The organism is Sphingomonas sp. GW821-FHT09B04 (assembly GCF_059418285.1).
In genome coordinates, this window is the sequence record NZ_JBWKPO010000003.1 from 343,120 (window position 1) to 395,496 (window position 52,377).

General features: G+C 66.0%; 64 protein-coding genes (1 of these 64 only partly in view). 23 read left to right on the forward strand and 41 right to left on the reverse strand.

Annotated elements, in window-relative coordinates; genetic code table 11:
* A protein-coding gene (gene tyrS, locus AC07NK_RS11150) for a tyrosine--tRNA ligase (protein WP_495170662.1) crosses the window boundary here: on the reverse strand, positions 1–157 show its start. 1,064 nt of this gene lie to the left of the window's left edge; 157 of the gene's 1,221 nt are visible here — the first part of the coding sequence; it begins with the start codon at positions 155–157; its stop codon lies off the left edge, out of view.
* A 164-nt stretch (positions 158–321) separates the two neighbouring features.
* Between tyrS and AC07NK_RS11155 the strand changes: the two genes are divergently transcribed.
* The 6 genes from AC07NK_RS11155 to AC07NK_RS11180 are packed head-to-tail and all read left to right on the forward strand — an operon-like array spanning position 322 to position 6,176.
* Positions 322–876: a DOMON-like domain-containing protein gene (locus AC07NK_RS11155; RefSeq protein WP_495170663.1), complete on the forward strand. Its 555-nt coding sequence runs from the start codon at positions 322–324 to the stop codon at positions 874–876.
* Positions 873–2,069, forward strand: coding sequence for an exo-beta-N-acetylmuramidase NamZ family protein (locus AC07NK_RS11160; RefSeq protein WP_495170664.1), 1,197 nt, complete (start codon positions 873–875; stop codon positions 2,067–2,069). The genes AC07NK_RS11155 and AC07NK_RS11160 overlap by 4 nt, the downstream gene beginning before the upstream one ends.
* 22 nt (positions 2,070–2,091) lie before the next feature.
* A complete protein-coding gene (locus AC07NK_RS11165) occupies positions 2,092–3,258 on the forward strand; it encodes a hypothetical protein (RefSeq protein ID WP_495170665.1) in 1,167 nt (388 codons plus the stop codon).
* 57 nt (positions 3,259–3,315) lie between these two features.
* Entirely contained in the window at positions 3,316–4,392 is a 1,077-nt protein-coding gene (locus AC07NK_RS11170) for a DUF2336 domain-containing protein (protein WP_495170666.1), read from the forward strand.
* Positions 4,389–5,774, forward strand: coding sequence for a sensor histidine kinase (locus AC07NK_RS11175; protein ID WP_495170667.1), 1,386 nt, complete (start codon positions 4,389–4,391; stop codon positions 5,772–5,774). Before AC07NK_RS11170 ends, AC07NK_RS11175 begins: the two co-directional genes overlap by 4 nt.
* Before the next feature lie 39 nt (positions 5,775–5,813).
* Positions 5,814–6,176: an MmcQ/YjbR family DNA-binding protein gene (locus tag AC07NK_RS11180; protein WP_495170668.1), complete on the forward strand. Its 363-nt coding sequence runs from the start codon at positions 5,814–5,816 to the stop codon at positions 6,174–6,176.
* On the opposite strand, the gene AC07NK_RS11185 is transcribed toward AC07NK_RS11180, so the two are convergent.
* A complete protein-coding gene (locus AC07NK_RS11185; RefSeq protein ID WP_495170669.1) occupies positions 6,151–6,915 on the reverse strand; it encodes a MauE/DoxX family redox-associated membrane protein in 765 nt (254 codons plus the stop codon). The genes AC07NK_RS11180 and AC07NK_RS11185 overlap by 26 nt on opposite strands.
* A 77-nt stretch (positions 6,916–6,992) precedes the next feature.
* On the opposite strand from AC07NK_RS11185, the gene AC07NK_RS11190 reads away from it, so the two are divergent.
* On the forward strand, positions 6,993–7,373 hold the full coding sequence (locus tag AC07NK_RS11190; RefSeq protein WP_495170670.1) for a MerR family transcriptional regulator: 381 nt from the start codon (positions 6,993–6,995) through the stop codon (positions 7,371–7,373).
* On the opposite strand, the gene AC07NK_RS11195 is transcribed toward AC07NK_RS11190, so the two are convergent.
* Together AC07NK_RS11195 and AC07NK_RS11200 are read right to left on the reverse strand one after the other, a co-directional pair.
* A complete protein-coding gene (locus tag AC07NK_RS11195; protein WP_495170671.1) occupies positions 7,370–8,710 on the reverse strand; it encodes an aminotransferase-like domain-containing protein in 1,341 nt (446 codons plus the stop codon). The genes AC07NK_RS11190 and AC07NK_RS11195 overlap by 4 nt on opposite strands.
* Positions 8,703–9,137, reverse strand: a complete 435-nt coding sequence (locus AC07NK_RS11200) for a DUF983 domain-containing protein (RefSeq protein ID WP_495170672.1) — start codon at positions 9,135–9,137, stop codon at positions 8,703–8,705. Before AC07NK_RS11200 ends, AC07NK_RS11195 begins: the two co-directional genes overlap by 8 nt.
* A 99-nt stretch (positions 9,138–9,236) precedes the next feature.
* Here AC07NK_RS11200 and AC07NK_RS11205 point away from each other — a divergent pair, with 99 nt between their 5' ends.
* Together AC07NK_RS11205 and AC07NK_RS11210 are read left to right on the forward strand one after the other, a co-directional pair.
* On the forward strand, positions 9,237–9,587 hold the full coding sequence (locus AC07NK_RS11205) for a DUF2200 domain-containing protein (RefSeq protein ID WP_495170673.1): 351 nt from the start codon (positions 9,237–9,239) through the stop codon (positions 9,585–9,587).
* A 50-nt stretch (positions 9,588–9,637) separates the two neighbouring features.
* Positions 9,638–10,024 carry a putative immunity protein gene (locus AC07NK_RS11210; RefSeq protein ID WP_495170674.1) on the forward strand — a complete coding sequence of 129 codons (387 nt, stop codon included), beginning with the start codon at positions 9,638–9,640 and terminating at the stop codon, positions 10,022–10,024.
* A 144-nt stretch (positions 10,025–10,168) separates the two neighbouring features.
* Here the strand turns inward: AC07NK_RS11210 and AC07NK_RS11215 are convergent, their stop codons facing one another.
* Positions 10,169–11,443 carry a citrate synthase gene (locus AC07NK_RS11215; RefSeq protein ID WP_495170675.1) on the reverse strand — a complete coding sequence of 425 codons (1,275 nt, stop codon included), beginning with the start codon at positions 11,441–11,443 and terminating at the stop codon, positions 10,169–10,171.
* 17 nt (positions 11,444–11,460) lie between these two features.
* Positions 11,461–12,891, reverse strand: a complete 1,431-nt coding sequence (gene gltX / locus AC07NK_RS11220; protein ID WP_495170676.1) for a glutamate--tRNA ligase — start codon at positions 12,889–12,891, stop codon at positions 11,461–11,463.
* 28 nt (positions 12,892–12,919) lie between these two features.
* On the opposite strand from gltX, the gene AC07NK_RS11225 reads away from it, so the two are divergent.
* Complete coding sequence (locus AC07NK_RS11225; protein WP_495170677.1) at positions 12,920–15,070, forward strand: ComEC/Rec2 family competence protein; 2,151 nt, start codon at positions 12,920–12,922, stop codon at positions 15,068–15,070.
* Positions 15,071–15,094: 24 nt separating this feature from the next.
* Here AC07NK_RS11225 and AC07NK_RS11230 read toward each other — a convergent pair whose 3' ends face one another.
* Entirely contained in the window at positions 15,095–15,508 is a 414-nt protein-coding gene (locus AC07NK_RS11230) for a VOC family protein (protein ID WP_495170678.1), read from the reverse strand.
* 10 nt (positions 15,509–15,518) lie between these two features.
* Positions 15,519–15,818: an ArsR/SmtB family transcription factor gene (locus AC07NK_RS11235; RefSeq protein ID WP_495170679.1), complete on the reverse strand. Its 300-nt coding sequence runs from the start codon at positions 15,816–15,818 to the stop codon at positions 15,519–15,521.
* On the opposite strand from AC07NK_RS11235, the gene AC07NK_RS11240 reads away from it, so the two are divergent.
* Positions 15,768–16,766, forward strand: a complete 999-nt coding sequence (locus AC07NK_RS11240) for a PhzF family phenazine biosynthesis protein (protein ID WP_495170680.1) — start codon at positions 15,768–15,770, stop codon at positions 16,764–16,766. The two genes, AC07NK_RS11235 and AC07NK_RS11240, sit on opposite strands and share 51 nt — an antisense overlap.
* 52 nt (positions 16,767–16,818) lie before the next feature.
* Here AC07NK_RS11240 and AC07NK_RS11245 read toward each other — a convergent pair whose 3' ends face one another.
* From AC07NK_RS11245 to trpD, 7 genes are all read right to left on the reverse strand, one after another.
* The gene (locus tag AC07NK_RS11245; protein WP_495170681.1) at positions 16,819–17,226 is read right to left on the reverse strand and encodes a GFA family protein; all 408 of its coding nucleotides are present in this window, start codon (positions 17,224–17,226) and stop codon (positions 16,819–16,821) included.
* A 161-nt stretch (positions 17,227–17,387) separates the two neighbouring features.
* Positions 17,388–18,059, reverse strand: a complete 672-nt coding sequence (lexA, locus tag AC07NK_RS11250; RefSeq protein ID WP_495170682.1) for a transcriptional repressor LexA — start codon at positions 18,057–18,059, stop codon at positions 17,388–17,390.
* 70 nt (positions 18,060–18,129) lie between these two features.
* Positions 18,130–19,314, reverse strand: coding sequence for a molybdopterin molybdotransferase MoeA (locus AC07NK_RS11255; protein ID WP_495170683.1), 1,185 nt, complete (start codon positions 19,312–19,314; stop codon positions 18,130–18,132).
* A gap of 33 nt (positions 19,315–19,347) precedes the next feature.
* Positions 19,348–20,298, reverse strand: coding sequence for a PilZ domain-containing protein (locus AC07NK_RS11260; protein WP_495170684.1), 951 nt, complete (start codon positions 20,296–20,298; stop codon positions 19,348–19,350).
* Between the two features lie 80 nt (positions 20,299–20,378).
* Positions 20,379–20,855, reverse strand: coding sequence for a cyclic pyranopterin monophosphate synthase MoaC (gene moaC, locus AC07NK_RS11265; protein ID WP_495170685.1), 477 nt, complete (start codon positions 20,853–20,855; stop codon positions 20,379–20,381).
* On the reverse strand, positions 20,852–21,634 hold the full coding sequence (gene trpC / locus AC07NK_RS11270) for an indole-3-glycerol phosphate synthase TrpC (RefSeq protein WP_495170686.1): 783 nt from the start codon (positions 21,632–21,634) through the stop codon (positions 20,852–20,854). The genes moaC and trpC overlap by 4 nt, the downstream gene beginning before the upstream one ends.
* Positions 21,631–22,626, reverse strand: a complete 996-nt coding sequence (trpD, locus tag AC07NK_RS11275) for an anthranilate phosphoribosyltransferase (protein ID WP_495170687.1) — start codon at positions 22,624–22,626, stop codon at positions 21,631–21,633. The genes trpC and trpD overlap by 4 nt, the downstream gene beginning before the upstream one ends.
* 157 nt (positions 22,627–22,783) lie before the next feature.
* Between trpD and AC07NK_RS11280 the strand changes: the two genes are divergently transcribed.
* Positions 22,784–23,161, forward strand: coding sequence for a VOC family protein (locus AC07NK_RS11280; protein WP_495170688.1), 378 nt, complete (start codon positions 22,784–22,786; stop codon positions 23,159–23,161).
* A 7-nt stretch (positions 23,162–23,168) separates the two neighbouring features.
* Here the strand turns inward: AC07NK_RS11280 and AC07NK_RS11285 are convergent, their stop codons facing one another.
* The 3 genes from AC07NK_RS11285 to AC07NK_RS11295 form a co-directional block, all read right to left on the reverse strand.
* Positions 23,169–23,360, reverse strand: coding sequence for a putative hemolysin (locus AC07NK_RS11285; protein WP_495170689.1), 192 nt, complete (start codon positions 23,358–23,360; stop codon positions 23,169–23,171).
* Between the two features lie 128 nt (positions 23,361–23,488).
* The gene (locus AC07NK_RS11290) at positions 23,489–24,073 is read right to left on the reverse strand and encodes an anthranilate synthase component II (protein WP_495170690.1); all 585 of its coding nucleotides are present in this window, start codon (positions 24,071–24,073) and stop codon (positions 23,489–23,491) included.
* 21 nt (positions 24,074–24,094) lie between these two features.
* Positions 24,095–25,030 (reverse strand): D-2-hydroxyacid dehydrogenase, encoded by a 936-nt coding sequence (locus AC07NK_RS11295; RefSeq protein WP_495170691.1) that lies wholly within the window; start codon positions 25,028–25,030, stop codon positions 24,095–24,097.
* Between the two features lie 155 nt (positions 25,031–25,185).
* Between AC07NK_RS11295 and AC07NK_RS11300 the strand changes: the two genes are divergently transcribed.
* A complete protein-coding gene (locus tag AC07NK_RS11300; RefSeq protein ID WP_495170692.1) occupies positions 25,186–26,877 on the forward strand; it encodes a DUF1800 domain-containing protein in 1,692 nt (563 codons plus the stop codon).
* A gap of 11 nt (positions 26,878–26,888) precedes the next feature.
* Positions 26,889–28,259 carry a DUF1501 domain-containing protein gene (locus AC07NK_RS11305; protein ID WP_495170693.1) on the forward strand — a complete coding sequence of 457 codons (1,371 nt, stop codon included), beginning with the start codon at positions 26,889–26,891 and terminating at the stop codon, positions 28,257–28,259.
* Positions 28,260–28,262: 3 nt separating this feature from the next.
* Here the strand turns inward: AC07NK_RS11305 and cysS are convergent, their stop codons facing one another.
* The 9 genes from cysS to AC07NK_RS11350 all read right to left on the reverse strand — a co-directional run bounded on the left by cysS (position 28,263) and on the right by AC07NK_RS11350 (position 35,229).
* The gene (cysS, locus tag AC07NK_RS11310) at positions 28,263–29,693 is read right to left on the reverse strand and encodes a cysteine--tRNA ligase (RefSeq protein WP_495170694.1); all 1,431 of its coding nucleotides are present in this window, start codon (positions 29,691–29,693) and stop codon (positions 28,263–28,265) included.
* A gap of 49 nt (positions 29,694–29,742) precedes the next feature.
* A complete protein-coding gene (locus tag AC07NK_RS11315; RefSeq protein WP_495170695.1) occupies positions 29,743–29,970 on the reverse strand; it encodes a hypothetical protein in 228 nt (75 codons plus the stop codon).
* 107 nt (positions 29,971–30,077) lie between these two features.
* A complete protein-coding gene (locus tag AC07NK_RS11320; protein ID WP_495170696.1) occupies positions 30,078–30,884 on the reverse strand; it encodes a TrmH family RNA methyltransferase in 807 nt (268 codons plus the stop codon).
* Positions 30,884–31,156: an HPr family phosphocarrier protein gene (locus AC07NK_RS11325; protein WP_495170697.1), complete on the reverse strand. Its 273-nt coding sequence runs from the start codon at positions 31,154–31,156 to the stop codon at positions 30,884–30,886. The genes AC07NK_RS11320 and AC07NK_RS11325 overlap by 1 nt, the downstream gene beginning before the upstream one ends.
* Positions 31,153–31,560, reverse strand: a complete 408-nt coding sequence (locus AC07NK_RS11330) for a PTS sugar transporter subunit IIA (RefSeq protein WP_495170698.1) — start codon at positions 31,558–31,560, stop codon at positions 31,153–31,155. Before AC07NK_RS11330 ends, AC07NK_RS11325 begins: the two co-directional genes overlap by 4 nt.
* Before the next feature lie 22 nt (positions 31,561–31,582).
* Positions 31,583–32,503: an RNase adapter RapZ gene (gene rapZ / locus AC07NK_RS11335; protein WP_495170699.1), complete on the reverse strand. Its 921-nt coding sequence runs from the start codon at positions 32,501–32,503 to the stop codon at positions 31,583–31,585.
* Complete coding sequence (locus AC07NK_RS11340) at positions 32,500–32,940, reverse strand: HPr kinase/phosphorylase (RefSeq protein WP_495170700.1); 441 nt, start codon at positions 32,938–32,940, stop codon at positions 32,500–32,502. The genes rapZ and AC07NK_RS11340 overlap by 4 nt, the downstream gene beginning before the upstream one ends.
* Positions 32,941–32,960: 20 nt before the next feature.
* Positions 32,961–34,550 carry a stimulus-sensing domain-containing protein gene (locus AC07NK_RS11345; RefSeq protein ID WP_495170701.1) on the reverse strand — a complete coding sequence of 530 codons (1,590 nt, stop codon included), beginning with the start codon at positions 34,548–34,550 and terminating at the stop codon, positions 32,961–32,963.
* On the reverse strand, positions 34,519–35,229 hold the full coding sequence (locus AC07NK_RS11350; RefSeq protein WP_495170702.1) for a response regulator: 711 nt from the start codon (positions 35,227–35,229) through the stop codon (positions 34,519–34,521). The genes AC07NK_RS11345 and AC07NK_RS11350 overlap by 32 nt, the downstream gene beginning before the upstream one ends.
* A 267-nt stretch (positions 35,230–35,496) precedes the next feature.
* Here AC07NK_RS11350 and AC07NK_RS11355 point away from each other — a divergent pair, with 267 nt between their 5' ends.
* Both AC07NK_RS11355 and AC07NK_RS11360 read left to right on the forward strand, forming a co-directional pair.
* The gene (locus tag AC07NK_RS11355; protein ID WP_495170703.1) at positions 35,497–37,122 is read left to right on the forward strand and encodes a phosphoenolpyruvate carboxykinase; all 1,626 of its coding nucleotides are present in this window, start codon (positions 35,497–35,499) and stop codon (positions 37,120–37,122) included.
* A gap of 43 nt (positions 37,123–37,165) precedes the next feature.
* Entirely contained in the window at positions 37,166–37,609 is a 444-nt protein-coding gene (locus AC07NK_RS11360; protein ID WP_495170704.1) for a hypothetical protein, read from the forward strand.
* Positions 37,610–37,615: 6 nt separating this feature from the next.
* On the opposite strand, the gene AC07NK_RS11365 is transcribed toward AC07NK_RS11360, so the two are convergent.
* Positions 37,616–37,999 (reverse strand): DUF3597 domain-containing protein, encoded by a 384-nt coding sequence (locus AC07NK_RS11365; protein WP_495170705.1) that lies wholly within the window; start codon positions 37,997–37,999, stop codon positions 37,616–37,618.
* Between the two features lie 199 nt (positions 38,000–38,198).
* Between AC07NK_RS11365 and AC07NK_RS11370 the strand changes: the two genes are divergently transcribed.
* From AC07NK_RS11370 to AC07NK_RS11385, 4 genes are all read left to right on the forward strand, one after another.
* Entirely contained in the window at positions 38,199–38,558 is a 360-nt protein-coding gene (locus tag AC07NK_RS11370; RefSeq protein ID WP_495170706.1) for a hypothetical protein, read from the forward strand.
* Positions 38,559–38,678: 120 nt separating this feature from the next.
* Positions 38,679–39,050 carry an ArsR/SmtB family transcription factor gene (locus AC07NK_RS11375; RefSeq protein WP_495170707.1) on the forward strand — a complete coding sequence of 124 codons (372 nt, stop codon included), beginning with the start codon at positions 38,679–38,681 and terminating at the stop codon, positions 39,048–39,050.
* Positions 39,047–39,535: an SRPBCC family protein gene (locus AC07NK_RS11380; RefSeq protein ID WP_495170708.1), complete on the forward strand. Its 489-nt coding sequence runs from the start codon at positions 39,047–39,049 to the stop codon at positions 39,533–39,535. Before AC07NK_RS11375 ends, AC07NK_RS11380 begins: the two co-directional genes overlap by 4 nt.
* A 23-nt stretch (positions 39,536–39,558) precedes the next feature.
* Positions 39,559–40,194 (forward strand): DUF998 domain-containing protein, encoded by a 636-nt coding sequence (locus AC07NK_RS11385; protein ID WP_495170709.1) that lies wholly within the window; start codon positions 39,559–39,561, stop codon positions 40,192–40,194.
* Here AC07NK_RS11385 and AC07NK_RS11390 read toward each other — a convergent pair.
* From AC07NK_RS11390 to AC07NK_RS11410, 5 genes are all read right to left on the reverse strand, one after another.
* Positions 40,191–40,511, reverse strand: coding sequence for a hypothetical protein (locus AC07NK_RS11390; RefSeq protein WP_495170710.1), 321 nt, complete (start codon positions 40,509–40,511; stop codon positions 40,191–40,193). The two genes, AC07NK_RS11385 and AC07NK_RS11390, sit on opposite strands and share 4 nt — an antisense overlap.
* On the reverse strand, positions 40,508–42,328 hold the full coding sequence (locus AC07NK_RS11395; RefSeq protein WP_495170711.1) for a DUF885 domain-containing protein: 1,821 nt from the start codon (positions 42,326–42,328) through the stop codon (positions 40,508–40,510). Before AC07NK_RS11395 ends, AC07NK_RS11390 begins: the two co-directional genes overlap by 4 nt.
* A 99-nt stretch (positions 42,329–42,427) precedes the next feature.
* Positions 42,428–43,489 (reverse strand): class I SAM-dependent methyltransferase, encoded by a 1,062-nt coding sequence (locus tag AC07NK_RS11400; RefSeq protein ID WP_495170712.1) that lies wholly within the window; start codon positions 43,487–43,489, stop codon positions 42,428–42,430.
* Between the two features lie 84 nt (positions 43,490–43,573).
* Entirely contained in the window at positions 43,574–44,038 is a 465-nt protein-coding gene (locus tag AC07NK_RS11405; RefSeq protein ID WP_495170713.1) for an NfeD family protein, read from the reverse strand.
* Positions 44,035–45,024, reverse strand: coding sequence for an SPFH domain-containing protein (locus AC07NK_RS11410; protein WP_495170714.1), 990 nt, complete (start codon positions 45,022–45,024; stop codon positions 44,035–44,037). Before AC07NK_RS11410 ends, AC07NK_RS11405 begins: the two co-directional genes overlap by 4 nt.
* A gap of 63 nt (positions 45,025–45,087) precedes the next feature.
* Between AC07NK_RS11410 and AC07NK_RS11415 the strand changes: the two genes are divergently transcribed.
* From AC07NK_RS11415 to guaB, 3 genes are read left to right on the forward strand one after another with little or no spacing between them, the layout of a single operon-like run.
* The gene (locus AC07NK_RS11415) at positions 45,088–45,903 is read left to right on the forward strand and encodes an HpcH/HpaI aldolase/citrate lyase family protein (RefSeq protein ID WP_495170715.1); all 816 of its coding nucleotides are present in this window, start codon (positions 45,088–45,090) and stop codon (positions 45,901–45,903) included.
* Positions 45,900–46,259, forward strand: a complete 360-nt coding sequence (locus tag AC07NK_RS11420) for a low molecular weight protein tyrosine phosphatase family protein (protein WP_495170716.1) — start codon at positions 45,900–45,902, stop codon at positions 46,257–46,259. Before AC07NK_RS11415 ends, AC07NK_RS11420 begins: the two co-directional genes overlap by 4 nt.
* A 55-nt stretch (positions 46,260–46,314) precedes the next feature.
* Positions 46,315–47,772, forward strand: coding sequence for an IMP dehydrogenase (guaB, locus tag AC07NK_RS11425; RefSeq protein ID WP_495170717.1), 1,458 nt, complete (start codon positions 46,315–46,317; stop codon positions 47,770–47,772).
* Between the two features lie 26 nt (positions 47,773–47,798).
* Here the strand turns inward: guaB and AC07NK_RS11430 are convergent, their stop codons facing one another.
* The 8 genes from AC07NK_RS11430 to AC07NK_RS11465 form a co-directional block, all read right to left on the reverse strand.
* On the reverse strand, positions 47,799–47,927 hold the full coding sequence (locus AC07NK_RS11430; protein WP_495170718.1) for a hypothetical protein: 129 nt from the start codon (positions 47,925–47,927) through the stop codon (positions 47,799–47,801).
* Positions 47,928–47,967: 40 nt separating this feature from the next.
* Entirely contained in the window at positions 47,968–48,306 is a 339-nt protein-coding gene (locus tag AC07NK_RS11435; protein ID WP_495170719.1) for a DUF6481 family protein, read from the reverse strand.
* A 25-nt stretch (positions 48,307–48,331) separates the two neighbouring features.
* A complete protein-coding gene (locus tag AC07NK_RS11440) occupies positions 48,332–48,550 on the reverse strand; it encodes a hypothetical protein (RefSeq protein ID WP_495170720.1) in 219 nt (72 codons plus the stop codon).
* Positions 48,551–48,614: 64 nt separating this feature from the next.
* Positions 48,615–48,821, reverse strand: coding sequence for a cold-shock protein (locus tag AC07NK_RS11445; protein WP_495170721.1), 207 nt, complete (start codon positions 48,819–48,821; stop codon positions 48,615–48,617).
* Positions 48,822–49,201: 380 nt separating this feature from the next.
* The gene (locus AC07NK_RS11450; RefSeq protein WP_495170722.1) at positions 49,202–49,672 is read right to left on the reverse strand and encodes an SRPBCC family protein; all 471 of its coding nucleotides are present in this window, start codon (positions 49,670–49,672) and stop codon (positions 49,202–49,204) included.
* A complete protein-coding gene (locus AC07NK_RS11455) occupies positions 49,669–50,001 on the reverse strand; it encodes an ArsR/SmtB family transcription factor (protein ID WP_495170723.1) in 333 nt (110 codons plus the stop codon). Before AC07NK_RS11455 ends, AC07NK_RS11450 begins: the two co-directional genes overlap by 4 nt.
* 66 nt (positions 50,002–50,067) lie before the next feature.
* On the reverse strand, positions 50,068–51,249 hold the full coding sequence (locus tag AC07NK_RS11460) for an MFS transporter (protein WP_495170724.1): 1,182 nt from the start codon (positions 51,247–51,249) through the stop codon (positions 50,068–50,070).
* A gap of 15 nt (positions 51,250–51,264) precedes the next feature.
* Positions 51,265–52,299, reverse strand: coding sequence for an aldo/keto reductase (locus AC07NK_RS11465; protein ID WP_495170725.1), 1,035 nt, complete (start codon positions 52,297–52,299; stop codon positions 51,265–51,267).
* Positions 52,300–52,377: the final 78 nt, after the last annotated feature.

The following is a 52,377-nucleotide window of genomic DNA, read 5'->3' on the forward strand; positions in this document are numbered from 1 at the left end:
TGCCGACATGGAGCGAGGGCGCGGTCGGATCGAAGCCGATATAGCCGGGCACGATCTCTTTGCTGGCCAGCGCATCGAGTGCGGTGGCGTCGGTGACCTGGTGGATATATCCACGCTGGTCGAGCAGGCGAAGCAGATCGGACTTATATTCGGTCATAGCGCGGCGCGGTTAGCAGGGTTGCGCGCGGTGCGCCATGGGGCGGCGCGACGGGTAACCGGCAGCAGGGCGGAACGGCGAACTGCATCGTCACCAAGCCAGATTGATCCGGGGGTGCAGGAAAGCGATTCCAAGGCGTGGGCAGGCGATGCTACGCCTGCCGGATGTTCCCCCTTGCCCACGCGCTCGCGCTCGCCCCGCATCCGGGCACGCCGCCCCGCTTCGTGCGGTCCGTCGACGTCGAAATGTCGATGACCGATGCCGAACGGGTGCTGCTGACCTTCTACATCACGCCGGGCGAAGGGTTGGCTGTGCCCGATCGCGCATCCCCGGCCCGTACGGACGGACTGTGGCAGCGAACCTGTTGCGAGTTGTTTCTGAAGCCCGGCGGAGGCGAGGGCTATGTCGAGTTCAACCTTTCACCGTCCGGGCAATGGGCGGCTTATGCGTTCGACGGCTATCGCGCCGGGATGCGCAACCTTGAGCTGCTGGTCGAACCGGCCATCGAGCTGGAGCGGCAAGGGGAGAGTTTCGTGCTGGAGGCAGAGGTCGATCTTGCGGCGATTCCGTCCGGGCGGGTGGCGATCAGCCTCTCCGCGGTGATCGAGGAAACCGACGGCACCAAATCCTATTGGGCTTTGCGCCACCCGCCCGGAAAGCCTGATTTCCATCATCCCGATTGCTTTGCGCTCGAACTCCCGGCACCTGACGGCGCATGAACTTCGGTATCGACCGGCTGCTCGCCGACCCCGCGCTTCTCGACCAACTCAAGGGCCGTCGGGTGGCGCTGCTTGCGCATCCCGCCTCGGTGACGGCGGACCTGACTCACTCGCTCGACGCGCTGGTCGCGGCAGGCGTGAATGTCTCGGCGGTGTTCGGGCCGCAGCATGGCGTGCGCGGCGACCTGCAGGACAATATGATGGAGTCGCCGGACTATACCGATCCCACCTACGGGATGCCGGTGTTCAGCCTCTATGGCGAGGTGCGGCGGCCGACCGGCCAGTCGATGCACACGTTCGACATCGTCCTGATCGACATGCAGGACCTGGGCTGCCGCATCTACACTTATGTGACGACCCTGCTCTACATGCTCGAGGCCGCGGCGGCGCACGGCAAGGAAGTGTGGGTGCTCGACCGGCCCAACCCGGCGGGCCGTCCGGTCGAGGGGCTGACCCTGCTGCCCGGCTGGGAGAGCTTTGTGGGTGCAGGGCCGATGCCGATGCGGCACGGCATGACGCTGGGCGAGATGGGCGCGTGGTTTATCGACCAGTTCAAGCTCGACCTGACCTATCGCGTGATCGAGATGGAGGGTTGGGCGCCCGACGCGGCGCCTGGCTTCGGCTGGCCGCCGGAGCGGGTGTGGATCAACCCCAGCCCCAACGCCGCCAACGTCAACATGGCGCGCGCCTATGCCGGCACGGTGATGCTGGAGGGGACGACGCTGTCCGAGGGCCGCGGGACGACGCGCGCACTGGAGCTGTTCGGCGCGCCCGATATCGACGCCAAGGCGGTGATCGCGGAGATGCGGCGGATCGCGCCCGAATGGCTCACCGGCTGCACATTGCGCGACTTCTGGTTCCAGCCGACCTTCCACAAGCATGTGGGGGAATTGTGCAGCGGCGTGTTCATTCATGCCGAGGGGGCGGGATACGACCATGAAGCGTTCCGGCCGTGGCGGCTGCAGGCGCTGGGGTTCAGGGCGATCCGCTCGCTTTATCCTGCCTATGATCTGTGGCGCGACTTTGCATACGAGTATGAATTCGGGAAGCTGGCGATCGATGTGATCAACGGCGGGCCGGGGCTGCGCGAATGGGTCGATGACGTGGGCGCGGCGCCGGGCGACCTCGACTCGGCGACGCGTGCGGACGAATCGGCGTGGGAGGACGTGCGGCGGCCCTTCCTTCGCTACTGACTTTGCCCTAACCGCAGGCATGATGTTAGCGGGGCTCATTTTCGCGACCGAGGACGCAGGCGACAAGCCCGGGACGCTGGCGGCGACGCTGCCGTTCGGGGGCATGACCCTGCTCGAGTATCAGGCGCGGCTGCTGGTCGGGGCAGGCGCGGGCCAGATTCTGGTCGCGGTGACGCGGGTGACGCCGGCGCTGCTGGGCGCGGTCAGCCGCGCGGCCAAGCGCGGGGTTCCGGTCGATATCGTGCGGTCGGCGGCGGAAGCATCGACCAAGGCGCACCCGCTGGCGAGCGTCGTGGTGCTCGCCGATGGGCTCGTCACCACCGACGACGTCGTCGAGAAGATGGCGAACGAGGGCAAGGACGCGATCCTGGTGACGCAGGAGCCGGCGGCCTCGCTTGAGCGGGTCGATGCGCAGAATTGCTGGGCGGGGGTCGCGCGGATTCCGGCGCAGCGCATCGCCGACATTGCGGCGTTCCCGCCCGATTATGATTTCCAGTCCACGCTGCTGCGCGCGATCGTGCAGGCGGGCGCCGAACAGGTGATGCTGCCGTCGAGCGCGGTGCGTTCGGGGCACGGCGTCGAACGCGACGGCGGGGCGCTTGCCTCGCGCAGCAACGCGGTGCTGGCGGCGCTGACCGAGCGGCGGACGAGCTGGGCCGACCGCCATGTCTTCACGCGGGTTGCGCGGTGGGTGCTGCCCAAGGTGGTCGAGAAGGCGGTGCCCGGATGGGTGCTGATGGCGGGTGGTCTGGCGCTGGGCGCGGGTGCGGCAGTGCTGATCGGTCTTGGCTGGCCGTGGGGAGCGGGCGTTGCGCTGCCAGGCGTTGCGGCACTGGCGACCGGCGCGGCGCTGTCGGCGCTGCGGGGCGAAGAGAAGCGTGCAGGGGTGCACGAGCATCTGATCGGGGTAATCGCCGCAGTGGTGATCCTGGCGCTCGGTATCACCGAATCACGGGTGGATGGCACGCTTGACGGGCTGATTCTGGCACTGGCGGGGATCGCCGCGGCGCTGATCGGCGAGCGGACGCAGGCGCGGATCAGACGCTGGTGGGGCAGCCCCGCGGGCTATCTGCTGCTGGTTACCCCCTTTGCGATCGCGGATCGGGTAAGCTGGGGGCTGGCGCTGGTGACGGTTTATGCGTTCGTGACACTTGCCATGGCGGTTGAGAGTCGACGCGAAAAGCCTTAGCTCTGTCTTAACCGCAGTTCCTTTAAGTTCGGAACCATGTCCAGGCCGATTGGCGACATGCGTAAGGGTGCCCATGACGGGGCACAGGCGTTGCTCGCGCGTACCGCGGCAGCGGATGACGCTGCGCATCGTGCGCTCAGTGCGTCGATCGCTGACTTTTCGCTCTCTGACGACGACCGGCTCGACGAGCGGACGCGCGCTGCATTGACGCGGCTGCTGCGTGCGCTGATCGCAACGATCGAAGGGGAGACAGGCGGGCATGCTGTGCGGCTGTTGCGTGCGCAGGGTGAGGCCGCTCTGGCCGATATGCTGGAAGCGCAGCGCGGCGTTGCAGATACGCTCCATGCATCGGGATTGCTGCGCGATCCGGCGCTGATGGGCGAACTGATCGCGCGCGTGCGGCAGGACCTGCTCGCGGACGGGATGGCGGTGCAGGCGCAGGACGAGCCCGAGCGGGCAAGCCTGCTCAACCGGCTGGCGCAGCATCCCGACCGGCTGCTGGCGCAGGGCGCGGCAGCGGTGCTGGTGAGCGAAAGCCGTCGGCGCAGCGTGCCCGAGAACGGTCCGCTCGCGCGGACCGATCTGCCATCGGAATTGCATCATCGGCTGGTCTGGCAGGTGGCGGCGGCGCTGCGCAGCGGTGTGGCGGGGGTCGCGCCCGCGCTCGACCGTGCGCTCGCCGAAGCCGCGCTGCGCAGCCTCGCCGCGCATGACGAGGGCGACCGGCTCGAAGCTGCGGCAATGCGGCTGGCGGCGGCAATCGATGCGCGGCCGGGCGAACTTCCAGAATTGCTGGCCGAAGCGCTGGGCGACCGGCGCGTCGCGCTGTTCGCGGCGTTGCTCGCGCATGCGCTGCGAATCGATTTCGACGGCGCGCGGGCGATGACGTTCGATGCCGTGAGCGGGCGGCTATGGGTGGCGCTGCGTGCGCTCGATTTCGACCGGGCGGCGGTGGCGCGGCTCGGCGTGGCGCTGAGCGAGGCCGATCCGCGCCGCAATGTTGAGGCGTTCGCCGACCAGCTCGATTCGATCATGGCGGTCAGTGTGGAGGATGCGCGCGAGGCGATCGCTGCGCTGAGCCTGCCAGCCGACTATCGCGCTGCGCTGCTGGCATTGAAGGGTACGGCGCGATGAACGCGATGGAACCCAATCTGCCGATCGCGATGGGGCGGATCGATCCCGAAGGGCGGCTGGTCCATGCCGAAGCGCGGCTGGCCGACCTCAATGCGCGTGCCGGGGGCAAGGTCGGCGCGCCGATTGCGGTGCCGCCGATCGCGTCGATCGTACGGCTGGCGCAACGGCTGGGGATCGCGGTGTCGCGCGGAGTGGTCGCTGCCGATGGCGAGGATGATCTGGACCTGTGGGTCCGTGCCGAGCCTGATCGCGAGGGCGTCCGGCTCGAAGTGAGCGGCTGGCGCCCGCGGGCGGCCTGGCAGGCCCCCGAAGGCGACGCGTTGCGCGAGAATGATTTCCTCCACGCCGAGGCTGATTGGGTGTGGGAGACCGACGCGGCAATGCGGATCACGCATCTGGCCGCCGAGGCAGGGATCGAACACGGCTTCGACGCCGCGGCAATGCTGGGCCAGCCGCTGACCCTGTTGTTCGCGCTCGAGGCGGATGATGAGGGCGCGCTGCCGATCCTGACCGCTGCTGCCGAGCAGACCCGGTTCGAAGGGCAGGTCGCCGAGTTGCGTGGGACCGGGCAGCGGGTGCGGATTTCCGCCAGCCCGCGGATCGATGCGCTGGGGCGTTTTGCCGGATTCAGCGGCGCGGCGATGATGGTCGACCCGGTCGAGGAGGCTGCTGCCGCCGCCGCGCAGGCCGTGGCCGACCCGGAATTCACCAGCGAGTTCGGCCAGCGGCTGGAAAAGGCATTGCGGGCGCCGTTGTCGCGGATCATCGCCAATGCCGACAGCATCAGCGCGCGGGTCGATGGACCGCTGCGCGACGATTATGCGGAGTATGCGACCGACATCTCCAACGCGGGGCGGCATTTGCTGTCGCTGGTCGAGGATCTTGCTGACCTGAGCGCGATCGAACGCGACGATTTCACTGTTGAGATCGAGCCGATCGACCTCGCCGATATCGCCCGCCGTGCAGCAGGTCTGCTGGCGGTGCGCGCGAGCGAGGCGGATGTGCGGATCGAGAAGCCGCGCGCCGATGAGGCGATGCCGGTGACGGGCGAGTTCCGCCGCGTGCTGCAGATCATGGTCAATCTGATCGGCAACGCGGTGCGCTATTCGCCGCCGGGCGGATCGGTCTGGGTCCAGATCGAGCGCGAGGGCGGGCTGGGCTGCGTGATCGTCGCCGATCAGGGCAAGGGTGTTGCCGCTGAGGATCAGGCCAAAATCTTCGAGAAGTTCGGACGGGTCGATCCGACCGAGCCGGGGGGGAGCGGACTCGGCCTCTACATCGCGCGGCGGCTGGCGCGGGCGATGGGCGGGGACATATTGGTCGACAGCGCACCGGACGAAGGTGCGCGCTTCATCCTGACGCTACCTCACCGCAAGGACTGAGCATTCCAGACGCTGCGTTGCGCTGCTATCGTGCGCCGCATGAGCAAAGGACACGCAAGGATTGAGGAACTGCGCGAATGGGGACTGACCCTGCCCGGCGCGCACCTCAAATCGCCATGGCCGGGGCATGCGGATCTGGCGGTCAACGACAAGACCTTTGCCTATCTCTCGACCGACGACGCGTTCCAGATGTCGGCGAAACTGCGTTACACCAGTGAGGTCGCGCTCGAGCTGCCTTATGCCGCTCCGACCGCCTATGGGCTGGGCAAGAGCGGCTGGGTGACCTTCACGCCCGGCGACGATGCGATCCCCGACCTGGCCCAGCTCAAGGACTGGATCGAGGAAAGCTATCGCGCGCAGGCGCCGAAGAAACGGGTCAGTGAACTGGATGCCCGGGGTTGAGCGCCGCGCTCAGCATCCACACCGCCATCGCAATCATCATCAGATTCTCGGTCAGCGAGATGAAGCCGAGCGGGACGTTGCTGTCGCCGCCCATGCACGCGCATTTGAGCTCACGCTTGTCGATATAGACCGCCTTGAACACCGAGACGGCACCGATGCCACCGATGACCAGCGCGATCGGGATCGAGACCCAGTGGAGCGCGTTGGCGACCATCAGAACGCCCGCCGCACCTTCGGCAAACGGGTAGATATAGCCATAGGGCACCCAGCGCTTAGCGAGCAGGTCGTAGTTCAGGAACATGGTCGAGAAATTCTCGATATCGCGCAGCTTGAGCAGTGCGAGCACGATCATGCTGAAGCCGATGAACCACTCGCCCGCCTGAACGGTGAACGGAGATCCGAACGCGGCGTTGCTGGCGGCGAGCGCCATCAGCGCGGTCATCGCGAACAGCGCTATGACGGGCGTGTAGCTGGTCTCGCCCTTTACCGGAACGCGCATGCCGAAGAAGCGGCGCAGATCGTCATAGCCGCCGATCCGCTTGCCATCGATGAAGGTCTGGGGCGTGGTTTCGACGCCATGCTCGACCTTGAAGGCGTCGGTCTCTTCGCGCGTGCGCAGCCAATGGTCGTGGACGCCATAGCCGTTGCGCTCGAGCAGCGATTTGGCTTTGAGACCATAGGGGCAGGTATGACCGGGCATCACCATGCGATGCAGGTGTGCAATGGGACGGGACGACATGATTGGGCTCCTTGCGACTCTGTGAACCCGCCCTAGATACGCTCCGTACCATAGTACGGAGTCAAGGGGTGTCTGACATGATGATAAGTGCGCTGGCAAAGGCGGGGGGCGTTGGCGTGGAGACGGTGCGCTATTACCAGCGACGCGGGCTGCTGGCAGAGCCGGAGCGTGCCGGGGGCGTGCGGCGCTATGATGCGCAGGATGCGCAACGGCTGCGCTTCATCCGTTCGGCGCAGGAAGCCGGGTTCACGCTGGCCGAGATCGGCGAATTGCTGGCACTGGACGCGGGCGAGGACCGGGCACGGGCGCGCGAGCTGGCGCGGGCGCGGATCACGGCAATCGATGTGCAGGTGGCGAAGCTGACCGCTGCGCGCGCCGCGCTGGAGGGACTGGCGGAGCGCTGTGCGGCGGGGGAGGGCAGGGGGTGTCCGATCCTGGGGGCGTTCGAGACCCATTAGGCCGAAGCGTAGCCGTGCAGGATCCGGAGCGCGCGCACGAGCTGGTCTTCGTCGGCGAGGCCGCCGAGCGACACGCGGACGGCATTGGCGCGCGCGTCGCCTGCCGCGAAGCGATCCGCGGGCATCACCGAAAGCCCGGTCGGGCGCATCGCGTCGGCGAGATCGTTGGGCGCGACCGTTTCAGGCAACCGCAGCCAGAGATGATAGCCCTGTGGGTGTGCGGTGAAGTCCAGCCCGCCCAGCAGGCGAGTCGCCAGCGCCTGCCGGCGAGCGGCTTCGGCACGCATCGCCGCGATCAGGCGGGCGGCGGTGCCGTTATCGATCCAGCGCGTTAGCATCGCCGTGTTCAGCGGCGGGGCCATCACCGCGGTCTGATGCACCTGCCCGGCGAACTGAAGCGCCGCGGCGACATTTGGCGCGCGCACGAACGCGACCCGGAGTGCGGGCGAGATGATCTTCGACGCGCTGGCGATGTACCAGCTGCGGTCCGGGGCGTGGGTGGTGACTGGCGCGACCGGGGTCGTGGCGAGGGCGCCATAGGCATCGTCCTCGATCAGCTGAAGATCGTGGCGCGTCGCGGCCGCAGCGATCTCGTGCCGGGCGGTTTCGTCGAGTGTTTCTGCGGTCGGATTGTCGTTGGTGGGGACGAGATAGATGGCGCGGATCTGCGGGTCGGCCGCACAGGCGGCTGAGATCGATGTGGCGTCCAGCGTGTCCAGCCCGACGAGGCGAAGGCCGATCCGCTGTGCGATCGTGCGGAAGCCCGAATAGACGAATCGGCGGCACAGGACTGCGTCGCCGGGACGCAGTGCCAGGCCCAGGATCGCGTGGAGCGCATTCTGTCCGCCTGCAGCGAGGACAAGCTGATCGGGTTCGGCGGAAAGGCCCGCGGTGGCGAGGAAACCGACTCCGGCGGCGCGATCCTCCGCGCTGCCGCCCATCGCCTGATATTGAAGGCGCAGGGGGGAGGCGTCGAGCAACAGCGCGCCGACCGTATCGGTGATCGTCCGCGCGAGCAGCCCGCCGGGAAGCTCGGGGGGCAGGTTCATGCCGGTATCGACACGGGCAAGGTCGGCAATCTCGACCCGCTGCGGCGCGCGGACGAAGCTTCCGGCGCGGCCACGTGCCTCGATCAGGCCGCGGCGGCGCGCCTCGTCATAGGCGCGGGTGACCGTGGTGAGATCAACCCCGAGCCGCGCGGCGAGATCGCGCTGCGGGAGCAGGCGGGTGCCACCGGGCAGCTCGCCCCGGTCGACCGCTGCGCCCAGCGCATCGGCGATGGCTGCATATTTCGGCCCCGCGGTGCGGTCGAGGTCTGGAAGCCAGTCGTCAGTCATTGGGCCGCGTATCGCGCGCTTCCGCTTCGTCATGGAGTTTCGCCCAGAGCTTGGCGGTACCCGCTTCCTGTGCATTGTTGAGATATTGCGAGGCGACCAGCCAGCCCTTGATCGGACGCAGCGCCAGCACGCAGCCCCCCACCATCACCGGGATCGTGGTGAGGAAATGGACCCAGAAGGGCGGATCGAACGCGACCTGAAACCACACGCCGAAAAAGGTCAGCGGGAAGGCGACGAAGCAGAGCGAGAAGAAGGCGGGGCCGTCGTCGGGCGAGGCGAAGCGATAGTCGAGGCCGCAGGACGGGCATTTCTTCGCGATCTTGAGCCAGCCGGAGAACATCGTCTTTTCGCCGCAGCGGACGCACAGGCCCTTCCAACCGGTGTCGACGATCCAGCGAAACTTGTCCTCGGGTGCCACCTGCGACATTGTATGGTTCCTATGTCAGTTATTGTATCCATACATAATGGAAGATGCGGTCTTGCGCAAGGCCGCGCTAAGCTGGCGTGAGGCTGTGCGGAGGAAATCATGGAGAAGCACCGCATCTATGCGATGAGCATTGCGAGCGTGTATCCCCACTATGTCGCCAAGGCGGAGAAGAAGGGGCGCACGCAGGCCGAGGTCGACGAGATCGTCCGCTGGCTGACCAGATACAGTGTTGAGCAGCTGGCGGCCCAGCTGGAAGCAAAGACGAATTTCGAGGATTTCTTCGCGCAGGCGCCGATGCTCAACCCGGCGCGGACGCGGGTCACCGGCGTGATCTGTGGCGTGCGGATCGAGGAGATCGACGACCCGCTGATGCGCGAGATACGCTATCTCGACAAGCTGATCGACGAACTGGCCAAGGGGCGGCCGATGGGGAAGATCTTGCGGGGGTAATCTATTCGGTGCTGCATCTCAGTCGCAGCCAAGATTTCGGGATATAGCGGATGAGCCAACATCGTGAGCTTGCGCCTTGGGCTGCTGATTGCGCGGAACGGGTTCTGGGTCTCTTTGAGACCGAGAACCCGGACGATCCGCGTCCGCGTCTCGCGATCGACGCTGCGCGGCGGTGGCAAAATGGCAGTCTGACGATGATCGCCGCACGGAAGCTGGCATTTGCTGCTCACGCAGCAGCCCGCGAGGCGACCGGTGAGTCGGCGGTGGCAGCAGCGCGGTCCGCCGGACATGCAGCGGCAACGGCGCACGTGGAGACACATGCCCCTCATGCCGCCAGCTACGCTCGAAAGGCAAAGGCGGCGGCGGGAGAAGACGACGAAGCTGAGCGCTTCTGGCAACGGCAGCGGTTGGCGATCCTGGCGTGTGACATGAAGTGATGATTTTGCAGCGAAAGGCAGTCCGACTGCAGGACGATCAGTGAGCCGAGGCGGCCGCCAGCCAGATAGTTGCAAACTGCGAGCTCCGACGAAAAGGCCCGCCGGATCGCTCCAGCGGGCCATTTTCTGTCCGGTTCGAACCGATCAGCGCTTGTCGACGGGGACGTAGTCGCGCTGCGTCGGGCCGGTGTAGAGCTGGCGCGGGCGGCCGATCTTCTGGTCCGGATCGCTGATCATCTCGTTCCACTGCGCGACCCAGCCGACGGTGCGGGCGAGCGCGAAGAGGACCGTGAACATCGTGGTCGGGAAGCCGATCGCCGACAGGATCACGCCCGAGTAGAAATCGACGTTCGGGAACAGCTTCTTCTCGACGAAATAATCGTCCTTGAGCGCCATTTCCTCGAGCTGGAGCGCGACGTCGAACAGCGGATCGGTGACGTTGAGTTCCTTCAGGACCTCGCGCACTGTCTTCTGCATCACGGTCGCGCGCGGATCGTAGTTCTTGTAGACGCGGTGGCCGAAGCCCATCAGGCGGAACGGGTCGTTCTTGTCCTTGGCGCGCGCGATATACTCGGGAATGCGCTCCGGACGGCCGATCTCACGCAGCATGTTGAGCGCCGCTTCGTTCGCGCCGCCATGCGCCGGACCCCACAGGCAGGCGATGCCCGCGGCGATGCACGCGAACGGGTTCGCGCCCGACGAACCGGCGAGACGCACGGTCGAGGTCGACGCGTTCTGCTCGTGATCGGCGTGGAGGATGAAGATGCGGTCGAGCGCGCGCTCGACCACCGGGTTCACGACATATTCCTCGGCGGGGACGCCGAAGGTCATGCGCAGGAAGTTGCCGGTGTAGGACAGGTTGTTGTCGGGATAGAGGAACGGCTGACCGACGGTGTATTTATACGCCATCGCGGCGATCGTCGGCATCTTGGCGATCAGGCGGTGCGACGCGACCATGCGCTGATACGGATCCGAGATGTCGGTCGAGTCGTGGTAGAAGGCCGAGAGCGCGCCGACCACGCCGCACATCACAGCCATCGGGTGCGCGTCGCGGCGGAAACCACGGTAGAAGGTCGCCAGCTGCTCATGTACCATCGTGTGGCGGCTGATCGTGTGGCTGAACTGGCCGAGCTCGTCGCCGCTCGGCAGCTCGCCGTTCAGCAGGAGGTATGCGACCTCCATGAAGCTCGAATGCTCGGCGAGCTGGCCGATCGGGTAGCCGCGGTGGAGCAGCGTACCCTCGTCACCATCGATATAGGTCAGGCCCGACTCGCACGACGCGGTCGAGGTGAAGCCGGGATCGTAGGTGAACTGGCCGGTCTGAGCGTAGAATTTGCGGATATCGACGACTTCAGGACCGACGCTTCCCTGTCGAACCGGATAGTCTTTACCGGCGATATTGAGGGTGGAGTCGGTCATATCTTCGTCCTTTCGTCTCAGCCCTGCGAGGGGGCTGCCATTTGATCGGCGATCCGGCCCAGGCTTTCCTCACGCCCCAAAAGGATGAGGACGTCGAAGATGCCGGGAGAGGTCTTCCGCCCAGTCAGCGCGGCGCGAAGCGGCTGTGCGGCCGCCCCGAGTTTCACTCCCCCCGACTCCGCCACCTGGCGTACCGCCGTTTCGAGCGCTTCCGTATTCCAGTCCGCGACGGCGTCAAGCGCCGTGTGAAGGGAATGCAGGATCGCCTTCGCGTCGTCCCCTAGCAGAGCTTGTGCATCTGCGTCCATTTCCAGGGGGCGAGTGCGAAACAGAAAGGCCGCTCCGTCCGCGATTTCACGGAGATTCGCGGCACGCGGCTTCAATGCGTGCATGCTGCGCTGCAGAAGGTCGATCTGCTGCGGTGACGCTTCGAAGGGAAGGAACGGCGCCGCGAGCGCTGCGAGTCGCGCATCGTCTGCGCTGCGGATGTAATGGCCGTTGAGATTATCCAACTTCTTCAAATCGAAGCGCGAGGGCGACTTGCCGACGCCCGGCAGGTCGAACCATTCGGTCGCCTGCGCGCGGTTGATGATCTCGTCGTCGCCATGACCCCAGCCGAGGCGGAGCAGGTAATTGAACAATGCCTCGGGCAGCACGCCAAGCTCGTCGCGATAGGCATCGACGCCCATTGCGCCGTGACGCTTGGAAAGCTTCGACCCGTCCGCGCCGTGGATCAGCGGGATGTGCGCGTAGACTGGCTCTGGCCAGCCCATCGCGTTGACGATGAGCAACTGACGGAAGGCGTTGTTGAGGTGATCGTCGCCGCGGATGACATGGGTGACGCCCATATCCTGATCGTCGACCACCACCGCGAGCATATAGGTCGGTGTGCCGTCCGAGCGGAGCAGGATCATGTCGTCCAGCTCGGCATTCTGGACGGTTACTTCGCCCTGTACCGCGTCGCGGATCGTCGTCGCGCCTTCGCGCGGCGCGCGGATGCGGACGACGTGCGGCTGGTCGAGCGGGCCATCAGTGCGGTCGCGCCAGGGGCTGCGGATGCGATAGGGCTTCTTGGCTGCCTGCGCTTCCTCGCGCTGGGCGGCGATCTCTTCCTGGCTCATCCAGCAGCGATAGGCGTGGCCCGACTCGAGCATCGTGTGTGCGACCTCGGCATGGCGTTCGGCGCGGGCGAACTGATAGACTTCGTCGCCATCCCAATCGAGGCCGAGCCAGCGCATTCCGTCGAGGATCGCCTCAATCGCCGCATCGGTCGAGCGGGCGCGATCGGTATCCTCGATGCGCAGCAGGAACTTGCCGCCATGGTGGCGCGCGAACAGCCAGTTGAACAGCGCGGTGCGTGCGCCGCCGATGTGCAGAAACCCCGTCGGCGACGGGGCGAAGCGCGTGACGATTTGCGTACCCGTAGCGGGTTCAGATGTTGCGCCCACGCGCGCTTGCTCCCAGAAACTGTGATCGATGGCCAGTTCAGCCGCGAGCGCCCCTAGCACGGGGTTTCGCCTGCTTCAAATAGCGGGGGGCTGGTGTTTCGCTGAGCGAATCGAACGCTGGCTGGAGGCTGAGCGCGGGCAGATCGTCCTGTGGATTCCGGTAATGCTGGGTACAGGGATCCTAGCGTGGTTCGCGCTGCCCGATGCGAACCGCTGGGGCGCGGTGGTGCTGGCCGGACTCGCGGTGGCAGCCGCCGGACTTGCGCTGAGCGGCGGCGGACGGGCGGCGCGATGCGTGACGGTGGCCGGGCTGGTGGTGGCGGCCGGGTGCGCGCTGGTGTGGTGGCGGGCCGAGCGGGTGGCGGCGCCGGTGCTGGCGCGGCCCGCTATCGTCGCCTTTCAGGGTATGGTCGAGCGAGTCGAGAAGCTGCCGGCGCGCGACATGGTGCGGGTGCGGATCGCGCCCGAGGCGGGAGCAGGGCTGCCGCCATTGGTGCGCGTCAATCTGGATGCGAAGGATGTGCCCGCCGGGCTGACCCGGGGTGCGGTGGTGAAGCTGCGTGCGCGGCTGATGCCGCCCGCGCCGCCCGCGGTGCCCGGCGCCTATGATTTCGAGCGGGTGGCGTGGTTCGACGGGCTGGGCGCAAGCGGGCGCGGGTTTGCGCCGGTCGGGATCGTGACTCCAGGCGAAGCGAATAGCGGGCTGCGCGAACGGCTGACGGCGCATGTCCAGTCGCAGGTCGAGGGGAGCGCCGGCGGGATCGCGGCGTCGCTGGTGACCGGGGACCGCGGCGCGATCTCAGAGGAAGATGGTGAGGCGTTGCGCCGTTCGGGGCTGGCGCATCTGCTGTCGGTGAGTGGTCTGCATGTGACCGCGGTGGTGGGGGCGACGATGCTGCTGGTGCTGCGGCTGCTTGCGCTGAGCCCGGCACTGGCACTGCGCTTGCCATTGCCCGTGGTCGCGGCCGGCGCCGCGGGTGTCGCGGCGGTGGGGTACACATTGCTGACCGGCGCGGAGGTGCCGACGGTGCGCTCGTGCATTGCCGCGCTGATGGTGCTGGCGGCGATGATGCTGGGTCGTGAAGCGATCACACTGCGGCTGGTGGCGTTCGGCGCGCTGGTCGTGCTGTTGCTGTGGCCCGAGGCGCTGATGGGGCCGAGCTTCCAGATGAGCTTTGCCGCGGTGACCGCGATTGTGGCGCTGCACGAGAGCAAGCGCGTGCGCGGCTGGTTCGAGCGGCGCGAGGAGGGCTGGGGGTGGCGGTTCGCGCGTGGCGTGGGATCGCTGCTGCTGACGGGGCTGGTGGTCGAGATCGCGCTGACCCCGATCGCGCTGTTCCACTTCCACAAATCGGGCGTCTATGGCGCGCTGGCGAACATCGTCGCGATCCCGCTCACCACCTTCGTCATCATGCCGCTGGAGGCGGCGGCGCTGTTCTTCGACATTGCCGGTCTTGGAGCACCTTTCTGGTGGCTGACGGGGAAGGCGTTGCAGCTGCTGCTGTGGATCGCGCATGCCGCGGCGGGCGCGCCGGGGGCTCTGGCAATGCTGCCGGGGATGCCGGGCGGCGCCTATATGCTGATGGTGACGGGCGGGCTGTGGTTCGCGTTGTGGAAGACGCGGGCGCGGCTGGCGGGCGCGGTTCCTGCGGCGGCAGGGGCGGTGTGGGCGCTGGCTACGCCGATGCCCGATCTGCTGGTGACCGGCGATGGGCGCCACCTGGCGCTGCGCACGGCGAGCGGGGAAGTGGCGATACTGCGCGACCGGGCGGGCGACTATGTCCGCGACATGATGGCGGAGAATGGTGGGGTGGATGCCGAATTGCCCGCGCTGGCCGACCAGCAAGATGCGCGCTGCAGCCCGGACCTGTGCCTGATCGATGTCGAGCGCGCCGGGCAGCGCTGGCGGATCGCGGCGACGCGGAGCGGCTATCTGGTACCGTGGCGCGAGATGATGGCGGTGTGCCGATCGGCGGATATCGTGGTGGCGGACCGCAGGCTGCCACCGGGGTGTACGCCGAAATGGCTGAAGCTTGACCGCGCGATGCTGGCGAAGACCGGCGGGGTGGCGATTACGCTGGGGACGAAGCCGCAGGTGCGGACGGTGCGGCGGGCGGGCGCGCGGCATCCGTGGATCGAGGCTGAGCGGGTGATGGCGGCGCGTTCGGGTGGGACGTAACGGCGCCGGCGCAAGTTCCCCCCTTCAAGCGCCGGGTGAAGGTGCCTCGGGCCGATGGACGACATGGATCTTGTTGCCGTCAGGATCGCGCAGATAGGCGCCGTAATAGCCGGGCCCATAGTGCTCGCGCAGCCCCGGGGCTCCCGCGTCGGTTCCGCCGTGTCGCATGGCTTGCGCATGAGCCAGTTCGACCGCTTCGATCGAGGGCGCGAGGAAGGCGACCATGCTGCCGTTGCCGGGCGCGCACGGTTGTCCGTCGAATGGAAGATAGGTGTAGAAGCGGGGCAGGCCGGCGCCGCGTTCATGCCAGCACATCGATGGCGGTCCGCCGTCGGGGGTCACTGGCCGACGGGCAAGTCCGAGCGGGATCAGCACCGCATCATAGAAGGAAGCGGCGCGATCGAGATCGCTGACGCCGACGGTTATGTGGCTGAACATCGTCGCTCGATCAAATGCCGTTCACGATCGATGCGAGCACCCGCAGTTTCTCGTCGTTGCGGCGGTAGAATGTCCATTGTTTGATCCGCTTCGCCGTCACCAGACCGCATCCGTGCAGCACCCGCATATGCTCGCTGAGCGTGGATGCGCTGATGCCGAGCTTCTCCGCGATGAGCTGACCGCACACGCCATCTTCGATCAGATCGCCGTCCCGCTGCGGCGGAAAATGCGCGGTGGGCTCCTTGAGCCAGGCCAGGATTTGCAGCCGGCGATCATTACCCAAAGCGCGGAACAGGTCTGCATCGGTCATGTTGGGAGTTTGCCAATCAACGAAATGCGTGTCAATCAGGCGGTGGATCGGAGTTACGCCATGCCCAAATTGCCATTCTTCACAGCCGACATCTTCACCGACGTGCGCTTTGGCGGGAATCCGCTGGCGGTGGTGATGGGCGGCGACGCGCTGGACAGCGCAACGATGCAGGCGGTGGCCGCCGAGTTCAATCTGAGCGAAACCACCTTCGTTCTGCCGCCGGCCGATCCGGTGAACACGGCGCGTATCCGGATCTTCAACCGGACGGCCGAGATGGATTTTGCAGGGCATCCGATGGTCGGCACTGCCTTTATCCTCGCGGGTCAACAACCCGGCCTGACCGACGCGACGTTCGAGATACCCGCCGGGATCGTTCGCGTCAGCATCGAACGCAATGCCAAGGGGGCACCCGTTGCTGCCACGATCGCGGCACCGCAGCCGCTGAGTATCGGCGAGCCAATCGCGGTCGATGTCGTCGCGCAGACCCTGCAGTTGGAGGCCGGCGATGTGGTGACCGCAACGCATCCGCCGATCGTTGCGTCGAACGGCAACCCCTATGTCATCGTCGAACTGACCAGCGATGCGCTGGCACGCTGCGCGCCCGATCTTGCGGCATTCAGGGCAGCGCTGGCGGCTCATTCGCATCTCGGCAGCCGATTCTCGGTCCATGCCTATTGCAGGGAGGGGCGAACCCTTCGTGCCCGGATGTTCGCACCGCTGGCGGGGACGTGGGAAGATCCCGCAACCGGGAGCGCGAACGCGCCCCTTGCCTGCCTGTTGCTGTCATCCGAGCCGGATACCGCCGAAGCCAGCTTCCTGATCCATCAGGGTGTCGAGATGGGCAGGCCAAGCCTGCTGCACGTCGAGGCTCGTCGCTCACCTGAAGGCATTGTCGCAACCCTGCGTGGCGCGTGCGTGGCAGTTATGGAGGGAGAAATCAGCGTGTGACCGAGGCGGTTTCTCGGCCGAGCTCTCGTCCCTGCCGCGAAGTCGCGACGCGCTACTCCATCCCGGGGTAGCGGGCGAACTCCGGGAGATTGTGCGCTTCCTTCATCCAGCCGATGCGTTCGGCAATCTGGATATGTGCGCCCGCAGGGATGGCGTCGGGATCGTCGAGCGTTGCGACCTGCGTATCGACGATGCCAGGAAGGTTCTCCGCGTTGCGGTAGAACAGGCCGGTGCCGCACTTACCGCAGAAATAGCGGCGGCCATGTTCGGAGGAGGCATATTCATGCGGCTCGCCCTGCATGACCGTCAGCGCATCTTCCTGGAACATGGCCCAGCCGACCATCGGTGCGCCCGACGCGCGGCGGCAGTCGGTGCAGTGGCACAGCGCATGGTGCATCGGATCGCCGGTCAGCGTGTAGCGGATCGCGCCGCAATGGCAGCCGCCTTCGAGGGTGGTCATTCTTCTCTCCTGTCGCCGGTGGACATGCATAGGATAAGGGAGGCAGGCGTGCGCTCAATTACCCGTGCGGTAATACCACGCGGCCCCGCCATCCGGCGCGTCCGGGCCGATCATCCCACTCGGCCATCGATGGAAAGGGCGGCCGTAGCCGCCCTTTGGGTTCAGTAGCGCCGCAGCAGCCCGGCAAGCTTGCCCTGCACCCGCACCTGATCGGGGCGGTAGCGCTGTGCATCATAGGCGCGGTTGGCCGGATCGAGCCGGACCATGCTGCCTTCGTTGCGGAAATATTTGAGCGTCGCTTCGCTGTCCTCGATCAGCGCAACGACGATCTCGCCGTCACGCGCCGTCTCCTGACGGCGGATCAGCGCATAGTCGCCGTCGAAGATCCCGGCCTCGACCATCGAATCCCCGGCAACCTCCAGCGCATAATGTTCGCCCGAGCCGAGCAGGGCGGCGGGGACGGGGAGCATCGTCGAACCTTCAAGCGCCTCGATCGGCACGCCCGCGGCGATGCGGCCGTGAAGCGGGATCTCGATCACGTCGTTTGCGGGCTGCGGCGCCGGGCGGTTGAGCGTGACGACATTGCCCTTCGCAGGCGTCGCCTTTTTGGGCTCGCCGCGCTCGGGCAGCTTGAGCACCTCGAGCGCGCGCGCCCGGTTGGGCAGGCGGCGCAGGAAGCCGCGTTCCTCGAGCGCCGAGATCAGCCGGTGGACGCCCGATTTCGACTTGAGATCGAGCGCGTCCTTCATCTCCTCGAACGAAGGCGACACGCCGGTATCGTTCAAGCGGTCGGCGATGAAGCAGATCAGCTCATGCTGCTTCTTCGTAAGCATCGGACGTTCTCCATCTGGAACAGACATGGAACGTTTACGCCTTGTTCTTGTATGATGTCAAGGCGGCCGATTACCCGAAAGTGAGGATTTCTACCGAGTCGCCCGATTTCGCAGGCGGTGCATGGGGGATGCGGACGATCAGACAATCCGCGCGCGCGAGCGTGCGGAGCATCGAGCTGTCCTGGATCGCTGCAGCGACCACGCCGCCGTGGCCGTGCATGGCGCGCAGATAGTCGGCGCGGGGGCCGTTGGCTGGAAGCGGCTCGGCGAGCGTGGCGGTGCGGGTTTGGGGCAGCGGGTCGGTGGCGCCCGACAACCGCGCGATCAGGGGAAGCAGGAAGAGCCGGGCAGTGACGAAGGCCGAGACCGGATTGCCGGGGAGGCCGAGGACGATGGTATCGCCGAGGGTTCCGGCCATCATTGGTTTGCCGGGGCGGACCGCGACCTTCCAGAAATCGATTTGTGCGCCAGCCGCCAGCAGCGCCGGGCGGACGAGGTCGTGGTCGCCCACCGACGCGCCGCCGGTGGTGACCAGAATATCGGCGGAGACGCGCGCGAAGGCGGTGGCGAGCGCGTCGAGCCGGTCGGGCAGGATGCCGAGATCCTCGATCTCGACCGGAAGCCCGGCGAGCATGGCGGCGAGCATGACGCCGTTGCTCTCGGGCAACTGGCCGGGGTCAAGAGGGGCGCCGGGCGCGCGGAGCTCATCGCCCGTCGCCGCGATGGCGACGCGGACAGGGCGGCGAACGGGTAGCGCGGCGTGGCCCGCGACCGCGGCAAGTGCGATGCGCGCGGGCGTCAGGCGCTCGCCGGGCGCGATCAGCGGCTCGCCTGCAGCGAAGTCCAGCCCGGCTGCGCGCACGTTACTGCCGGTGCCACCGGGCCCTTCTCCGTCGAGGTGGAGGCGATCGCTCTCACGCCGCGCCTCTTCCTGGATCAGCACGGTATCGGCGCCGTCGGGCAGCGCCGCGCCGGTGAAGATACGCACTGCCTGATACGCGCCGACGATGCCCGCAAAGGGGCGGCCCGCAGCGCTTTCGCCGATCACATTCCACGGGCCGGGCAGATCGGCGAAGCGGATCGCATAGCCGTCCATCGCTGACAGCGGCTGTTCGGGCTGGGTGCGGGTCGCGGTCACGGGCGCCGCGGTCCAGCGGCCCACTGCGGCGTTCAGCGATACCGTCTCCACCGCGAGTGCCGGGGCGAGCGCGAGCAGGCGCTGTTGGGCATCGGCAACGGGAAGCAGATCGGCCATCGCGGTGGCGTTACCGCGCGGTTGCGGCGGGGTCTAGCGCGCCGGGCGTGCCGCTTCGGTCAGCCGCGCCATCTCGTGCGGGCGCAGCGCGATACGGAATTCGGCAACGTGGCGCGCGCCGTGACACTCGATCACGCGGATCGGCCAGCCGCCGATGCCGGGCAGCGAAAGCCACAACGAGGACAAAGGCGTGAATTCGGTATCGCTCTCAAACTCGGCGAGCGTACTGCTCAGGATGTTGAGCTGCGCGTTCCACCAGTTGACGCCTGACCGGACGTGGGTGGCGATGTCGAGCCGTAGCGCGTCCTTGACCGCTCCCAGTGCCGATGGCGCCTGATCCTGCACCGCCCCCATTGCCGCCGGCCCGCGCCGCTGGCTGGCGACCTTGCGCAACCAGGGCATCAGCAGTTGCCAGCCCAGTTCTTCGCCAAAGGCGATGCCGGCCTGGCCCTTTTCTGCCCAGCGGACTTCGCTCTGGATCGGGCGCAAGCCGTCCAGAGTCAGCTCGACCTGCGCGCCCGCGGTCAGAAGTGCGCGCGTTTCGACACCGATGCCCGTGGTCGACAGGTTGCGCGTCCAGGCGAAATCGACCTGATCGCCGTGGCGGATACACAGCCGCTGGCGGAGCTCGATGCGCGGCATTTCGCGGCGCTCGGCGGGAAGTGCGGCAAGGCAGCGGGCGAGGGCGCCGACCACGTCGAGCGGCTCGTCGAACCGGAAAGCGAGCGCGGCGGGGTCATGACCGACGATCGAACCATCGGCGACGAGACCGAAGGGCAGTTCGATCGTCGCCCGGTCGCCATTGGCGACAGGGCCAGAGACGGTGAGGGTTGCTCCGGCGGAGGTGAGGCGGTGAACGAAACAATTTCGCTCGCCCGCGCTGCCCAGCAGCAGCCGCGCAGGCGAGGCGTCCTCGACGGGTCCCGGCGGCGCATCAATCTCGCCGGACAGCGAGAAGATCGCCGATCGTGCCGGAAGTGTCATTGGATCCCCACCCTGTTGCAGGTGGAGACGATGCGCCCACGCGCCTCAAGAATGTCTGAGCGAGCAGGGTGGAGGGTCGGTTAACCTTCCGGATTTACCCAATCGCCCGACTTCCCGCCGGTCTTGGAGGCGAGGTGGATCCCCCCGATCGTCATGGTCTTATCGAGCGCCTTGGCCATGTCGTAGACGGTGAGCAGCGCAACCGAGACCGCGGTGAGCGCTTCCATCTCCACCCCGGTGCGACCGGTGAGCGCAACGGTCGCGGTGGCGGTGACCCCGGTCTCGTCGGGGATCAGGTCGAGGGTGATCTTCGTCAGCGCGAGCGGATGGCAGAGCGGGATCAGGTCGCTGGTCTTCTTTGCCGCCATGATCCCGGCGACGCGCGCGACCGAGAGGACGTCACCCTTTTTGACCAGCCCGTTGCGGATCGCGGCGGCGGCAGGTGTCGACATCGTGATGCGGCCGGTCGCAATCGCCTGACGCTGCGTTTCGGCCTTCGCACCCACATCGACCATGCGCGCGGCGCCGGTTTCGTCGAGATGGGTGAGGTCGCTCATCCCACCAGCGCCTGCGTCGCCGCTTCGACATCGTCTTGCCGCATCAGCGATTCGCCGATCAGGAAGCAGCGCACGCTATGTGCCGCCATGGCGTCGAGATCGGCGCGCGAGGTCAGGCCGCTCTCCGCGACGAAGGTACAGCCTTCGGGTGCACGGCCCACGAGTTCATAAGTGCGATCAAAAGAGACCGAGAAGTCCTTGAGATTGCGGTTATTGACCCCGATCAGCCGCGATCGCAGCGCGAGCGCGCGGTCCAGCTCGGCTTCGTCGTGCACCTCGACCAGCACGTCCATGCCGAGACCGATGGCGGCATCCTCGATCTCCGCCATCTGGGCATCCTCGAGCGCGGCGACGATGATCAGGATCGCGTCGGCGCCGATGCTGCGGGCTTCGAGAACCTGCCAGGGATCGATCATGAAATCCTTGCGGATCACCGGCAGGCCACAGGCGGCGCGCGCGGCGATGAGGTAATCCTCATGCCCCTGGAAGAATTCGGCATCGGTCAGCACCGACAGGCACGCCGCGCCGCCGGCCTCGTAAGCGCGGGCATGGGCGGGCGGATCGAAATCGGCGCGGATCAGACCCTTGGAAGGCGACGCTTTCTTGATCTCCGCAATCAGCCCGTAACCCTGCACCGCTTTGGCATCGAGCGCGGCGCGGAAGCCGCGTGGCGGGGTCTGGGCCAGCAGGCGGTCCTGCAAATTGCCGAGTGAGGTCGTGGCTTTGCGTTCGGCGACTTCGCGGCGCTTCACTTCGAGAATTTTATCGAGCGTGTTCATGCTGCGGCGATCCAGCAGTCGAGCAGCGCGTTGGCAAGCCCCTTGTCGATCGTCTCCGCCGCTTCCTCTGCGCCTGCGCGCAGATCCGCGGCTTCACCCGCGACCACCAGCGCGGCAGCCGCGTTGAGCAGCACCGCGTCGCGATAGGGGCCGTGTTCGCCCTGAAGCAGGCGGCGCAGCGCCGCCGCGTTCGTGCGGGCGTCGCCGCCGCGCAGGCTGATGAGCGGATGGGAGGGAAGTCCGGCATCGGCCGGGGTAATGCGTGCCGGCAGGCTGACGTCGCCGATGCTCACCACAAGGCTGCCGCCTTCAGGCGAAAGCTCGTCGAGACCTTCCTCACCCGAGACGATGGCGGCGGCCTTGACCCCGAGCTGTTCGAGCGCCTCGGCATAGATCGGCGCATAGTCGGGGCGGGCGATGCCGATCAGCTGGCGCTGCACCCCGGCAGGGTTGGCGAGCGGGCCCATCAGGTTGAAGATCGTCCGCCGCGCCATCCGCCGCCGCAGCGCGGCGATGCGGCCCATCGCCGGGTGATGCCTGGCGGCAAAGAGAAAGGCGATGCCGAGATCGTTGAGGTGCGCTTCGGCATTGGCGGCGGCACGGTCGAGGTCGAGGCCCAAAGCCTCGAGCGTATCCGCAGCGCCTGATTTGGACGACGCGGCGCGATTGCCGTGCTTGGCGACCGGAACCCCTGCCGCGGCGACGACGATCGCGACCGCGGTCGAGACGTTGAGCGTGTGATGCCCGTCGCCGCCGGTACCGCACACGTCGATGGCATTGGCGGGTGCACGGACCGGGATCACCCGCTGGCGCATCGCGCGCGCAGCCTCGGCGATTTCGATGCTGGTCTCGCCGCGTTCGGACAGGGTGATCAGGAACGTTTCGATCTCAGTCTCGGGCGCGGTGCCGTCGAGGATATCGGCGAATGCCTGCGCAGCGGATTCGCGTGCGAGCGGGGTGGCGGGGTCGGGGAGGAGGCTGAAGCGGGTCACGTCGCCTCTATTGGGGTGTGGGAGAGGCGAGTCGAGCAAATCCTGTTGTGTGCCGGACAAGCGGGACTGAGGGGCGGGACTTGGGATCAAGCTTGGGGGCGGTGCATTTCGCTCGCAAAACGACTATTCTGCGCAGATCAGAACGGGGAGACCTGCAATGGACCTTCGATCGACCGAACCGGTGAGCTTCCTCTACGCCACCGACCGCGACCGCGCGCTGGGCTTTTACTGCGGCCAGCTGGGGCTGACGCTGCGCAGTTCCGATCCGTTTGGCGACTTCATCGGCATGGACAATGCGGTGATCCGCCTGACCGTGATGCCCGACTTCAAGGCTGGGCAGCATCCGGTATTCGGATGGAATGTCAGCGATATCCGCGCGATGGTTCAGGTGCTGCGTGAAAAGGGCGTCACCTTCACCATCTATGACGGGATGGGGCAGGACGCGGACGGCATCTGGACTGCGCCCGGCGGCATGGCGAAAGTCGCGTGGTTCAACGACCCCGACGGCAATGTGCTGAGCCTGTCGCAGGCATAGAAGGACTTCAGTCGTCCTTGCCCTGAGCGGCCCTGAAGAATTTCCATTCTTCGATCACCCGGCCGTCCGGAAGGTGGCAATATCCGACTTCGCCGGCGGTTTCCTTGCGGATCTCGACCCGGCCACCGGCCTTGAAGCAATGAACCGATGCGGGATTGGCCATCCCGACAGCGGGTTCGTTTGCGGGCGCACATGCCATGACGGCAAGTGGGAGAATGAGCGCGGTAGGTTTCAAGCCGGCCTCCAGCGGTAACGAGCGACGCGGGATCGCCCGTTTAAACGCTATGCCCCGGAACCGTGTCTGGCAACACGGCGACTCGGCTGCCCTCAGGCCAGCGTCCTGGTCTCGATTCCGGCGATCTCCAGGAAGTTCGCGAGCATCGCATGGCCGTGTTCGGTGGCGATGCTTTCGGGATGGAACTGGACCGAGTGGATTGGCAGTTCGCGGTGGCGGAACGCCATAACGCTGCCGTCCTCGGCGGTGGCGTTGACCACCAGTTCTTCGGGAATGTCGGTGACGATCAGCGAGTGATAGCGCGTCGCGGTGAAGGGTGAGGGCAGGCCTTCGAACAGGCCGGTGCCGTCATGGCGGACCGGCGACGTCTTGCCGTGCATGAGTCCGCCGCGCACCACCTGACCGCCGAAATGCTGACCGATCGACTGGTGGCCTAGGCACACGCCAAGCAGCGGCTTGCCGGCATCGGCGCAGGCGGCGACCAGATCGAGGCTGATCCCCGCTTCGTTCGGGGTGCACGGGCCGGGCGAGAGCAGGAAGGCCTGCGCGTTGCTCGCGATCGCTTCCGCGGCGGACAGCGCGTCGTTGCGTACCACCTTCACCTCTGCGCCCAGCTCCATCAGATAATGGACCAGGTTCCAGGTGAAGCTGTCGTAATTGTCGATGACGAGGATCATGATGCGGCGGACTTAGCGGCGCTAATAGCCCGCGTCGAGATCGACGACGTTCCGCATCGGCCGGCCCTCGACGAAGGCGCGGGCGTTTTCGAGGAACAGCGCGGCGGCGCGCATGAACATCTTTGTCTGCGAACGGCCCGACAAATGCATCGAATGGATGACGTTGGGCGCGGTCCAAAGCGGATGGTCTTCCGGCAAGGGCTCGGGATCGACGACGTCGAGGAACGCACCGGCGATGCGGCGTTTCGCCAGCGCTTCGATCAGCGAGGGCTGGTCGACCATATCGCCACGGGCGACGTTCACCAGCCATGCGCCGGGCTTCATCGCTGCGAGCTCTGCCGCGCCGATCAGCGCGTGGGTGTCGCCGGTCGAGGGGGCGGCGAGGATGATCCAGTCGAATTCGTCGATCCGATTGCGCCACTGGTCAGGGGTCAGCGTGCCGTCGCGCCCCGAGCGGGTGACGCCCGTCACCCCGACCCCAAACGCCGCGAGTCGATCGCCGATCATCCGGCCGATCGTGCCATAGCCGATGATCATCGCGCGGGTCTCGAACAGCTCGACTTTGCCCGGCGCGTCGGCGGGCCATTCGCGGCGGTCGGCGATCCGCACCACCTGATCGAAGCGCTTGGCGGCGGCGAGTATCCCCATGACCGCATATTCGGCGACCGCGATGGCGTTGATGCCGACGCCGTTGGTGAGGGTGGTGCCGCGTTCCCTGAGCAGGCCGATGTCGAACGCGTCGATCCCGGCATAGATGGTCGAAAGCCATTTGAGCTGCGCGCCCGCCGCCGCCGCTTCGCCGGTCCATTCGGGGCGCATCATGTCGACCCAGGCGATGTCGGCATCTGCGACCATGGCGGCCGCCTCCGCCTGGTTGCTGAACCAGTGCGGCTCAATTGCGTCCGGAAGCCCCGCTTCGATCAGCGGGCGGGCGAGTGCGGGCAGGACAGCTTTCATCTCAACAGGTTAGGACGATCATATGAGACTCGCAAATGACTGAAAAATGAACGGTTTGCGGCAAGTTGATACTGTTTCCGACTGGTGCAACCCGGCAAAATGGAGAAGATTGGCGCGGCAGTACGGCCAGCGAGAGCCGGCACGCAGGGTATCCTATGGACAATCTGGAGACGCCTCTGGTCGAGGCGGAGAATGGCGAAGCCGGAGCGGCCGTACCGGCCGCTGCGCTGAGCGGCACGAGCGCGCTCGCGCTCGGCCTTGCGCTGGCGGCTTGCGATTCGGGCGGTGGCGGAGGGGGCGGTGTGGTCACGCTGCCGCCGACTGGCACGCCTTCGCCGACCCCCGCGCCGGTTTCCGCGATACAGGCCAGCCGCTTCCTGACTCAGGCGACGATGGGGGCGACCAGCGCCGACATCGCCGATGTTCGGGCGCGCGGCTATGCGGCGTGGATCACCAGCGAATTCGCCAAGCCGCGTGCGACGACGCATTGGGACTGGCTGGTGGCGAAGGGCTACAACGTCGTTGCCAACCGGGACAGCGAGGCCGGCTTCGACAATGTGATATGGAGCCAGCTGATCGGCGCGGGCGACCAGTTGCGCCAGCGAGTCGGCATGGCGCTGCTCGAGATGCTGGTGGTCGGCATCTCCGGTGTGAACCTGAACTGGCCGCAGTTCGCGATGGCAGCCTATGTCGACGTGCTGCACGACAACGCCTTCGGCAATTTCCGTACGATTCTCGACAAGGTCACGACGAACGCGGCGATGGCCTCGTTCCTGACGTTTCTCGGTAACCGCAAGGCCAACGCGGCGACCGGATCGGTCCCCGATGAGAATTACGCACGCGAGCTGATGCAGCTCTTCACCATCGGCCTGCACCGGCTCAACATGGACGGGACGGTGGTGATGTCGGGCGGTGTGCCGGCGGAGACTTATACTCCCGCCGATGTCTCGGGTCTGGCGCGGGTGTTTACGGGGCTCACGCTCGATTCGACCGACAGCAACACCCCCGACCGCTACCGCCGCTCGCTGATCGTCAACACGGGCACGCACGAGACGGGGGCGTCAGCCTTTCTCGGAGCGAGTGTTCCTGCCGGGACCGCGGGGATGGAGGCGGTGAAGATCGCGCTCGATACGATCTTCGCGCATCCCAACATCGCGCCTTTCGTGTCGAAGCAACTGATCCAGCGGTTGGTCACCAGCAATCCTTCGCCCGCCTATGTCGGCCGGGTCTCCGCGAAGTTCGCCGACAATGGGTCGGGTGCGCGCGGCGACATGCAGGCGGTGATCCGTGCGATCCTGCTCGACGACGAGGCGCGCGCCGACCCGTCGGGCACCACCAGCGGCAAGCTGCGCGAGCCAGTGATGCGCTTCACCGGCTGGGCGCGCGGATTCGGCGCCAATTCGGTGAGCGGCCATTTTTCCATTGGCGATACCAGTAGTTCGATCAACCGGCTGGCGCAGGCGATGGGGCGCAGCGGATCGGTCTTCAATTTCTTCCGCCCCGGCTACAGCCCGCCCAATAGCGGCTTCGCGAGCGGCGGACTGGTTGCGCCGGAGTTCCAGATCACCAACGAGATCAGCGTCGTCGGCTATGTGAACTATATGCAGTCGGTGGTGAACAACGGGCTGACCGACCTCAAGAGCGACTATGCCGAGCTGACCGCATTGGCCGCGGACAGCCAGGGCCTGATCGATCGGATCAATCTGGTGCTGGCAGCCGGGCAGGTGAGCACTGCGACGGTCGCGCAGATCAAGACCGCGGTGGACAGTACCACCAACACCAACAACCGGATCGCGATCGCATTGCTGCTGACGATGGCCGCGCCCGAATATCTGGCGCAGAAGTGAGGGGCGGGGACATGGAAAACAATCAATCCCGCCGCGCCTTCCTCCGTCGCAGCGCGACGCTGGGGATTGCGGGCGGCGCCGCGCCGTTCGTGACCCAGCTCGCGGCGATCGGCGAAGCCTCGGCCGCGGTCGCCAGCGATTATAAGGCGCTGGTCTGCGTGTTCCTGTATGGCGGCAACGACTATGCCAACACGCTCCCGCCCTATGATGCGGCGAGCCATGCGCTGTACACGACCGCCCGGCCGGGGCTGGCGCATTTGCGTGATGCGCTGACGGCGACTGCGCTCAACCCGCTCAATGCGCTCGGCGGGCGACAATATGCGCTGGCGCCGACCATGGCGCCGCTGTTGCCCCTGTTCGACGCGGGCAAGATGGCGGTGGTGCTCAATGTCGGCACGTTGGTGCGGCCGACGACAAAGGCGCAGTATCAGGCGAACAGCGTGGCGCTGCCGCCCAAGCTGTTCAGCCATAACGACCAGCAAAGCTATTGGCAGGCGTCGAGCGCGGAAGGCGCGACATCGGGCTGGGGCGGGCGGATCGGCGACCTGCTGCAGAGCGGCAACGGTAACGCCGCACTGACCTGTATCAGCGCGTCGGGCAACGCCGTCTATCTCTCGGGCCGCAGCTCGATCCAGTATGTGACGGGCACCAATGGCCCGACGCCGCTGATCAACAACGCCTCGACGCTCTATGGCTCGTCGGCAGCGGCGACTGCATTGCGTTCGTTGATGGGCGGTGCGCGCACGCATCTGATCGAGAATGAGCATGCGACGATCTCGAAGCGTGCGCTCGACCTATACGCACAGGTCAACGGCGCGCTCGGCAGCGCGCCCGCGTCGAACTTCCCGCTGTTCCCGACAGGCAACAGCCTTGCCGACCAGCTCAAGGTCGTCGCGCGGATGATCTCGGTTTCGCAGGAGCTGGGGGCAAAGCGGCAGGTGTTCTTCGTGTCGATCGGCGGGTTCGACATGCACGACTTCCTCGTGCGCGATCACCCGACGCAGATCGGCCGCGTGGCGGCGGCGATGCGGGCCTTTTACGACACCACTGCGGCGCTGGGGGTAGCGGACAAGGTGACGGCGTTCACCGCGTCGGACTTTGGCCGCACGCTGACGCAGAATGACGACGGGTCCGACCATGGCTGGGGCGCGACGCACTTCGTGGTCGGCGGCGCGGTCAATGGCCAGCGCATCTACGGCACGCCGCCCGCGATCGGGCACAATACCCCCGACGATGTCGGACAGGGACGGCTGCTGCCGACCATCTCGGTCGATCAGTACGCCGCGACGCTGGCGAGCTGGTTCGGCGTGAGCGATTCGAACCTGTCGACCGTGCTGCCCAATATCGGCAACTATTCGACGCGGAATCTGGGCTTCGTCTGAGCGCTAAAGCTCCACTTTCCAGTCCCATCCCAGCGGATCGCCGTCCATCACCTCGACCCCGGCGCCGAGCAGCTCGTCGCGGATCGCGTCGGAGCGGGCGAAGTCCTTCGCGGCGCGCGCTTCCTTGCGCTGGGCGAGGCGAGTCTCGATCTCGGCCTCGGTCACCAAGGCATCGGCCGGGCGGACGCGCAGGTCGGCGCGGCTCAGGTCGAGCAGGTTAAGGCCGAGCGCGGTGTCGAACTGTGTCAGCGTCATCAGCCGCGCTTCCTGTCCCAGCTGCTTGTCGGCGAGCAGCTCTTCCAGAACCGGAAGTGCCCTGGGCGTGTTGAGATCGTCCGACATCGCCGCGTCGAGCCGTTCGAGATAGCCCGCGGCATTGCCACCACCCTTGCCCTCGATTTCGCGGAACTTCTCCGCGGCGAGGACGAGGCGGCGCAGACGGACGAGTGCGGCCAGCAGGTTCTCACCGCTGAATTCCAGCTCGCTGCGGTAGTGCGCGGATAGGCACATCAGGCGGTAGGCGAGCGGGTGAACGCCCTTGGCCACCAGTGCGTCGAGCGTGGCGATGCCACCCTTGGACTTCGACATCTTGCCGCCGCGGTCGACGAGGAAGTTGTTGTGCATCCACACGCGCGCGCCGCTGTCGCCGCAGCGGCAATGCGCCTGATTCTGCGCGATCTCGTTGACGTGGTGGATCTCGCGGTGGTCGATCCCGCCGGTATGGATGTCGAAGGGCAGGCCGAGCAGCTCGGCGCTCATCACCGAGCATTCGAGGTGCCAGCCCGGGGCGCCGCGGCCCCAGGGCGAATCCCACTCCATCTGGCGCGTCTCGCCCGGCGGGGTGGTGCGCCAGATCGCGAAATCCTGGGGGTGGCGCTTGCCGTCGACGCTCTCGATTCGGCCCTCGCCGGCATCGTCCTGCCCGCCGGAGAGCTTGCCGTAATCCGGGACGGTGGTGCTGTCGAAATAAAGGCCGCTATCGAGCTGGTAGCAATTCGCGTCGGCAAAGCCCTTCGCGAAGTCGATCATCTTCTCCACATAATCCGTGGCCAGCGGCATATGGTCGGGCGTGCGGATGTTGAGATCGCGCAAATTACGGCGGAACACATCGGCATAATGGCGCGAGATGTCCCATGCGCTCATCCCGCGCTTCTTCGCCGCGGCCTCCATCTTGTCCTCGCCCTCGTCGGCGTCGGAGGTCAGGTGACCGACATCGGTGATGTTGAGGACATGGGTGAGCGGATAGCCCTTCCACCGCAGCACGCGGCTGAGCGTGTCGGTAAAGACATAGGCGCGCAGATTGCCGAGGTGCGGGTCGCTATAGACCGTGGGGCCGCACGAATAGACGCGCGCGCCCCTGGCGGGGTCGATCGGCGCGAACGGCTCGAGCGAACGGGTCAGCGAATTGTAAAGGGTGAGGGTGGCGCCAGTCATAGGCGCGCAATAGCGCGGCAACGGCGGCGGTCAAACTGCCGCCGTACGCTCAGGCTGCGAGCGACTGGGCCTTGTCGCTGGTGTGGAAGAGCCCGGCGCCAAAAGTGCCGCCATTGTTGATCGGCAGCGCAGTGGCGCAAAAGGCGCATTCCGCGGTCATGCGCCCGACCGTCCAGTGCGACTGGCCGCATCCGGGGCAATGGTTGCGCTCGCCCGGGTGAAAGGCGATGCGATAGCCGCTCTGGGCAGCGGTGAAGGCGTCGGTGTCATAGTACATCGGTTCGTCTCCAGAACTGCTCAACTCGACGCGCGGAATCGGGTTTTGTTCCAAGCGCGTTCCGAATTGGGACCGGGCCTGTTGCAAAATTGCAACAATCGCAGGGGTCAGGAGAGCGGACGAATCCGGTCGAGAACGGTGTACGCCATCACGGCGGTCGCGACCGCGGCGTTGAGGCTATCCGCCTTGCCGAGCATGGGAATTTTGACGCGGATGTCGCACGCGGCGGCATAGGCTGGGGGTAGACCCTGCGCCTCGTTACCGGTGAACAGAAAGACAGGCGCAGCGAAATCGGGCGCGCGGTAATCGACAGCGCCTTCGAGAGCGAGGCCTGTGAGTTGTCCCGGTCCGGCACGTAGCCAGGCGTGGAACTCGTCCCAGGGCGCGCGCGCGATCGGGATCGTAAACAGCGCGCCCATGCTTGCGCGGACCGCTTCGACGCTGAACGGATCGACGCACTCATCGACCAGAATCAGTCCGCCCGCGCCGACCGCGTCTGCGGTGCGCAGGATTGTGCCCAGATTGCCCGGGTCGCGCAGCCGTTCGGCGACCAGCCAGATCGGCGCGGCGGTGCGGTCGAGCCGGGCGAGATCGGTGGGCAGTTCGCGATAGACCCCGACGACCGCGCCCGGATTGTCCTTGCCCGACAGCTTGGAGAGGATGTCGCTGTCAGTCGCGATCGCCTCACCGCCTGCGGCCTCGGTCGCGGCGATCAGCTCGCCGGCGAGCTTGTGGGTGTCATGCCCCTTCGCGAAGAAGAGATATTCGGGCAGGTGCCCGGCCTCGCGTGCTTCGGTCAGGATGCGCAGCCCCTCGGCGAGGAACAGTCCCTCGTCGCGGCGGTGCTTCTTGTCGCGCAGCGAGCGGACCCGCTTGACCAGCGGGTTGGAAAAGGCGGTGATCTCGCGGGGCATCAGTCCTCGCCGAAGCGGTCCTCGACCAGGCCGACGAGCTTGAGCACCGCGTCCTCGGCGCCGTCGCCGGCGGCGCTGATCGTGATCGTGTCGCCCATTGCGGCGCCGAGCATCATCAGCCCCATGATCGAGGTGCCGGTGACCGAATTGCCGTCCTTCTCCACCATCAGCTCGCACGGCTGCGAGGAGGCGAGGGTGACGAATTTGGCGCTGGCACGGGCATGGAGTCCGCGGCGATTGCCGATCAGGACGGTCCGGCTGACGCGGCTCAAGCAGCGGCCTCCCCGAGCACTTCGGAAGCGACGGTGATATATTTGCGCCCCGCCTCGCGCGCGGCGGCGACGGCTTCGGTGACCTTCATGGTCTTGCGCGCGCCGCCGAGGCGAATCAGCATGGGGAGGTTTATCCCCGCGATCACCTCGACCTTGCCCGCCTCCATCAGCGAGATGGCGAGGTTGGAAGGCGTGCCACCGAACAGATCGGTCAGCACGATGACCCCCCGGCCAGCGTCCACTTCGGCGATGGCCGTGGCGATGTCGGACCTGCGGCCCTCCATATCGTCCTCGGGGCCGATCGAAATCGTGGCGATTCGCTCCTGCTTCCCCACCACATGCTCCATCGCGACGACGAACTCCTCCGCGAGCCGCCCATGCGTCACGAGTACCAGACCGATCATTTCAATGCTTGTCCCATGCGGTTCATCTTGCGACCGGCGGGCCTTCTAGCGAGTCCTGCGGTGCGGTCTGCAAGTCACGATGCGTCACCGTGGGCGAAAATCCCGCGTCGCGCAACCGGGCAGCGACCCGTTCTGTCACATGGACCGAACGATGCCTGCCGCCGGTACAGCCAAATGCGATGGTAACGTAGGATTTTCCCTCGGCGCGATAGCGTGGAATGAGCTGTTCGATCAGCCCCTCGATTCGCTCCAAAGCTTCGTCATAAGCGGGGTCGCCGGCGACATAATCGGCCACATCGCGGTCCTTGCCGGTGCCCGGACGCAGCGAATCGACCCAATGCGGGTTGCGCAGGAAGCGCATGTCGAAGACCAGATCGGCGTTGCCGGGGATGCCGCGCGCAAAGCCGAACGACATCACTGACAGGGTCGGTTCGCCCAGCCCGTCACCTGAAAAGGTCGCGCGGATCTTTTGAGCCAGCTCGTTGCTCGACATGTTGCTGGTGTCGATTAGCCGGTTGGCCCAACGCCGCAGGGGCTCAAGAACCTCGCGTTCGCGGGCGATGCCTTGCCCCGCTGGGCGATCCTGCGCGAGCGGATGGCGCCGGCGGGTTTCGTTGTAGCGGCGCTCCAGCTCGGCGCCGGCGCAGTCGAGGAACAGGGTGCCGACGTCATAGCCGCGCTCGTCGCGCAGCTTCTTGATGCGGCGCACAACGCTTTCAGCATCGAAGCCACGGGTGCGCGTGCCGATACCGAGCGCGAGCGGACGATCGTCGCCGTCGGTGCCTTCGGCCGGCTCGGTGTCGAGCAGGCGGTTGAGCAGGAGGAGCGGGAGGTTGTCGACCACCTCCCAGCCGAGATCCTCAAGCGTGCGCAGCACGGTCGACTTGCCCGCACCCGACATGCCGGTGACGAGCAGGATCTGTTTGGTGCGGCGCTTGCTCATTGCGCCGGGGTCCAGCCAATATGCCTGAGCGCCAGTTCGACCTTGATCGGCGCCGAGGGCTCAAGCGCTGCGAGCGCGACCTCGGGAATGTCGATCCCGGCGATCCGGCGCTTCTTCGGCGCTTCCGGCATCCGCGGCGGGGCGTCCAGGATCGTTACCAGCAATGCGATCGGGACGCGGTCCTGGAGCGGCATTTCGATCACCCCGATTCCGCGCACTTCGATCTTACCGGCGATGTTGGCGGGAGCGCCGCCGAGCAACGCGCCGTTGGAACGGGTGCAGATCGTGTAATCGTCCGACACCAGCATCGCGCCACGGTCGATCAGCCGCAGCGCGAGGTCCGACTTGCCCTCGCCCGAACGCCCTTCGATCAACACTGCGCGGCCATCGATGGCAACGCAGGATGCATGGAGCGTTTCGGAGGAGATGACGGCCATGCGTTGTTTGCCCCGCTAGACTAGTTCGGCTGGACCAGCGGCAGGCGAACGACGAAGCGCGCGCCGCGCATCCGGTCCTCCCGCGATTCGACCCCGATCATACCGCCATGGCCTTCAACGATGGTGCGCGCGATGGCAAGCCCCAGCCCCGAATGCTGGCCGAACGCCTCGCCGTCCGGGCGCACCGAATGGAAACGGCGGAACACCGCTTCGCGGGCATCCTCGGGAACGCCCGGCCCCTCGTCCTCGACATGCACCTCAAGCATCTCGCCGAGCGATACGATCGAAAGCGTGACGAGGCCCTGTTCGGGGGAGAAGGAGAGGGCGTTATCGATCAGATTCTCGAACACGCGCTCCAGCCGCGCGCCTTCGCCCATCACGCGGGGCAGCGAGCGCATGGGCTGGTCGAAGCGCAGCCGGATGCCGCGCGCCAGCCCGCGGTCAAGGCGCTGGCCAACAAGACCTTCGAGCATCGCGGCGATATCGACTGGCTCGAACTTGGCGCGGCTGAGCTGCGCGTCGAGCCGCGATGCCTCCGAAATGTCGCTGATCAGCCGGTCGAGGCGGTGGACGTCATCGCGGACGATGGCGAGCAGCCGCTCCTGCAATTCGGGGTCGCGGACATTGGCAAGACCGTCCACCGCTGACCGCAGCGAGGCGAGGGGGTTCTTGAGCTCGTGCGCAAGGTCTGCGGCGAACGCCTCGGTGGCGTCGATCCGTGCGCGCAGCGCCTGGCTCATGTCCGAAAGCGAGCGGGCAAGGTGGCCGATTTCATCACGGCGTTCGGGCAGGCGCGGCACCACCACTTCGCGCGCGCGGCCGAGCCGCACCCGCACCGCCGCGTGCGCGAGGCGGCGCAGGGGGCGGACGATAGTGCGCGCGAGGAACAGCGACAGGAAGATCGACAAAGCCATCACCACCGCCAGCACGAGGCTGAGCCGGAAGCGTTCGATCCGTACCGTCTGGGTGATCTCGCGGGCGTTATCCGTCGTGAACACCACCCCCTCCGGACCATAGGAGGCGGCGGCGGTGATTACGGGTGTACGGTCGGGTGCGCGCCACACGCTCGCGCTCGCTTCGCCGGTGCGCAGCGCCTGAGCTAGATCGGGCCAGTCGAGACCTTTGTCCGCCGCACGCTCGCGGAACTGCGGTGCACGGTCGGCGCCCGCGATGGTGTCGATTGCCGCGTCGAGGAATCGCGCGGCGCTCTGGCCCCAGGGATCCTTGTCCGGATCGCGCAGCACGACATTGTGCAGTCCCATTGCGCGCGTATCGAGCGTCACATGGCCCTTGCGATCATAGAGGCGGATGCGCAGGCCTGCCTCGGTCGCGACGCGCAGGATCAGTGCGTTGCGGTCCTTGGGCGGGGTCATCGCCACCGCCTGTGCGATCAGCCGTGCTTCACGGCTTGCCTGCGCGACCTGATCGTCGACGATCCGCGCGCGGAAGCTGTCGAGATAGAAGAAGCCGCCCGCCAGCATCGCCAGCGCGAAGATGTTGACCGCAAGGATGCGCGGCGTGAGGCTGACCCGGCCCGACCAGCGCAGCGAAAGATCGCGGTCGTCGCGCGCGCCGCGATTACTCGTCAGAGAATCGGTAGCCGGCGCCATAGAGCGTCTCGATGGCGTCGAATTCGGGATCGACCTGACGGAATTTGCGGCGAACGCGCTTGATGTGGCTGTCGATGGTGCGGTCATCGACATAGATATCGTCCTGATACGCTGCATCCATCAGCTGGTTGCGCGTTTTGACGATACCCGGCCGCTGCGCGAGCGTTTCGAGGATCAGGAATTCGGTGACGGTCAGCGTCACATTGCCGCCGCCCCACGTCACTTTGTGCCGCGCCGGGTCCATCGCCAGCCGGCCGCGTTCGATGACCGGTTGCGGCTCCTCCGTGGTCTCGGCATCGGCGGGGGCCGCCAAGGCCTCGGTCCGTCGCAGGATCGCGCGAATGCGGGCGATCAGCAGCCGCTGGCTGAACGGCTTGGCAATATAATCGTCCGCGCCCATCGCGAGGCCCAGCGCTTCGTCCAGCTCATCGTCCTTGCTGGTCAGAAAGATCACCGGGGTGGTCAGCTTTTCGCGCAGGCGGCGCAGCAACTCCAGCCCGTCGAGCTTTGGCATCTTGATGTCGAGCACCGCGAGGTCAGGCGGGTTCTCAAGCAGCGCCTTCAGCGCGGTCTCACCGTCCGAATAGACGCGCGTCACAAAGCCCTCGGCCTGCAGCGCGATCGAGACCGAAGTCAGGATGTTCCGGTCGTCGTCAACCAGTGCGATCGTTGCGGTCATGGCGGGTGGCGTAGCTCAATGCTCGCTGCCACTCAATCGTGCGGATGTCGGGACGGTAACGAAACATTCCCGGCGGCTGCCAACGTTGTCGGCGGGAAGGGGCGTTCTGGTCAACGTTGTCGGGAGGGTTGTGGGGGGCGATTGGAACGATGACACCGGTTACTGGCATTGACCCCCCTTTTGGCTGCTGCCTATGCGCGACTCTGATTTCAGATGACACGATCTCTGGACCCACTGCAGGCCCGGGGACGATGAGGAGATTACATCGTGACCGACCGCACGCCGGCAATCGGCCTCGACGCCCTGGGCGTCGGCGCTGGCGCAACCATTCACTGGAACCTGCTGACCGCGCCGCTGGTCGAGCACGCCGTGCAGCGCGGCGAGGGCCGTCTGGCTAAGGACGGCCCGCTGGTCGTCGCTACCGGCAAGCACACCGGGCGCAGCGCCAGGGACAAGTTCATTGTCCGCGATGCCGAGACGGAAAGCACGGTCTGGTGGGGGGACACAAACCGCGGCATGACGCCGGAGCATTTCGCGGTGCTCAAGGCCGATTTCCTCGCGCATCTCGCCACCAAGGAAACGGTGTTCGCGCAGGATCTGTATGGCGGCTCGCAGCCCGAGCACCGGGTCAATGTTCGCGTCATCAACGAGTTCGCCTGGCACAGCCTGTTCATTCGCACCCTCCTGGTGCGGCCGGAGGAGGCTGCGCTGCCCGGCTTCCAGCCCGAATATACGATCATCGACCTGCCGAGCTTCCGCGCGGATCCGGCGAAGCACGGCACCCGCAGCGAGACGGTAATCGCGGTCAATCTGACCGAGAAGCTGATCCTCATCGGCGGCACCGCCTATGCCGGTGAGATGAAGAAAAGCGTGTTCGGCCTGCTCAACTATCTGCTGCCGGTCGACGGCATCATGCCGATGCACTGTTCGGCCAATATCGGCCCGAACGGCGATACCGCCGTGTTCTTCGGCCTCAGCGGCACCGGCAAGACCACGCTCTCGGCGGACGCCAGCCGCACGCTGATCGGCGATGACGAGCATGGCTGGTCGGACACCGCGGTCTTCAACTTCGAGGGCGGTTGCTACGCCAAGATGATCAACCTCTCGGCCGAAGCCGAGCCGGAGATCTTCGCCACCACCAAACGCTTCGGCACGGTGCTCGAGAATGTCGTGATGGACGCGGAGAGCCGCGAACTCGACTTCAACGACAACACGCTGGCGGAGAACAGCCGCGGCTCCTACCCGCTCGAGTTCATCCCCAATACGTCGAGCGACAATCTGGGGCCGGTGCCGAAGAGCATCATCTTCCTGACCGCGGATGCCTATGGCGTGCTTCCGCCGATCGCGAAGCTGACGCCGGAACAGGCGATGTACCATTTCCTGTCGGGCTATACCGCGCGTGTCGCGGGGACCGAGATCGGTGTGACCGAGCCGACCGCAACCTTCTCTACCTGTTTCGGGGCGCCGTTCATGCCGCGCCACCCGTCGGTCTACGGCAACCTGCTCAAGGAGCGGATCGCCAGGGGCGGGGTGGATTGCTGGCTGGTCAACACCGGCTGGAGCGGCGGCAAGGCGACGATGCCGGGGATCAAGCGGATGCCGATCAAGGTGACGCGGGCACTGCTCAACGCGGCGCTCGACGGCAGCCTCAAGAGTGCGGAGTTCCGTCAGGACCCCAATTTCGGCTTCATGGTGCCGGTCGCGGCGGGGGACATCGACCCCAATATGCTCGATCCGCGTGCGGCATGGGAGAACAAGGCCGACTATGACGTGACTGCGGGCAAGCTGGTCGACGAATTCGTCGCCAATTTCGCCCAGTTCGCGGAACATGTGGACGAAGGTGTGCGGCAAGCCGCACCCCAAAGCCGGAACCGAGCTACCGAAACCGCCTGAAACGCCCGGTCATCGATCGGGCATCTTGAAAGAAGCCCGATCGATGACCGACCACCCCATCCGTTTCTTCGCCGATGACGCTGCCATCGTCCATCTGGGTGAGGGGCTGGTCGCCTGCACGCTGGCGCGCGAGGAATGGACACATGAGGCGCATCTCGCCGCGTGCCTGTACCTGCTCACGCGGCGGCCCGATATCGATGTGGATACAGCGATCGCGGGCATCATCTCACGCTTCAACGAGAGCGTCGGTGGCGCGAACGATGACCATAATGGCTATCACGACACGATCACCCGTACCTATGTCGCGGGTGTGAGGCAGTTCTTGCGCGAATGCGGGTCGGGAGAGCTGACGGTGGACGTCAATGCGCTGCTGGCGAGCGAGGCCGGCCGCCGCGAGTGGGCGCTGCGTTTCTACAGCCGGGAATTGCTGTTCTCGGTCGAAGCGCGGCGCGGGTTCGTGAAGCCGGACCTCGCGCCGCTGCCCTGACCGGATTCAGTCCAGCATCGACGCGGGGACCTTGCCGCCATTTGCCGCGAGTTCCTGCATGACGCGCTTGTGCAGCCAGATGTTCATCTCGGCGCTGCCGTCGAGCGCGCCGGTATAGCCCAGTTCCTGCGCCAGCTCCTTGCGCTCGGCGAGGCTCGACTCGAGGCCCACCAGCTTCATCAGGTCGACGATCGAGCTGCGCCAGTTGAGGTCGCGGCCATCGCTGCCGTCGAGTTCGACCAGTACCGCCTCGATATCCACTTCCTGCGGCGCGGCCACGGGCACGGGCTGCGGCGATGCGGCTTCAGCCTGGGGAATCGCCTCGGCCGGGGCGGGTGCGGCTTGCGCCTTGCCGAAGATCGCGTTCTTGATCGATGAGAAAATGCCCATGGATTCCTCCTGCAGTGGCCGCGGGGAGTCGTGCGGCGGATCGCCCCGTCGCCATGCTGGCGATTTTCGGCGACAGTGCAATGACGCGCGACACGGGAAAAAGTGCCGCCTGCCCGTCATCTGCCATGTCGCAGTCTCGCACGCGGGGTATGGCCATGCTAAGCTTGGACTTCCCCAAGCGTAGCAGGAGGATCGGCACATGAGCATTCTCGACGGGATTCTGGGTCAGATCGGCGGAGACGCCACGGTGACCAACCTCGCAGCCAAGGTCGGGCTGTCGCCCGAACATGTCGAGTCGGCGATCCAGGCGCTGGCCAGGAGCCACCCGATGCAGGGTGACACCGCCGAGGGCGCAGCCGCCGCGACCGGGCTGCCGGTGGGTAAGCTGCAGGAGATTATTGGTCAGATCGGCGGTGAGGGCGCACTCGGCAACTTCGCCAGCCTGCTCCAGCAAGATGGTGGTGCCGGCGGCATTCTGGGCGCGCTCGACAAGGATGGCGACGGCAATCCGCTCAACGACCTGACGGGCATTGCCGCGGGCTTTTTCGGCAAGAAGTAACGGCAGAAAAGGGCGGGCTGGTAACGGCGCGCCCTTTTTTGCAGCTCTAATACTAAGGGATTGCCCTAACTATTGTCCCGCGCTATCTGCGCCGCCTCACAGTGTTGACGGAGTAGGTTGATGTTCCCGGCAATCGGGCAGGGTAATGCAGGGATGCCGCCACCCGCGGCGATCGACGGTGTGTTCCGTGCGCTCGCCGATCCCAAGCGGCGCGACGTTCTTGAACGGCTCAATGCCGGACCGGCGTCGGTCAGCGATCTCGCCGCGCCCTATCGCATGGCGCTCCCGTCGTTCGTTGAGCATCTGAAGATGCTCGAAGGGGCGGGGCTGGTGCGCTCGCAAAAGGCCGGTCGGGTGAGAACCTACGAACTGGTGCCCGAACAATTGCTGGTCGTCGACGACTGGCTGCGCCGTCAGCGCACAATGTGGGAGGGCCGGCTCGACCGGCTCGATGCCTATTTGCTCGCAAAGAAGAAGGAGAGACCCGAATGACCTCACCCCTCGTAAAGCCCGATCCCAAGCTCGACCTGGTGCTGGAACGCGACATCGACGTGCCGGTCGAGCTCGTCTGGGAAGCGTGGACCGACCCGGAGAGCATCAGGCAGTGGTTCGTCCCCAAGCCCTGGACCATCACCGAGTGCGAAGTCGATTTGCGCACCGGGGGCATGTTCCGTTCGGTGATGCGCTCGCCCGAGGGTGAGGAGTTCACCAATCTCGGCTGCTATCTCGACATCGTCCCGCTGCAGCGGCTGATTTTCACCGACACGCTGCTGCCGGGCTTCCGCCCGTCGCCCAAGCCCTTCTTCACTGCGGGCCTCTATCTCGAGCCGAATGGTACCGGTGGCACGCGCTACACCGCGATGGCGATCCACGGCAGCGAGGAGTCGCGCCAGACGCATGAGGCGATGGGCTTTCACGACGGCTGGGGCACCGTGGTCGACCAGATGGTCGCGCACATCAAGGCATCGCTCAACTAACGCACGGGAAGGGGAGGCTTGTGATGACGGATACCGATATGGGCCGGTGGCTCTTGTTCGCGGGCGTGGCAGCGGGGCTGCTGTTCTTCATCGTCCCGACGATCGAGATCTTTCGGCGCCCCGCCTTCGACATCGGGCGGCATGCGATCAGCATGCTGAGTCTGGGCGAGGGCGGGTGGAAGATGAAGGCGGTGTTCGTCATCTCTGGCCTCCTCACCTTCGCCTGCGCGACGGGGATGTTCATGGCGCTGGGACGCGGTTGGGCGGGCTACGCCACGCTGCTGCTGATCGGCGCCTATGGCGTGGGACTGGTGCTGGCGGGCGTCTATGACGCACCGGCGGGGATTGGTTTTCCTGCCGGCACGCCGCTGGACCACCAGCCCGACATGACGACGCGCGCCGCGATCCTGCACAGTGTCGCGTTCATGGTGGCCTATGTCGGATTGATGCTCGCCTGCTTTGCGCTTGGCATGCATTTCCTGCTGACGGAGCAACTGGTGCCTGGCGTGGGGTCGTTCATCGTTGGCCTGGCGCTGCCCGCAATGATCGCGATCGGCATGGCGAACCTGATCCCGCCGGGGATCGCCTTCTACTGGGGCGGGATGCTCGGCTGGCTGTGGCTCGGCGCCATCGCGCTGCACCTCGCCAAGGCGGCCTAGCCGCCGAACAGGCTCCCGTCGGCCACGTCGCTATGCTCAACCCCGTATGGGCGTTCGAGCAGGAAGCGGTCGTCCTCAGGATAATAGCGCGCGACGGCGATATCCGTGCCGGCAAAGGCACGGATATCGTCGAGCGAGCGCCACCAGCTCATCGTCACCACTTCGCTGGTGCCGTCGTCCAGATCGCGGAACAGCATCTGCCAGCCGAGATTGCCGGGCGTAGACGTATAATCGTCCCCTCCGGTCTCTGCGATATAGGCGCGATAGGCTTCGCGCTCTGCCGTGCGGATCACGCCACGCCAGCGCCGCAGGATCATGCGCGGCGGCTGGCGATATGGCGGTCGATCACGCTCTCCAGCACGGTCAGCGGCACGCTGCCGCCCAGCACTACCGCGTCGTTGAACGCCTTGAAGTCGTAGCGGTTGCCCAGCGCCTTCTGCGTCTTGGTGCGCAGCGTATTGATCTCGGTATGGCCGAGCTTGTAGCCGCACGCCTGACCCGGCCAGCTGCAATAGCGGTCGACCTCGCCGCTGACTTCTTCGACCGACGATCCGTTTGCGGTCGCGAACCACTCGATCGCCTGAGCCCGGGTCCATTTCTTGGCGTGGAGCCCGGTGTCGACGACGAGGCGGCAAGCGCGAAAGGCGAGGGACTGGAGGTAACCGAGGCGGCCGATCGGATCCTCGTCATAGGCGCCGAGTTCGGCACCGAGCTGTTCGGCGTACAGCGCCCAACCCTCGGTATAGGCGTTGAACGACAGCAACGAGCGGACCAGCGGGAGCTTGAACGTATACTCACCCTGCCAGACGTGACCCGGAATGCCCTCATGATAGGCGAGGGTGGGCAGGCTGAAGCGCGAATGCAGCGCGGTGGTGCGCAGGTTTAGCCACACCTTACCCGGCACCGTCCCGTCGATCGATCCTGCGCCGCCATAGGCGCCGGGCGCGCCCGGCTCCTCAGCCAGCGGGAGCCGCTTCACCTCGACATTGCCCGGGACGAGCGTGTGGAAGGCGCGCGGCATCCGGCTGCGCATGTCCATGATCCGGTTGGTCATGAACTTGAGGATCTCGGCGCGGCCGGCGTCATTGTCGGGGAACAGGAAGCGCGGGTCCTTGCCCAGTGCGGTCATCCGCGCGCCGACGGTGCCCTTGCTGAAGCCCTGCTTCTTCAGGATCACGTCCATCTCGGCCTGAAGCGCCTTCAACTCCTCCTGACCGGTGCGGTGCACCTCGTCCGGGGTCATCGTCGTGGTCGTGCCAGCGCGCAGCGCCCAGGTGTAATAGGCCTCCCCGTCGGGGAACTTCCACACCCCCGCGTCCGAGGTCGCCCTGGCACGGTGGCGCTTCAGTTCCGCGATCTGGCGATCGAGTGCCGGAGCGATTTTGCCCGCAGCGATCTTCGCGGCTTCGGCTGCTTGATCGCCGGTGACAGCGCGCTTGGTCGCGTAGCCCGTCACCAGCTCCCACTTGCCGGCGTCGGTGCCGCGGGTCAGCGCGATCTGTTTCAGACACTTGTCGAGCAGGAAATCAGGGGCAACGACGCCCTTGTCATAGGCGATTTTGAGCCGCTCGGTTTCGCCGTCGAGCAGGGCGGCATATTGGTCGAAGCGCGCCAGCCAGCTTGCCGCATCGGCGGCGTTGTCGACCTTGTGCTCGGTGTCGAGAAAGCGCGGGATGTCGAGATAGCCGCCGACATTCTGCACGACGACATAGGGCGAGTTGCGCCACCCGCCGACCGCGACGTCGCCATAGGGAAAGGCCATCCCGTCGATGCCGCTTTCGAACGCGGTGCGCACCGCATCGACATTGGTACGCATTACTGGGCTCAGTCCCTTGGGGTCGAGCGCCTTCAATTCGGCGACGCGCTTACGCAGCCCGTCCGCGACCCGCGCTTTGCCCGCGATGCTGCGATCCTCGAGCTGCGACCGCAGATGCGCGCGCCCCCCCTTGTCGATGCCCAGTGAGGTTGCGCCTTCGGGGGTGTTTTCAAGCAGCTGTTCCGCGGCTGCGGCAAGCAGCTTCTCCGCCGCCGTGTCGCCGGGCGCCGCGACTTGTCCCCGCGCAAAGGCGGGCAGGGCGGGCATCGACGCAAGCGTGGCGGTGGTGGCGAGGAACTGGCGGCGGGTGGTGCGCATGGGGTCTCCGGAGGGCGGGGAGGGTGGTTTCGAATGAGACCTTAGCGCGACAGGCCGGAAGCGCTACCCCGGTGTAACACTCTGCTGCCAGCGGAGCGTTCAAACCGCTTCGAGCACCATATTGAACGGCCCTTCGGTCGCGCGCCGGACCTGTTCGAACCCGGCCTCTCGAACGATCTGCGCAAGCCTCGCCTCACCGGCTTGCGCGCCGAGGCCCTCGCCGACTTCCTGATCCAATGAGGTCGGGACGCAGATCATCGTCGAAGCATTATAGTAGAGCCGTCCGACCGGGTTGAAGTTCTGTTCCGGGCTGTCCCCGGCGATCGGCTCGACGATCATCCATGTGCCGCCCGGCGTCAGGATGCGGCGCATGTGCGCGGCACACCCGCGCGGATCGCCCATGTCGTGTAGGCAATCATACATGGTGACGAGATCGAAGCCGTCGTCCGCAACGTCCTTTGCGGCCGCGACCTCGAAACGCACGCGGTCGCCCAGGCCGTGGGCCTCGGCATGACGGCGCGCTTCCTCGATCGAGGGCGCATGGAAATCATAGCCGATGAAAGCGCTTTCCGGATAGGCCTCTGCCATCAACAGGGTGGAGAAGCCCACGCCGCAGCCGATATCGGCAACCTTCGCGCCCCTGCGCAGTCTGGACTCGACGCCGTGCAACGCAGGGATCCAGGCCTGGACGATGTTGTTGACATAGCCCGGCCGGAAGAAGGCGCCGGTCGCGCAGAACAGGCAGCCGGCATGGTCGCCCCAGCGCACGCCGGTGTCGTGGCGGAAACATGCCTCGACCTTCGGTTCCGCCTCGATCATCGCTGCGACCAGCTCGAACGCCCCGGCCAGATAGACCGGGCTGTCCGGGTTCACGAAGACCATCGCCTGCTCCGGCGACAGGCTGAAGCGCTGGCTCGCGGGATCAAAGTCGACATAGCCGTTCGCCGCCTGCGCCAGCGCCCATTCGCGGACATAGCGTTTGTGAAGTCCACCTGTGCGCTCAGCGAGCTCAGCGGCGGTGGCGGGGCTTTGCGCTAGCGCTTCGAACAATCCCAGTCTGAGGCCGATGCGCACGGTGGGCACGGCCATTGCGCCGCCAAGATCGCCCAGCATCTTGCCAATGAATGCGTGGAGCTTTGTTTCGTCGATCGGTGCCGGCATGCTGTTCCTCCATCTAACGAGGACACGACTCTTCACCTGGCACGGATCATAGCATGTTTCCGGCGTCGCGACGATGCGCGGCGGTCAGCGGGCGGGAGGCTCGATCGCCTTCACCGTCTCGATCACCACGACGCCGCCGCGCACGCCTGCGATCCGGGCCCTGGCACCGGCTTCGAGGTCAGGACCCTCGGCGGGCCATTCGCCGTCACCCACGCGCACCCGACCACTGCCGCCGCTGATCGCTTCGACCACCGTCACGGTCTGGCCGATCATGCGTGCGGCGCGGTTGTTGAGGTCGGGGTCGCTGCTCGGCACCGGGTTGGCGCCGTACCAGCGCTTGCCGACCAGCACGAACACGGTCGACCAGGCTGCAAAGCTGACCAGCTGCCCGATCGGCCCCAGTTCGGGGAACAGAAGCGCGAGCACGCCGGTGATCCCCGCACCCATCGCGATGAAGGTCAAATAGACGCCGGGCAGCATCAGCTCGGCGATCGCCAGCACCGCCGCCAGGATCAGCCAGATGAAGCCGCCTTGCTCGCTCCAGTTCATTCGCCGTCCTTCTGCACGAATGGCGACTGGCGGACGCGTGTCGGTGGGGCGGTTGGGGCGGGGGGCGCCGCATGATTGCCCAGTGCTTCCTTCGCCAGTTCGCCGATGCCGCCCAGCGTGCCGATCAGCTGAGTCGCCTCGACCGGGAACAGGATGGTCTTGGCATTGGGCGAGGTCGCGAACTTGCCGACCGCTTCGACGTACTTCTGCGCGATGAAATAGTTGAGCGCCTGGCCCGATCCTGCTTCGACCGCCTGGCTGACCAGCTCGGTCGCCTTGGCTTCGGCTTCGGCGGCGCGCTCGCGCGCTTCGGAGTCGCGGAAGGCGGATTCCTTGCGGCCTTCGGCCTCGAGGATGCGCGCCTGCTTCTGGCCCTCGGCGCGCAGGATCTCCGACGCACGCGAGCCTTCGGCTTCGAGGATGTTGGCGCGCTTTTCGCGTTCGGCCTTCATCTGACGGCCCATCGCGTTGACGATGTCGGCGGGCGGACGGATGTCCTTGATCTCGACGCGGGTGATCTTGACGCCCCACGGCGTCGTCGCGTGGTCGACCACCGACAGCAAACGCGCATTGATCTCGTCGCGCTTCGACAGCGTTTCGTCGAGGTCCATCGACCCCATCACGGTACGCAGGTTCGTCGTGGTGAGCTGGAGCAGCGCGACATAGAGGTCACTGACCTCATAGGCGGCCTTGGCCGCGTCGAGGACCTGAAAGAACACCACGCCATCGGTGGAGATCATCGCGTTGTCCTTGGTGATGATCTCCTGTCCTGGAATATCGATCACCTGCTCCATCATGTTCACGCGGCGGCCGACACGATAGAAAAAAGCCGGATAGAGGTTGAACCCCGGCTTCGCGACGGCGGTGAAACGACCGAAATGCTCGATCGTGTATTCATAGCCCTGTCGCACGATCTTGATGCTCGAGAAGAGGTACAACAGCACCAGCAGCATGCCGATGAAGAAGGCGCCTACCGTCAGTTCCATCGTAACTCCCCACAAATCCTGCCGGGCCTCGCAAAGCCCATCGGATGCTAGCATAGAGCGCGTATGAGCACAGTCCATTACATCGCCCCGCGCACTGCGCTGTTCCTGCCCGCATCGAACCCGCGCGCGATCGAGAAAGCGCGGGGGCTGCCCGCCGACATGATCATCCTCGACCTTGAGGACGCCGTGAAGGCCGGAGACAAGGACGCTGCGAGGGATGCGGCGAGGTCGGTCGAGGGCTTTGGCGATCGCCTGTTCGGCATCCGCGTCAATGCCGAGGACAGCGCGCATTGGAACAAGGACCTTGAAGCGGTCAGAAGCTCCGCCGCCACGCATGTGATCGTCCCGAAGGTCGAGACGCCTGAAACGATCGGCTACGCCGCGGTCCAAACCGGCCGGCCGGTCCTGGCGATGATCGAAACGGCTGCGGGCGTGATGAATGTCGGCCCGATCGCCGACGCGAGCGGTCAGGGCGGGGTCGGGCTGATCGCGGGCACCAACGATCTGGCGGCTTCGCTCAGGCTTCCACCCGCCGCGGGGCGGGCTCAGATGCTGCTTGCGCTTCAGCTGATCGTGATGGCGGCGCGGGGGCGGAATATCTGGGCGCTGGATGGCGTGTTCAACAAGCTCGACGATGCCGATGGCCTCGCGGCTGAGGCTGCTGAGGGCCGTCTGCTCGGCTTCGATGGCAAGAGCCTGATCCACCCCAATCAGATCGACGTCGTCCGCGCTGCGTTCGATCCGTCTCCGGCTGAGCTGGACGATGCCCGCGCGCTGATTGCGGCGGCCGGTGGTGGAGCCGAACGCTACAAGGACCAGATGATCGAGGACATGCACGTCGAGCAGGCTAAGCTGCTGCTGGCGCGAGGCGGTGTGTGAAGCACTATCTCTTCGTCTGCAGTCAAAACCGGCTGCGTAGTCCGACCGCGGAGCATATCTTCGCCAATCGCGCCGGGGTTGAGGTCAGCTCGGCCGGGACGAACCATGACGCCGAGAATCCGCTTACGCCCGAGCTGGTGGAGTGGGCCGACACGATCTTCGTGATGGAGCGGACGCACCGTAATAAGCTCCAGAAGCATTTCCGGCGGTACCTCGACGGCAAGCGCATCGTCTGTCTGGATATTCCGGACGAGTATGAATTCATGGATCCGGATCTCATCCGGATGCTCGAGGCGCGCGTGGCGCGTCACATGCCGGTCGCCATCGACTCCCTGCTGACACCCCCTAGCGCATAGCGGTAACCACGGTTACATGGGCCGCCAACTTCCGACTCAGGACATTGGCGCACATATGGATATCCCTCTCGGTCTCACCTTCGACGACGTCCTTCTGTATCCGGGCGAATCCGAAGTGCTGCCGAGCATGGCGGACACCCGCACCTATGTGACGCGCAGCATCGCGCTCAACATCCCGATCCTCTCTTCGGCGATGGATACCGTAACCGAAGCCGACATGGCGATCGTCATGGCGCAGCTTGGCGGGATGGGCGTGCTTCACCGCAACCTTTCGATCGAGGAACAGGTCGAGGCGGTCCGGATCGTCAAGCGGTTCGAAAGCGGCATGGTGGTCAACCCGATCACGATCCGCGCTTCCGGCACGCTGGCCGAGGCGCAGGCGCTGATGGTCCGGCACAAGATCAGCGGCATCCCCGTGACCGAGGCGGACGGCAAGCTGGTCGGCATCCTCACCAACCGCGACGTACGTTTTGCTGAGAATCCGAAGCAGCCGGTCAGCGAGCTGATGACGCACGAGAACCTCGCCACCGTCGCCGCGGGCGTCGGGCAGGAGGAAGCGCGCCGCCTGCTCCATGCGCGCCGGATCGAGAAGCTGCTGGTGGTCGATGACGCGTATCGCTGCGTTGGCCTGATCACCGTCAAGGACATCGAAAAGGCCGTCACCTATCCCGACGCGACCAAGGATAGTGCGGGTCGCCTGTGCGTTGCTGCGGCGACCACGGTCGGCGACAAGGGCTTCGAGCGGACCGAGGCGCTGGTCGATGCCGAGGTCGATCTGATCGTGATTGACACTGCGCACGGCCACAACAAGGACGTCGCGCGCGCTGTTGAGCGGGTGAAGAAGCTTTCCAACCGGGTCCAGGTCGTCGCCGGCAACGTCGCAACGGGCGAAGCGACCAAGGCGCTGATCGGCGCGGGCGCGGATGGCGTGAAGGTCGGCATCGGCCCCGGATCGATCTGCACCACCCGCGTCGTCGCAGGCGTCGGTGTGCCGCAGCTCACCGCCGTGATGGACAGCGCCAACGAAGCGGCCAAGGCGGGTGTGCCGGTGATCGCCGATGGCGGCTTGCGCACCTCGGGCGATCTTGCCAAGGCGCTGGCCGCGGGCGCATCGACCTGCATGGTCGGGTCGCTGCTCGCCGGAACCGAGGAAGCACCGGGCGAGACCTTCCTGTATCAGGGGCGCGCCTATAAATCGTACCGCGGCATGGGCAGCGTCGGCGCGATGGGCCGCGGCTCGGCCGACCGCTATTTTCAGGGCGATATCAAGGACCAGCTCAAGCTCGTTCCCGAAGGGATCGAGGGGCAGGTGGCGTTCAAGGGCCCGGCCAGGGATGTGATCCACCAGCTCGTCGGCGGCATCAAAGCGGCGATGGGCTATACCGGCGCGGCGACGATCCCCGACCTGCAGAAGAAGGGGCGCTTCGTCCGTATCACCGGCGCCGGCCTGCGTGAAAGCCATGTCCATGACGTGACGATCACGCGCGAGGCGCCGAACTACCCGACGCGCTGAGCGCCGGATAGCTCGGCGGCTGGAGTCTAAACTTTCGGCGTCGTCTTTTCGGCCGGCTTACCTTTGAGCGACGGATTCGACGCATTGGGCTTCGGCTCTTTCGTCGCCTTGGGTTTGCGTACCTCGCGGTTCGATTTCTTCTGACCCTTGGCCATCGTTCAGCTCCCGTCGGTAATTGCCGCTATTCTGTTCCGTCTATTTCGACTTCCGGCCCTTGCGTGCGGCATAGCGTGCGTCGCGGGCGGCCTTGCGGTCCGCATCGGTCTGGACCGCGTCGCGAGCCTGGACATCCGCTGCGGCGACCCCTTCGACGGCGACGGCACGCTTCTCAGCTGCCGCCTCTTCGCGGGCGAGGCGGGCAGCGGCCCGCTTCTCGGCCGCAGCTGCCTCACGGGCCTCTGTCCGGGCGGCTCGTGCCGCTTGCTCGGCTTCGTCGATGGGCGGTTTTGCTCGCAGCCGCGCGAGGGCTGCTTCCTTGGCGCGCGCGGCGAGCGCCACGCGTTCTTGAAATCCGGGTTCCCGGTACGCTGCCATATTCTCTATTCTCTTCTCTGCTATTCTATTGCCGACCCATGCGGGTCGGGAAGCGGGTTGCGGTACCAGTAATCACCTTCGATCCATAGATCTTGGCGATGCGTGCGGTATCGTCGGCATTATTCATCACGACACGTGTGCCGCCCGACAACAGGGTTTCGATCGCGCTGATCGGCACCTTGTGCTTGGCGCAGGCGGCGATGACGTCGTCTTTGGTGGCATTGATATTGAGTGCTCTGGACATCAGATCTCCGTTCACAAGGAAGAGCCGAGGGGCGCCCGTGCGAGCGCCCCTCGGCCGGTTCGGATCAGGCAGACTGGAGATTGACGGCCGAGGTCTTGCCACGGTTGTCGGTCTCGAGCTCGTAGGAGACGCGCTGGTCCTTATCGAGCGTACGCATCCCGGCGCGCTCTACCGCAGAGATATGGACGAACGCATCAGCGCCGCCGCCTTCGGGCGCGATGAAGCCGAAGCCTTTGTCAGGGTTGAAGAATTTTACGGTTCCGGTGATCATGATTGGGTTCCTTTGTTCCATTTAGCGGGCACGTGCCAACAACGGCGCATCCCGGCTACGGCGAGGCTAGAAAGGGACAAAGGGGGGAGCCAAGGCGGCCCAATATCCGTCGCAAGCGACGTCAGCGCGGATCGTATAGCACTTGATCGCTGAAAATAGAACCGCGGGTTGCGACAATCAGAGATTTTCAGATTTCATGAAGGTTTAATGCCGCTTTGGGCTTGGTGTAATTACATTAGTCTGCATCATTTACGGACGAGGTTAGGGCACTGGCATGGCAACATGCCCCGGTATCGCGCCAGCCCTGTTCGCGAGATTGAACGCACCGACACTCACATGAGAAAAGAGGTTGGGCGCGGAGCCGCGCCCAACCTCGGGTCTCAAACCTCAACCTCTTTCGCAAGACTCTCGAGCAACTCGCGGCAGCCCTGCTCGCGCATTGTCCCGTCGTCATGACCGTCGAGATAGGCGCCCTGCTCGGTCTGGACGAGCAGGGTTCCGCCGTCCTTCTCGACCAGCTCGATCGTGGTGAGCGACGCGGACATCGGCGCACCTTCCATCGCCATGCGGTAGCAATAGACCAGCCGCTCGCCCGGAACGATGTCCTGATAGATGGTCTCGTTGAGCATCTCTGGCCCGCCCTGATAGGCGAAGCGCGACCGCTCATGGCCGCCAACTTCGAAGGCGGGGGAATATTCGAAAATCTCCCAGCCTTCGCCCTCGATCAGCCAGCGACGCTTGGCCTGCGGGTCGGCAAAGGCGCCGAACACCCGGTCGGGCGCGGCGTTGTAGAAGCGTTCGATGCGGAAGGTGCTGTGTACGGCGGGCTTGGTGGCAAGAATATCGGTCATGGCTTGTCTCCGGTTTCGTTGAGGAAGGCGGCCAGCCGGTCGAGCTTGCGCTCGGACGGATGACGCCGGGCTTCGATCCACAGGGCGAGCGCGTCCATGCCTTCCGGCTCCAGCCGGCAGATACGGGAACGCCCGACCTTCTCGCTTGCGATGATCCCTGCCGCTTCCAGCACCTGCAGATGCTGCATGACCGCCGCGAGCGACATGTCATAGGGCCTGGCCAGCTCCCCGACCGCAGCCGGGGCGTTGCTCAATCGCTCGATGATCGACCGACGGGTCGGTTCGGCCATCGCGCGAAGCAGGGTATCGACGTCTTGATGCTTAAGCATGAGCTTAACTAACGACTCGGGTGGTCAATAGTCAAGTGTAAACTTAAGTGTTTGATCTAGCCTTCTTCAACACGTTCCCGCGGCGAGCCTTTCTCCCTCCGCCGGGGCGCTCCCGCGACGCGCCCACAGCACCATGATCAGGCCGATCGCGGAGGTCGCCGCGCCTGCCAGCGACACCGCCGGATAGCCGAGACCACCTGCGATCACCGCGCCGCCCAGCGCCGCACCGATGGCGTTGCCCAGATTGAACGCGCCGATATTGACCGAGGAGGCGAGGTTGGGCGCGTCGTGCGCGGCGGTCATCACCCGCACCTGCAGCGGCGGCACCAGTGCGAAGCTCGCGACGCCCCACAGAAACACCAGGATCGCAACCGGCAGGTGGAACTGCATCAGTAGCGCGAAGGCGACCAGTACCGCCGATAGCGACGCGAGGGTGATGATCAGCGTGTGGTCGACCGACTTGTCGGCGAACTTGCCGCCCAGCCAGTTGCCGACGGTCAGCCCGACGCCATAGATCACCAGCATTGCCGTCACGAACGCGAGCGAGGCGTTGGTCTGCGTCTGCAGGATCGGAGTGATGTAGGTGAAGACGGTGAACATCGCGCTCGATCCGATCACGGTGAGGCCGAGCGCAGCGAGCACCGGTTTGCGCGCCAGTACGCGCAGCTCGTCGACGACATTGCCGCCTTCGGGCGCGGGCATTGCGGGCAGGGTGAAGCGCAGCGCGGTCATCGTCACCACGCCCAGCCCCGCGATTGCCCAGAAGGACGCGCGCCAGCCAAGATGCTCGCCCGCCCAGGTGGCGAGCGGCACGCCGATGATCGTCGCGACGGTAAGCCCCATGAACATCGCCGCGACCGCGCCGGCCTTGCGGTCGGGTGCGACGACGCTTGCTGCGACGATCGATCCGACGCCGAAGAATGCGCCATGGTTGAGCGAAGTGAGCACGCGCGCGGCAAGCAATGTCCAATACCCGTCGGCGATTGCTGACAGGAGGTTGCCGAGCGTGAAGATCGCAGCGAGGCCGATCAGCAAGGTCCGCCGCGGCACGCGGCCGGTGGTCAGGGTCATCAGCGGCGCGCCGATCAGCACGCCCAGCGCGTAGGCACTGACCAGCAGCCCGGCGGCGGGGATCGAAACGCCCAGATCACTGGCGATCACGGGCAGCAGGCCCATCGGTGCGAACTCGGTCACGCCGATGCCAAAGGCGCCCGCGGCGAGCGCGAGCAACGGAGGATTGAGCTTCATGGCGGTTCTTCCGGTTCAGACCAGCGGCGGGTTGAGGCGGGCAAAGCCCTCCTGCTGCCGATAGGGGGTGTGAGGGTAGGGTGGCAGCACGTCGCTCGCCGCATCCAGCGCGGCGACCTGTGCCGCGGTCAGCGACCATCCGACCGCGCCGAGATTTTGCAGAAGTTGTTCCTCATTGCGCGCGCCGATGATCACCGATGACACGGTCGGGCGCCGGAGCAGCCAGTTGATCGCGACCTGAGGCACGGTCTTGCCGGTTTCCTCCGCGACGGCTTCCAGCGCGTCGATCACCTTGTAGAGGTGGTCCTCCGCCACCGGCGGGGCGAACTGTTCGGTATCGTGCAGCCGGCTGCCCGCGGGCACCGGACGATTGCGCCCGATCTTGCCCGTGAGGCGCCCCCAGCCAAGCGGGCTCCACACCAGCGCGCCGACGCCCTGATCGGCGGCGAGGGGCATCAGGTCGGCTTCGTACGCGCGGCCGATCAGCGAATAATAGACCTGATGCGCCACGAAACGCGGCCAGCCGTGCTGATCCGCTGCGGCGAGCGCCTTCATCAGCTGCCAGCCGGGATAGTTGGAGACGCCGGTGTGACGGACCTTGCCCTGCGCCACCAGCGTATCGAGCGTCGCCAGCAGCTCCTCGACCGGCGTATGCGCGTCGAAGGCGTGGAGCTGGAGGATGTCGATATAGTCGGTACCCAGCCGCTTGAGCGACGCATCGACCGCCGCGATCAGCCGCGAGCGCGACACGCCCCAGTCGGCAGGCCCGTCGCCCAGCGGGAGCCCGGTCTTGGTCGAGATCAGCACCTGATCCCGCCGGCCCTTGATCGCTTCGGCCAACACTTCCTCGGACGCGCCGTTCGAATAGACATCAGCGGTGTCGAACAGATTGACCCCGGCCTCAAGGCAGATGTCGACCAGCCGCCGCGCCTCCGCCGCATCGCTGGTGCCCCACGCGCTGAACAGCGGCCCGGTGCCGCCAAAGGTCGCTGCACCAAAGCTCAGTGCGGGTACGCGCAGGCCCGAAGCTCCCAATTGCCGATATTCCATCATGCACTCCCTGATAGCGTTCGACGCACAGATGGACGGCGTGCTCCGGCCCTTGTAGGGCACGCAAAAGCGAAGGAT

What these genes read in the sequence shown, in the direction of transcription:
- AC07NK_RS11190 (WP_495170670.1), top strand. Translation starts at nt 6,993, where the DNA reads ATGATGATAAGTGCGCTGGCAAAGGCGGGGGGCGTTGGCGTGGAGACG.
- AC07NK_RS11340 (WP_495170700.1), bottom strand. Translation starts at nt 32,940, where the DNA reads ATGGCCGTCATCTCCTCCGAAACGCTCCATGCATCCTGCGTTGCCATC.
- AC07NK_RS11430 (WP_495170718.1), bottom strand. Translation starts at nt 47,927, where the DNA reads ATGGCCAAGGGTCAGAAGAAATCGAACCGCGAGGTACGCAAACCCAAG.
- AC07NK_RS11405 (WP_495170713.1), bottom strand. Translation starts at nt 44,038, where the DNA reads ATGAACTGGAGCGAGCAAGGCGGCTTCATCTGGCTGATCCTGGCGGCG.
- AC07NK_RS11320 (WP_495170696.1), bottom strand. Translation starts at nt 30,884, where the DNA reads ATGCCCCGCGAGATCACCGCCTTTTCCAACCCGCTGGTCAAGCGGGTC.
- AC07NK_RS11390 (WP_495170710.1), bottom strand. Translation starts at nt 40,511, where the DNA reads ATGATCCTGCGGCGCTGGCGTGGCGTGATCCGCACGGCAGAGCGCGAA.
- AC07NK_RS11415 (WP_495170715.1), top strand. Translation starts at nt 45,088, where the DNA reads ATGAGCACAGTCCATTACATCGCCCCGCGCACTGCGCTGTTCCTGCCC.
- AC07NK_RS11395 (WP_495170711.1), bottom strand. Translation starts at nt 42,328, where the DNA reads ATGCGCACCACCCGCCGCCAGTTCCTCGCCACCACCGCCACGCTTGCG.
- AC07NK_RS11225 (WP_495170677.1), top strand. Translation starts at nt 12,920, where the DNA reads ATGGCCAGTTCAGCCGCGAGCGCCCCTAGCACGGGGTTTCGCCTGCTT.
- lexA (WP_495170682.1), bottom strand. Translation starts at nt 18,059, where the DNA reads ATGCTTACGAAGAAGCAGCATGAGCTGATCTGCTTCATCGCCGACCGC.
- AC07NK_RS11305 (WP_495170693.1), top strand. Translation starts at nt 26,889, where the DNA reads ATGGAAAACAATCAATCCCGCCGCGCCTTCCTCCGTCGCAGCGCGACG.
- AC07NK_RS11315 (WP_495170695.1), bottom strand. Translation starts at nt 29,970, where the DNA reads ATGTACTATGACACCGACGCCTTCACCGCTGCCCAGAGCGGCTATCGC.
- AC07NK_RS11385 (WP_495170709.1), top strand. Translation starts at nt 39,559, where the DNA reads ATGACGGATACCGATATGGGCCGGTGGCTCTTGTTCGCGGGCGTGGCA.
- AC07NK_RS11295 (WP_495170691.1), bottom strand. Translation starts at nt 25,030, where the DNA reads ATGAAAGCTGTCCTGCCCGCACTCGCCCGCCCGCTGATCGAAGCGGGG.
- AC07NK_RS11455 (WP_495170723.1), bottom strand. Translation starts at nt 50,001, where the DNA reads ATGCTTAAGCATCAAGACGTCGATACCCTGCTTCGCGCGATGGCCGAA.
- AC07NK_RS11155 (WP_495170663.1), top strand. Translation starts at nt 322, where the DNA reads ATGTTCCCCCTTGCCCACGCGCTCGCGCTCGCCCCGCATCCGGGCACG.
- AC07NK_RS11180 (WP_495170668.1), top strand. Translation starts at nt 5,814, where the DNA reads ATGAGCAAAGGACACGCAAGGATTGAGGAACTGCGCGAATGGGGACTG.
- AC07NK_RS11435 (WP_495170719.1), bottom strand. Translation starts at nt 48,306, where the DNA reads ATGGCAGCGTACCGGGAACCCGGATTTCAAGAACGCGTGGCGCTCGCC.
- AC07NK_RS11160 (WP_495170664.1), top strand. Translation starts at nt 873, where the DNA reads ATGAACTTCGGTATCGACCGGCTGCTCGCCGACCCCGCGCTTCTCGAC.
- AC07NK_RS11460 (WP_495170724.1), bottom strand. Translation starts at nt 51,249, where the DNA reads ATGAAGCTCAATCCTCCGTTGCTCGCGCTCGCCGCGGGCGCCTTTGGC.
- AC07NK_RS11290 (WP_495170690.1), bottom strand. Translation starts at nt 24,073, where the DNA reads ATGATCCTCGTCATCGACAATTACGACAGCTTCACCTGGAACCTGGTC.
- AC07NK_RS11165 (WP_495170665.1), top strand. Translation starts at nt 2,092, where the DNA reads ATGTTAGCGGGGCTCATTTTCGCGACCGAGGACGCAGGCGACAAGCCC.
- AC07NK_RS11350 (WP_495170702.1), bottom strand. Translation starts at nt 35,229, where the DNA reads ATGACCGCAACGATCGCACTGGTTGACGACGACCGGAACATCCTGACT.
- AC07NK_RS11465 (WP_495170725.1), bottom strand. Translation starts at nt 52,299, where the DNA reads ATGGAATATCGGCAATTGGGAGCTTCGGGCCTGCGCGTACCCGCACTG.
- AC07NK_RS11215 (WP_495170675.1), bottom strand. Translation starts at nt 11,443, where the DNA reads ATGACCGACTCCACCCTCAATATCGCCGGTAAAGACTATCCGGTTCGA.
- AC07NK_RS11195 (WP_495170671.1), bottom strand. Translation starts at nt 8,710, where the DNA reads ATGACTGACGACTGGCTTCCAGACCTCGACCGCACCGCGGGGCCGAAA.
- AC07NK_RS11280 (WP_495170688.1), top strand. Translation starts at nt 22,784, where the DNA reads ATGGACCTTCGATCGACCGAACCGGTGAGCTTCCTCTACGCCACCGAC.
- AC07NK_RS11375 (WP_495170707.1), top strand. Translation starts at nt 38,679, where the DNA reads ATGTTCCCGGCAATCGGGCAGGGTAATGCAGGGATGCCGCCACCCGCG.
- AC07NK_RS11170 (WP_495170666.1), top strand. Translation starts at nt 3,316, where the DNA reads ATGCGTAAGGGTGCCCATGACGGGGCACAGGCGTTGCTCGCGCGTACC.
- AC07NK_RS11380 (WP_495170708.1), top strand. Translation starts at nt 39,047, where the DNA reads ATGACCTCACCCCTCGTAAAGCCCGATCCCAAGCTCGACCTGGTGCTG.
- AC07NK_RS11255 (WP_495170683.1), bottom strand. Translation starts at nt 19,314, where the DNA reads ATGGCCGATCTGCTTCCCGTTGCCGATGCCCAACAGCGCCTGCTCGCG.
- AC07NK_RS11245 (WP_495170681.1), bottom strand. Translation starts at nt 17,226, where the DNA reads ATGACCACCCTCGAAGGCGGCTGCCATTGCGGCGCGATCCGCTACACG.
- cysS (WP_495170694.1), bottom strand. Translation starts at nt 29,693, where the DNA reads ATGACTGGCGCCACCCTCACCCTTTACAATTCGCTGACCCGTTCGCTC.
- rapZ (WP_495170699.1), bottom strand. Translation starts at nt 32,503, where the DNA reads ATGAGCAAGCGCCGCACCAAACAGATCCTGCTCGTCACCGGCATGTCG.
- AC07NK_RS11345 (WP_495170701.1), bottom strand. Translation starts at nt 34,550, where the DNA reads ATGGCGCCGGCTACCGATTCTCTGACGAGTAATCGCGGCGCGCGCGAC.
- AC07NK_RS11365 (WP_495170705.1), bottom strand. Translation starts at nt 37,999, where the DNA reads ATGGGCATTTTCTCATCGATCAAGAACGCGATCTTCGGCAAGGCGCAA.
- AC07NK_RS11400 (WP_495170712.1), bottom strand. Translation starts at nt 43,489, where the DNA reads ATGCCGGCACCGATCGACGAAACAAAGCTCCACGCATTCATTGGCAAG.
- AC07NK_RS11175 (WP_495170667.1), top strand. Translation starts at nt 4,389, where the DNA reads ATGAACGCGATGGAACCCAATCTGCCGATCGCGATGGGGCGGATCGAT.
- AC07NK_RS11200 (WP_495170672.1), bottom strand. Translation starts at nt 9,137, where the DNA reads ATGTCGCAGGTGGCACCCGAGGACAAGTTTCGCTGGATCGTCGACACC.
- AC07NK_RS11210 (WP_495170674.1), top strand. Translation starts at nt 9,638, where the DNA reads ATGAGCCAACATCGTGAGCTTGCGCCTTGGGCTGCTGATTGCGCGGAA.
- AC07NK_RS11370 (WP_495170706.1), top strand. Translation starts at nt 38,199, where the DNA reads ATGAGCATTCTCGACGGGATTCTGGGTCAGATCGGCGGAGACGCCACG.
- moaC (WP_495170685.1), bottom strand. Translation starts at nt 20,855, where the DNA reads ATGAGCGACCTCACCCATCTCGACGAAACCGGCGCCGCGCGCATGGTC.
- AC07NK_RS11235 (WP_495170679.1), bottom strand. Translation starts at nt 15,818, where the DNA reads ATGACCGATGCAGACCTGTTCCGCGCTTTGGGTAATGATCGCCGGCTG.
- guaB (WP_495170717.1), top strand. Translation starts at nt 46,315, where the DNA reads ATGGATATCCCTCTCGGTCTCACCTTCGACGACGTCCTTCTGTATCCG.
- AC07NK_RS11185 (WP_495170669.1), bottom strand. Translation starts at nt 6,915, where the DNA reads ATGTCGTCCCGTCCCATTGCACACCTGCATCGCATGGTGATGCCCGGT.
- AC07NK_RS11205 (WP_495170673.1), top strand. Translation starts at nt 9,237, where the DNA reads ATGGAGAAGCACCGCATCTATGCGATGAGCATTGCGAGCGTGTATCCC.
- AC07NK_RS11300 (WP_495170692.1), top strand. Translation starts at nt 25,186, where the DNA reads ATGGACAATCTGGAGACGCCTCTGGTCGAGGCGGAGAATGGCGAAGCC.
- AC07NK_RS11230 (WP_495170678.1), bottom strand. Translation starts at nt 15,508, where the DNA reads ATGTTCAGCCACATAACCGTCGGCGTCAGCGATCTCGATCGCGCCGCT.
- AC07NK_RS11360 (WP_495170704.1), top strand. Translation starts at nt 37,166, where the DNA reads ATGACCGACCACCCCATCCGTTTCTTCGCCGATGACGCTGCCATCGTC.
- AC07NK_RS11450 (WP_495170722.1), bottom strand. Translation starts at nt 49,672, where the DNA reads ATGACCGATATTCTTGCCACCAAGCCCGCCGTACACAGCACCTTCCGC.
- AC07NK_RS11410 (WP_495170714.1), bottom strand. Translation starts at nt 45,024, where the DNA reads ATGGAACTGACGGTAGGCGCCTTCTTCATCGGCATGCTGCTGGTGCTG.
- trpC (WP_495170686.1), bottom strand. Translation starts at nt 21,634, where the DNA reads ATGAACACGCTCGATAAAATTCTCGAAGTGAAGCGCCGCGAAGTCGCC.
- AC07NK_RS11260 (WP_495170684.1), bottom strand. Translation starts at nt 20,298, where the DNA reads ATGACACTTCCGGCACGATCGGCGATCTTCTCGCTGTCCGGCGAGATT.
- AC07NK_RS11330 (WP_495170698.1), bottom strand. Translation starts at nt 31,560, where the DNA reads ATGATCGGTCTGGTACTCGTGACGCATGGGCGGCTCGCGGAGGAGTTC.
- AC07NK_RS11445 (WP_495170721.1), bottom strand. Translation starts at nt 48,821, where the DNA reads ATGATCACCGGAACCGTAAAATTCTTCAACCCTGACAAAGGCTTCGGC.
- AC07NK_RS11440 (WP_495170720.1), bottom strand. Translation starts at nt 48,550, where the DNA reads ATGTCCAGAGCACTCAATATCAATGCCACCAAAGACGACGTCATCGCC.
- AC07NK_RS11285 (WP_495170689.1), bottom strand. Translation starts at nt 23,360, where the DNA reads ATGGCATGTGCGCCCGCAAACGAACCCGCTGTCGGGATGGCCAATCCC.